The organism is Synechococcus sp. Minos11, from assembly GCF_014279855.1.
GTDB lineage: Bacteria > Cyanobacteriota > Cyanobacteriia > PCC-6307 > Cyanobiaceae > RCC307.
The window spans coordinates 1,781,073-1,833,698 of record NZ_CP047953.1 but is presented as its reverse complement, the minus strand read 5'-3'; the positions used below and the strand labels follow the sequence as shown (position 1 = coordinate 1,833,698).

The window sequence follows — 52,626 nt, the reverse complement described above, 5'->3', positions numbered from 1 at the left end:
CGGCCGCAGCGCGCATGCGCGGGTCGGCGCGTTTGCCCACATGCCAGTTCCCGGTGCCAGCGGAATCCACCTCAAAGGCATCGTTGAGGTTTTCACGCTCAAGCAAATCGAGAAACACCCCCTCGGCAGCCGGTGAGCGGCAGATGTTGCCGAGGCAAACAAACAGAACGCGGGTGGGTTGGGAGCTCATGCAGCCAGGCGCTCGAGGGCGAGAAGCGCGCGCAAACGAACGACGAGCGTATCGTCCATCTCCTGTTGGCTCCTCTGCCGCAGTAGGGCACGTGCCTGGGGGGCTAGATCGCTAGGCAAGCCCTGCTGAAGCCTCTGCTCAAGGGCGGCAACGGCGGCATAGCGCACCGACCACTCGCTATCGCTGCAGGCCAGCTCCAGGCTGTTCATGCATGGCTGCAGCAGGTTCTCGTCATGCCCTTGCAAGCGGCCCAGGCCATAGGCCGCGGCTTGGCGAACGCTGGGACCGATGTCATTGGCCACGGCGCGTTGCAGCACCTCAAGGCCACGGGGGTCTTGGATCGCGGAGAGGGCACGCACCGTCCAGGCGCGGGCGCCGTAGTTGCGCTCATCGAGGCTGTTGAGCAACGGTTCAACCGCAGCTGAGCCGCAGCCGATCAAGCCCCGCAGGGCCTGCAGGGCGGCAGCGGGGTTGTTGGCTTTCAGCAGATCGATGCAGCAGTCGATTGCTTGCGCTTGCAGGGGCGGTTCCTCGCTCAATTGCGGCATCAAGGCCACCAGCTGGGCGCTGGCGTTGGCTAACGCCTCGCGGGTGGCGGCCTGCGCAATGGCCTGCAGCTGTGTTTCTAGTGCTTCGGCGTTGGCCTGATTCACAGCAAACCATCCATCAGGGTCAACAAGTGGCGCTCTTGCTCGCCCAGGGCTGAGGGCGCGGGGCCTTGGAGCGGTTGCTCCAATAACTGGCGCAGGGCCAGCAGCTTGATGTTGCTTTCAGCTGCGCAGCCGGCAATGGCTTCGGCTGCATCTCGCCAGCCGCTGGCCCCTAAATCCAAAACGGCACCGCGGCGAATCAATGGCTCTGGATCGTTGAGCAGGTTCAACATTCCTTCGGCCCACTGGCCGTCTCCACTGACCAGCACCAGCGCGCGGCAGGCGGCGCTCTGCACCATGGGCCGCGGATGCTCGCAAAAGCGCTGCAGCGCTTGGCAGATGCTGGGATCCTGACTGCCCTTGGCTAAGCAGCCAATTGCCTCCAGCAGGGCCTCGCACGGTTGGTCCAAGCGCGCCTGGGTCGCCGCACTGGGCTCAATGCTGCTGCGATTGAGTGTGCTCAGCAGGGCGGGTAGCGCCTTGGTGTCGCCACTTTCACCGAGGGAGCGGGCCGCGGCTTCCCGTAAATCGTGATCGCTGTGTTCCAGCGCCTGCAGCAAACTCGCCATCGCGGCTGGGGATTGCAGCTTTCCCAAGGCCCGGGCAGCGTTGCGCGCCACCATCAAGTCATCTTGGCTCGCTGGTTGGCCCAACACACTGCCCAGGGCATCGATCAGCAGGCTGATGGCTTTGGGGTTTTGGCAGCGCATGCGCCCAAGCCACCAGGCGGCGTAGTAGCGCTGGCTGGGATCGTCGCGTTGCTCGAGCCGCTCAAGTGCCTCAGCTTCCGAGATGGGTTGGCCTGCTGAGGCGTTGTCGTTCATGGGGTGGAAGTCAGGCGGAGATGTCCTTAAGGTTGAGATAACGAGTTAAGTAACCCAATGGCGAAGCGGTCCACTCCCCTGGACCGGGAGCAGCGCTTGTGCCTGGCGTTGCATCTCAGCATGGATGACATGCAGGCCCGTCTGAACAGCCTGGCGCAGCAAGGGCGCTCAGCTGATTGCTTGGCGTTGATGCAAGAGCTGGGCGATTGGATGGCCCTTGGCCGTGGTGAGGTGGCTCCGCTGCTGTCGGCTTGCGTGGATGGCTTGCCGGAGGACTAGCGCTTCGCCCGGGCCCGCTTGAATCACCCGACCCATAAAAAAAGCCCCCCTCGATGAGGGGGGCTTTTTGTGCCAATGGGCTGTGGTGATCAGACCAGAGCGTTGATGGCGTAGTCGATGTAGCTGTTGGCTTCGGTAGCGGCATCACCACTGAGGCCGTGGTTGGCCTTGATGTGGTTCAGGGCTTCGACGTACCAGGAGGGGGAGAGCTCGAAGGTGCGGTTGATCTCGTCGAGACCAGCGATCAGGTAGTCGTCCATGGGACCGGTGCCACCAGCCACGAGGCAGTAGGTGATCATCCGCAGGTAGTAGCCAACGTCGCGGGAGCACTTGGCCTTGCCTTCAGCAGAGGCTGCGTAGTTCGCACCCTGCATCTGAGTGGTGTAGGGGAACTTGGTGTACACCGCTTGGGCAGCGCCATTCACCAGAGCATCAGCTTTGGCGGTCAGGCCCTTGGCAGCTTCAAGGCTGGCCTTGGCACGGTTGAAGCGGCCAGAGGCACTCTGGATTTCAGAGTTGCTGAGGAAGCGGCCTTGGGAATCAGCAGCTGAGACGGCTTCGGTGAGGGGGGTTTTCATGATTAGGGAAAGGCGTTGTGAGAGAGATGAATCAGCTCAGGCTCAGGCCACAGCAGCAGCAGCACGGTCGAAGTAAGTGCCGATTTCGCTAGCGAGGGCGGTGCAGTCACCCTGGGTGATTCCATCGCGGTCATTGACGAGTTTCACAGCGGCTTCCTTCATGAGGTTCACGGCTGAGGCAACCGAAGCACCAGGAGTGCCAAGGGCCAAATAGGTTTCACGCAAACCGTTGAGGCAGCGGTCCTCAAGGACTGATGCATCCCCGGAGAAGACTGCATAGGTGACGTATCGGAGAATGATCTCCATGTCACGCAGGCAAGCAGCCATGCGGCGGGAGGTGTAGGCATTACCGCCAGGAGCAATCAGGGCAGGCTGCTGAGCAAACAGATCGCGAGCAGCGTTGGCCACGATGGCGGAAGCGTTGCTGCTGATGCGGTTCACTGCATCCAGGCGCTTGTTGCTGTCAGCAACCATTGCGGCTAGGGCGTCAATTTCACCGGTGCCGATGAACTGGCCCCGGGCGTCGGCCTGGGCAACGACCTTGGTGAAGGCGTCGAACATTTGGGGAAACTCCTTGGGGGCTACTTCTGGAGGGGAAGTCTTAGCGACTTTGGGGTGGGGACGGCCGGGGGGCGTACCCACCCCGTCACAGGGGGGATTCTGACCAATGACTCCTCTGACACTGGAAGCCTGTTCACAATGTTTAATTGATGTCGGCAGCCAACATTGCTGTCTGGGCCTTGTTTTTGGCCTCGTTTGACGCGTTATGTCCGATTCTTATCCAGATCGAACAGCACCCCATGGATGTACTCCTCCGTCCATTCAGAGCCGTGGAAGCGAGTCAACATGCCTCGTGCGGGATCTTTTTCGGCTCGATAGGTCGTGTATCTCCTCTGCCCGGCTAGCAAAGCTTCGCTTCGATCTGGCTCAACTGTTTCGGCTGAATCAACCAGCTCCAGATAGAGGTTGAGATAGTCCTGGAAGGCGGGCATCACAACCTCATCGATCAAGGCATCCCCCTCAGCGCCGAGTGGGATACGTGTCCAAAGAAAGCCTGGCGAGAAGTAGGGCTGAGCTTCCTCTGGAATCGGTCCTCCGTGGGGGAGGCATTCCTGCCAACGCTCGAAGATTGGTAGTAGCCGAGACCAGACTTTTTCGGTGTGGTCGCGATCGCTTTTGAGGGCTGGTTGTAAATCCAGGGCCAGCAGGTGCCCCGCCGGCAAGGTCACTAGATCTGCTCCAAAAAAGGGCAGGTCGTAAGTCGTCAGAGGATTAATCACAAAATTCAGGACTGAGGCTGCTGACCCTGCCTCCACGCAAGCAGCACGAATTTGTCGCAGTTTTGTGCTGCTGCAGGCCCAGGTTGCCGTCGTCACATGGATCGGCTTGCTTTTAGAACCCGTTTCACTTGTTTGAAGCAGAAACTCCGGCTCAATTGGGTAAGGCTGCAACCCAAAAGGTTCTAACGCTGCGCATGCATGATCCAAAAATGGTTGCCAGCGCCAGTGATCGATGGTGAGAGGCTCAAGGCTGCTCAGGCGTGACGGGCTCATTGCGTTGATGTGGGGAAGAGAAATTCGTGAAGAAAGCGGTCTGACCATTCATTGCCAAAGTGGCTTGTGAACAGTCCATGGGCAGGATCCCGCTCAGCGCTGTACTTGTTGTAAGCACACTGGAGTTCTTGGACTTCTGCTGGAGAAATCTCTGATTGTTCAGCTTGCGATCGAGCTGTCAATTGCCAGTAGCTATCTAAAAAGGCATTGAAAGCTTGAGGGAGCGATTGCTGAGCTTGTTCTGCTCCACCACGACAGAACAGTAAATAGGGGGAGAAATATTGATTTGGGTCAAAGGAACGCATCGTTTCTTCCCCGCTTAATTCTGGGAACTGCTGGTGGAGATTTTTCAATTCCACCAGGTGACGATCTAGATAATCTGGCTTCTGGGTCAGTGGTTGAAAATCCAGAACAGCAACAAGTTTCTTTCTGGCGCCAAACCACAGCAGATCCACACCCATCAAGGGTTGATCATTATTAAGGTCTGGGTAGGCAACTGAATTGAGGACTTGAAGGCTGTCGCCTGCATCCATTCTGGTGACCCGCCAGCGCCTGAATCCAGGGAGCTGCCAAAGCCAGCTTTGTATTGTGCTTTTGCCGTTTTGGGATTCAGAGCGTTCTAATCCTGAAGGAATCTCAAGGGCCGTAGCACCTTTCTCCATTAAGTCGCTGTGTAGCTGATCCAGGAAAGGGTCAAACATCTTCAGATGATGGGTGCAGGAGTATTGGCCTTCAAGCTTTGTGCTTGCATGGCAATGGATCGGATGTCTTCATCGCTTGGACAGCGAAACTCAGTGCAGTAAGTTGTCATTGAAACTCCGTCAAGGCACTGAACAGAGCTGACGCGCATGCGTACTTGGTCAGTAACGAACCAGCATCTCTCAACCCCTACATTGGTATCATATCGAGTTGTGATTGTTAGAATTCCATCGTCTGCAAAGTCGTAAGTACTAAGCACAGATTGCTTCTCAACATATCCCACGTCTCTGAGCAAATACCCCTTTCTTGGATTGCTTGTATTTGGCACGTCAATCACAACAGCCGCGTAGTCATCATTCCTGACTCCTTTTTTAATGTTGCTTTCCCACCAGAATCTTGCTCCGCCACTGCTTTCATTGGAACTGATGTTGAGAGCTGCGCAGATGCTTTCTACGGCAGGATCATCTGCATTAAAGGGTTCAATGATTAAATTAGAGTCGGCTGCTTCATCATCTTGGAAATCCAAATGATGGACTGCTCTTCTGTTTAGCCATGTTCCCCTGCTGGCTTCAAAGAAGTCAGCCATCGTCATGGGTGGTAAGGGGATGGATTTCATGTTTGCCAGGTGCTTTTAATCCAATGCAAGGTTGCTGGTATATGCGGCTGGAAGCTCAAGATTCAGTAGCCTTCTTTTGGGTAGCTAGTTGATCAAGGATGGCGTCAATTTTCTGTAATTCAGGGTGCTCAGCAACTGTTGCATCAATTTTTTTCTGGGAAAGACGAAGCTTTTGCCCCAGATTGACAACATCTTGATAAAGGCGATTGCGGTAGGCAGAGAGCTCATCAATCGATTCTTGAAGTTCCTGAGCTGTTGGCGTGTCAGATGGAACGTTCGTCATCCTTTAGGTGATCGATTTTTTGAAGCTTAAACCTCGAGCGTTGGCGCTCGAAACATCATTCAGTCTTGGGTCGGTAGCTGCACGCATTAGCTGATGTCGTCATCAGAGCCCAGCTTCAATAGCTCAGACTGCCGTTGAGCACTGGGCTTTGCCCTCGCTTTGTGGTTTGCAGCCAACGCTGTGGTCCAGGTCGTCCCAAGGGCCAAGGTGACAAACTCTTGCGTAACCCTTGGATCCCAGTGGGGCCCTCGGTTGATGGGCTTAGCTTTGCAGAGCGCTTCCCACTTGGGGACTCCATTCCATTCGGTGTGGTTACCCCCAGCGGTATTAGAAGCTTTTCCCCCTAAAACTGTCTGGCCCCCAATGCTCGACGCATTTTCCCGCACAGTCGTCAGCGCTGACGCCAAAACTGCACCGGTGGGTGGTAGCGACCTCGCTAGCCTCCGCTCCTATGTGCGTGATGGCAACAAGCGCCTTGATGCTGTTAACGCCATCACTTCCAACGCCTACTGCATCGTTTCTGATGCAGTCACCGGCATGATTTGCGAAAACACCGGCCTGATTCAAGCTGGTGGCAACTGCTATCCCACTCGCCGCATGGCTGCATGCCTGCGCGATGGCGAGATCGTGCTTCGTTACATCAGCTATGCCCTTCTGGCTGGCGATGCTTCCGTGCTCGATGACCGTTGCCTCAACGGCCTGAAAGAGACCTACATCGCTCTGGGTGTTCCCACCCAGTCCGCTGCCCGTGCTGTGGCCATCATGAAGTCCGCCGCGACTGCTCTGATTGGTCAGACCAACTCCCCTGCCAGCGGCGGTGCCAAGTACCGCAAGATGGAAACCACTCAGGGCGACTGCTCTGCTCTGGTTGCAGAAGCTGGTTCTTACTTCGACCGCGTGATCGGCGCCATCAGCTGATCGGTCCCGACTTCTTTCCCTACTCACAGCACCACCATTCCTAAGGATCTCAAATGAAATCCGTTGTGACCACCGTCGTGACCGCTGCCGATGCAGCAGGTCGCTTCCCTTCCCAGAACGACCTTGAGGCTGTTCAGGGCAACATTCAGCGTGCCGCAGCTCGCCTGGAAGCCGCTGAAAAGCTGGCTGCCGGCTTGGATAACGTGACTCGTGAAGCTGGCGATGCCTGCTTCAACAAGTACTCCTATCTGAAGCAACCCGGCGAAGCTGGTGACAGCCAGGTCAAGATTGATAAGTGCTATCGCGACCTCGGCCACTATCTGCGCCTCATCAACTACTGCCTGATCGTTGGTGGCACTGGCCCTCTCGATGAGTGGGGTATTGCTGGCGCCCGCGAGGTGTATCGCACCTTGGGTCTGCCGACCAACGCTTACATCGAAGCTCTGACCTACACCCGCGATCGCGCATGCGCTCCTCGCGACATGAGTGCTCAGGCTCTCAATGAGTTCAAGAGCTACCTTGATTACCTGATCAACGCTCTCTCCTGAGCACTTGATTCGTTAGCTGAACTGAATCAGTTCATCAAAGGAGGGGCATCGCCCCTCCTTTTTTTGTGGCTTAGAAAAGACTGACTCAAACACCGTCGTTGGTCCGGGTATCCCTACTCGCTCGAAGCCTCTGGCTAGCAAAGAGAACCCTTAATTTGAGACAAAGAAACCAATCAATGACCACATTTGTTCTCTCTCATAATCTGCAGATAACGAGTGACAGTGTTCCTGCCATAGATATGCAAAATCTTGCTGAAGCTTTGGTTGTTAACTCTTCATCAATTACTGCTGCCCAAGTTCTTGATCATCCGCACTGGGCCTTGACCTGCGAGTCCTCACTCGAGCCTGTTCAACTCGCTCATGAACTCGTCAAAGCTTGGAAAATGTACCGCCAAAACAATGGACACACCAGTTCTCACACGGTGTTAGCCCTGGGTGGAAGGAAAGACTCTGCTGGAGCTCCTGGCTCACCTTTGCAAGAAGGTTTTTGGGGGGTAGATGTTGTCGAGACTCAAGACCCCAAAGCATTTCTTGCTGCTATTAACTGGGAAGGACTGAAATCCACTCGCCCTCAAGAAGCAGTATTTGAGATTTCGTCTTGAACTGTTCCAGATCCTGACCTGTGTCAGGAAGCCTTTCTGCGTCCACGACGCTTTGGTGGATTTGAAGACTTGCTCTCTGATTTTGCTGCTGTTGCAGGTTTAGGTGCGTTCTTCTTGGGCTGTGCTTTCGCAGCAGGCTGGTCCTTCTGCTTGGTGATAACAGATGCTGATCCGCTGGCTGAAACGTCAAGAACGGTGATTCCGGATTTGCTTGCCATTTGCATCCATCGCTGCATCCGAGAAAAAGGAATGCGTACTGTATGGATGGTTTGGGATGCTGGACCTTCTAGTCTCCGCACTGTCAGGCAGATATCACGACCAGCAGAGGGGCCCATGCTCATGAAGCAAATGCCAGCAAATTCTGCCGTAGGCCACCTCAAAAGAAAAGCTGCTCAAACTTTTCTTATTGATCAACATTGCGGCGGGTATCTTCTGCCTACTTAGTGCTAGTTTTTGATCCAATGAATCCTCGATAGATGGCAGGAGAATTTGATAATATTCACCAAGGATTAACCCAGCTTGGTGCGCTAAAAATATTGAAAAGCAGTGTAGAAGAGCTTGACTCTAAAAGTGACTTCTATATGGCTGCCTCCCACCTAATTAACTTTCCGGGTGAGGAGACGGTGAATGGGTTGATTGGCTTTTTGCAAATTAGTTCGCAAGATTCCAGTGTGTTGTTGGCTCAACGTAAAGCTGTTGAAGTCCTAGGACGTCTGCGCTGCCAGGAGGCGCAAACAGTTATTGGGCAATTCCTTGCTAGTAAAGATATCTACATGGTTGAAAATGCTGCCTGGGCATTGGGGCAATTGATCTGTCAGGACAGTGCTTTTCATGAGCAAATGATTTCGCTGTTGGCAGAGCCCAGTCAAAATCGGAGAGTTTTAATTCAGACTCTTTCTTCGTTAGATGTTGATCAAGCTATCCCACATTTCGAAGAGCTAAAGTGCGATGAGATGCCATCAGTGGCTGGTGCTGCTGTTGCGGCACTTGCAAAGCTAAGAATACTTTCTAAGGATGAAGTTGAAAAGCTTTCAGAGAATTTGTTTTTGCCAAATCAGATGGATCGGCAAAGTGCTGTTCAAGACATTATTGATGCCAGGCAAGTTGATCTTCTGGCTGATGTCACCAAGGCTCCTGTTTCCCCTTCATTCAAAATGAGGGCTTTAAAGCTGTTGCTTAATGATGAGCAGCTTGAGGCTCCCTACGGGATTGAATTGGTCAAGAGAGTGATTCTTGACCGCCCAGAAGAAATTGTTGTTCTACATCACTATGAGGATGCTCAAGACCCTGCATTTTTGGTCACCGAGCTGTTTTGTCCGGATTTCAGTCGTTGCTATCTAGCGATGCAGCATCTTGTTGCTACGAATGGCCAACTTGTCTGGCCATTCTTGCATAAATCATGGTCTGATCGTGCTCATAATGATTATGGAGCACATTACTTTTTTATGCATTTATTTGGATTTGTAGATACCTGGCCTGATGAGGCTTTGCCAATAATCAAAGAACTTCTGCTTAATGCTATACAAGACCAACGTCCACAATTTAAAAAATCACCTCCAGCTGCACTGTTATCTCTTTCTATGCGTTTCCCTGATTTATTTATGGACCAGATGGACGCTCTTCGATCGGATTGCACGATTTTTTCATGGCAAAAACGTTTTGCTTGTCTTGAAGCATTGGGGTTCCTTCCGCAATCAAGTTGGCCTGAGACCATTCAGCCTTTTTTGCTGCAGCTTGTCGCTTCTGACCCTGAGCCCACCGTCCGTTTGAAGGCCCAAGAACTTCTAAAGCATTAGGATGCCTAGATGGGTCTGAAAAGCATTCATTTCCCATCATCTCAATAAGGTCCTTGTACGACTCCTGGGTGATATCATCAAGACTTGTCATTTAGATATCTAAATGGAAGCTGCTGCAGATTGCAATACCAACCTTGATTCCTTATTCGAAGATTTGATGCATCCAAATCCTCGGATCCAAGAGGATGCATGTCGTGAAATGGCAGAGAAATATGCATCGGAAGCATTGCCTCGGCTGCTCGATTTATTTGAACATGAAGATCCCAAGGTTTATCGTGGCGCTGTAAAGGGTGTTGGATTCTTTGGTTATGAAGCATTCCTACCAGTTATTGAGCTTTATGGTCGAACTAAAAATCAAACGGCAAAAAGATGCTGTCCAAAGGCATTTGTTCAGTTGTTCAAAAATTTCCCTAACCAGCCGTTTCCTGATGAGGTGATGGATTTACTTAGGGATGCGATTGACGACTCAGACATGGTTGTTGTCCAAGGTGGATTGATGTGCCTTGGGCAGCTTGGTAAACAACAACTTGGTGGAGATGAAGCGGTTGAGCTTCTAGTCAATGTGCTCACAAATGAGAACGTTGCTTTGGTCTACAGTGCCACTCAAGCATTGGCAGATATTAATCATCCTCTTGTGGCGAGCTCTTTGAAATCCCTGATGGAATCATCCACTGATCCTTTGATCAAGGAAGCCGCTGAGTCAGGATTGGCCCGGCATGAAAATCTGATTGCAACTTCTAAGTCTTGACCAAGTCCTCTGCTGATTCTTTCAGGACGGATTCAGCTATGGCCAGTCTTAAATCAATAATTAGATCGGTTTGACAGGCTTTATTGGCTTTTGAGAATAGTTCAAAATCTATTGGCTCGATTATGGCGATCTCTTCATAGGCCATTACAGCTGAATAACGCAGACCCCAATCCTCGGGTTCAGCTAATGCCCAATGCAGTGTTGACTGAATGGATTTTCTAATCTCACTGCCTGCTTCAAAATCATGGTACAGCTTTCCTAGAGCCAAGAGCGCTACACGTCTTATCTTGCCTTGACAATGGTTAGCGATTTCAAGGCCGATGACTTGCTGTAGAACAGTGACAGCTTGAGTACACCTCATAAAATAGAGGATTTGCACAATCGCAGCACGTATATCTTGATCTTCGCTCTCCATGCAGCTCGCGCACAGCACCATGCAGCAGTCTGTCTCACTGGCTTGAAGTGTTTTTAATAGCTGCTCATTGTTCGTTGGATTTTGTTGAATGAGCTTGATTAAATGCCCCTTGCTAAGTTCTAGAGGGGACAGCTCAGCGCTGTTGTTTTTTGCTAATAGATTTGAAGATGGAAGATTGCCCTGAATGGCATCTGTAACGAGTGAGTCAATCTTGGAGATTAGTTTCTTAACTACGCTGTCGAGGATTGAGTTCTTAGAATTTCCCGAATGAATACAACGGGCATGCGTCTCTAGAATTTGCTTTAGTGCCGCCATTTTTACATTATTGGGAAGATTGGCAGCTGTTATGTTTTCGCTTAGAATTGCGTCATGGCATTGGGCCAGATCAAACGCAGCTGATTGCCTCAAGAATGCATTCTGGTCCGATAGATTGTTGTTGATAGTTGCTAGATATTTTCGTTCTCTTGTCATTCTGTAAAAATAAATTCCAGCAGCCCCTTGGATCCGTTTGGAGCTGTCATTCAAATAATCTTTGATTACTTCTGCTACTTCCCATATCTCAAATGCAGCCAAGGCTTCAATCAAGGCCTCCATAGGCTTTTGCAATGATGTTCCATATAGATATTCAATTAAACTTGGAACACAAGCTGGGTCATTAATAGATCTCAATGCAAGGATAGCTGCTTCTTGAAGCCGTAAATCATTTGAATTGAGTGAATGGATCAATGGTGCGACGGCCTGCGGATTGGCGATCATTCCTAGTGAACGAGCAGCTTGCCGGCGCAATGGATACCCACCCAATGCCGTTTGATCATTGTCTTCATTGAGGACTTCAGCGAGAACCCCAACTGCTTGCTGCTCTTTGTTTTTGCCTAACCACCAGATCGCGTGGTATTTCAGCGCTAAGTCGTTGCTAGTTTTGATGACATCAATGGCTACAGGTACTGAATTAATCGTAGTCATAAAGAACTGTTCAGTGCTGTAGAGCTAGTAACCAGTACTGCCTTTAGATACGGGCAAATAAAGACCGATATGTTCTGGTTTTAGAGGCGGGGCATCATACTGGTTTGAGACCTTCGTAATAGCCCCCAGCACGGAAGTCATAGCGTTCAACTTCGTCCTCTTTGCTGCACGTGGTTTGTGAATATTCCAGCAGTGTTTTAAAGCCAGGTGGCACAAGTTTTGGGCACAATTCGCCAATGTCGTTGGCAAATGGGCAGAAATACACACCAGCCCAGCGGTTTAGGAATCGCCCTTGAATTTCGTCCGAGAAATCAAATCCGTTGGCCTTTGCCAGTCTGAGTATTTCTTCTGGCTGCGCATCCGCAAACTTGCTTCTCAGTGCAACGTCTTCCCTTAAGACGCCAATGAAGCGAATGAATTCAGCTCTCGACATGCGCGAAGCCCAAGCTCTATCCACATTTTATCAGCAGGATCCCCATCTCCTCAGTCTGGCTTTGCTTTTTATCATGCTTGCCCGATCTGTATAGCCAGCTGTTAAAACAACTAATAAGAATTGCTCAAATTAAATGGTAAATAGTCAACGATTTGATGGGCTCTTTGCAGGGATGTCTGAGTCAAATGCTGTTGAGCTTCTCAATCAACCCTCTGGCGAGCTTGATAACCCTGGTGTTAAATATATTGCTGCTACTCGACTTGGTGCTTGTAGCTCGCACGAGTCTCTGGAAGCATTAATCTCAGCGTCTACTGGGGATAGAGAGGATATATTTGATCGCATTACTCGTAGAAAATCTATTGAAGCATTAGGACGCCGTAAGGATCCTTCCTCATTGCCTGTGATTCATGAAGCTCTGTCTAGCGATGATGACCCTACTGTTGTCAATGCTGTTGATGCACTCATAACAATTGGTTTGCCTCTAACAGCTGATGTCAAGACTACTTTATTAACCCTATTACTCCAAGGCTCTGCAGCCATTCAGCGTGTTTCAATCCAGTGCTTTAGCAGGCTTGATGTTGACGATTGTGCTCCGCAAATTGCGCCCTTTGAAGCCCACACTGATTATTTAGTTAGTGGAGCTGCCCTTGCCTATTTGGTTCGATGCACTGGCTCGCTGGAACGCTTAGAGAGCTTGAGTGCACGCCTATCAGATATCACGGTTGGGATTCGTCGTGCGGCTGTGATCGATCTCGGAGATGCGGGGCATGAAGCCTCACTTTCTGCATTGGCGTCATCTGCTGTTTCCATGCCTTTGCGCGCTAAAAGCGCGCTGCGCATTCTCGGTAGAAATCAACAATATCGTTTGAACCCATTCCTTCAGGCCATTTTGATTGATGATCCCCGCTTGTTGGCTTATCCATCAGAATTGACGCCTCCATTATCTTTGGATTCTATTTGTGATTATCTGCGCCATCGAGATGAAGGCAAGCAATATCTAGGCGCCAATGCTCTCCTGCACTTAGGCTCTACGGAGCAACACCAAGCGATTCTTGATATCTGGAATGAACATGGATCTGACTATGGTGTTCATTATTTAATCACAAATGTCATTGGCCAATTACGTTTGCAATCTCTATCTGACCTTGTTATCGAAGCTCTAAATAATACTGAACCTCAATATGCTAAATCAAGAATTGCTGCGGTTTGGGCTTGCCTCAGCCTTGGCCTCAAAGATACAAGGCCAACCATTGAGCGTCTGTTTTTGGAAACTCATTGGGACGCATTAAAACAGTCTTGCTTTAGCGTATTGAAGCAGCTCTAATTTGGCTATTTCCAATAAGGTAATACCGCGCTCTTTCTATTGTTTGGCTCGGCAATTCACCATAGGCAGTGGCATAACGACGGGCATATCTGCCTTGATGCTTGAAGCCAAAATGGATGGCTATTTCCCTGATAGAACGTAATTTCAGCTCATACCTTAGTGCTGAATTCAAAAGCACTCGCCTTGACTCCTCTAATCTGATCTGCGTCATCATCTCAATGATTCCCATGCCAAAGCTTTCTTGGCAGATTCGATAGAGAGAGGCTTGGCTTGTATGGATTTGTCTACAGACTTCTGCCAAGGTTAGAGGCTTCGTCATCACATCTGAGTCGTGGGCGAGTTTGACAATTTCTCTCAATAAGTCAACATTCTTGGGTGATTGGATTGAGTCACTCACGGTGATGGGCTGTTCTAGGCATGCAGTCAGAATTTCAAAGTATTTGCTGTCGATGCCTTCTTCTTGTCTTCGAATATTTCTTTCAACCAGCCTCTTTAATTGGGCCAAATGTTTTGGTTCGCATTCCATTCCTATGTCACCATCGATCCTTTCAAGCGCGTTGTAAGCTTTGCATTCATGCAGGTAATCAATAAAATCGCTCTTCCTCACCATGCAGGCTGTGCTTGTGCAATTGTTCGTGTACCGCCCCCACGAGTTCCTCGGTTGTGGGCTGATGGTCGCAAATCCAGCCAGGCTATTCGGCGTCATTCTGTACCCGTCACATCGGCCTAGCCCTTCTACTTTCCTGCCAAGTGGAGTAATCCAGTTGAAATCAATAGTTTCACCATTACCCCAGCCCTCATAAAGCAGCGTTTTGGTTGACTCTATTTGTGCCACAGACACTGTTTTGTATTGAAGTGGGGAAATCTTGTAAGTACCTCCACCATTTTCAAATTGTGTGATGCGTGTGCTCTGCCCTAGCTTTTGGAGCTCCTCTGAAAGATTCAGAGGGTCCTTGTACTCAATGATGATGCTCATATCTTCTGCTCTCCACCCAAAGCTGAGACGCCAATGCTGATGTCTCGTGTTTTCTCGATCGTGTCTTCTGGATTTTCTAGGTAGGTTCTGAAGTAGAGCTCTTCAAATGTGGTCCATTTCGAAAATCCATAGTATTCAGCAATTCGCTCTTTTGTGAACAGCCGTAGCCCGGAGCTTATGGTTGGATTGGATAATGACTTCCTGACTTGTTCTAGTCGAACTACCTTTGTCAGCTCTAAGACATTCATCCCAAATGTCTCTTTGCATGCTTTGTTTAGAGAATTTTTTCCAGTATCCAGATAATCACTTATTTCGGTCAGGGTGATTGGTGACAATCCATTCCTGTCTTCGTGAATGAGCTTCACCAAATCCTCGACTAGTTCACTTGATTCACTCCTTTCTCTTTCGATTGAATTGTCGGTTGCCCCTTCTTCTAGACACGCAATGGCAAGATCAAAGGCTTTTGCTGGCTGGGTAATTGTCTTTCCTTTAAAATGCTCTTTGACTAGTCTTTTCAGTTGGACTGTAGAGGAGTTGCTGGAATCAAATCCAATTGATTCCTCAATTCTTGCATAGGCCTCATAGGCTTTTAGTGATTGGATTCTTTTGTTGAGCCGCTCCCATCTCAAGCTCATGCAAAATAGCTTGCTGTTTGTGCCTAAAAGATTCCAGGTATTACCTCCAGTTTTGCTGATCCTGTTGAATCCAGCGACGCTATTGTTGCTCATCCTGTAACCACCCATGGTGGTTACATATTTGTTTCCTTTGTTCTTCTCAGGCCCTACCCAGCAGAACGAAATTGAGTTGATATTTGCTTCTTCTTCATATAGGAGAGCTTGATTGCTCTCAAAAATTTCCAGATGGATGTCTTTTACTGGAGAGCAAATTGTTTTCGTAAGCAGACTGCCGCTGGTTAGCTGAGTAACATTGCAGTCAAAGGCCGAGCCTTGGTAATACTCTGAGAAGTGTGCTTTGCAGCACTCCTCCATTTCCAGGGTGTCAGTGAAGCTGTAGTGACTTGCTGGCTTTCGCAGCACGGAGCTATCCACTACTTCTTCCTTACTCTACTGCAGCTGCTTTCCGTTGACCAGTTTTTTCTTTGTTGCTCATAGCGTTCCTTTTCTTTGTTTCTGCTTCCTATTCACTCGTCATCCGCTTTCAGTATTTTGATCGCAACTTCAATCACTTTCATGACGCCTTCGTCTTGTTCGCTTTCGGCCGCTTTTGAAAGTCCTTCGATGGATTCACGGGCTGTCAGCTTCATGAGTGATAATGCGGAATTCTTTCTTACTTGTGGGTCGTCATCGACTAGTTTCGCAACAAGTAAATGTTGAACATCCTCTGCATCGCAAGACTTTCCAATCAAGGTGGCTGCTTCTGCTCTAACTTCACTGCACTCGTCATCCATCGCATTCAGTAGTCGCTGCATTGCTTTGGCATCCCCTAACGCCTGGATTTGATCACCCAGTGCTGAGATTGCAGCTACACGTACTTCTGCATGGGGTGAATCACACGCCTCTAGTAATGCTTCAGGAGCTTTTGCTCCTATGAATGTTAGGGCTAGATTGATGAGCCCAACCTGAAACGGCGTACAGTCTGGATTAACTAAAATCCCTAATAACGATTGCAATGCATCCGGACCAATTGTTGCCATTGCCCCGGCAGAAGAGCCAAGTACAACTGGATCATCATCTTCCAGAAAGGCCTCCAATAGGAATGGCAATGCTGCTTTGCTGCCGATTAGGTTGAGCGTTTTGGCAGATGCTCTTCTGACGACAACGTTTTCGTGAGTTCGCAACGAGTTGCACAGGATAGGAAGTGCTGCCTCACCAATAGCCCCTAGGCTTTTTGCAAACGTTAAGCGCAGAGCTCCTCGTTGATCGCCAAGCCCGGCAACCATTTTTTTCAATGAATCACTATCGGCGCCCGGAATCACGCCCTCGCTTAGCTTCAGGCTCAGTTCATCAGCCAGCTTTGAAGCTTCTTCTTCTGTGAGCTTGCTGTTACTGATCGAGTTTAGATCCTCTGAGCCTTGACTCAAATCCATTGCCTCTGAGTTCTATACCAATCTAATTGATCGAGGGTGTGCAGGATTTACTCTGCTTATTTCAAGCACTGTCTCTTTGCTTTTGACGGCACACATTAAAAAAGTGCCCCTTCTGTGAAGGGACACTTTTGAATTCCCAATTTAATGGGATCCTTCCAGCTTCTTGAAATCAGAAGTGAACGCCAAAGGGTCGGAAGGGTACATAGTCAGTTACAGCAGGGGGCTTATGACCGCTGTATTGCTGCTCAGGCAGCCTGACTGGTGTCTTGGCTACAGACCGGTAGGTGAAGGTCACTGGTTGAGCAGCCTTAGCCGCTGCTGTTGCCAAGGGGGTCGTCGTACGAGCCTTTTTGCCTTGAGCGTTATCACTGATAGCCACCTTGGTGCTACCCAATTCCCGGCTCAAGTTGAATGACGAGGTGTACATTCCAGCGTAGGAATCTGCTGTTCTGGTGTACGGGACGATGTCAGAACCGAAGACCTCGGCGTACTCAGCACAGTCAGTCATGCTGTCGATGAGGGCGTCAAAGCCTTCCTCGGCTTGCAGCTTGATGCTGTTTTGCACTTCAGCCTGATTCAGGGGAGCGCGTCCCATGATGTGCTTGAAGTTGAGCTCGATGCCGCGCTGAGGTGCAACGGAGTGGAAGTAGTTGTCCTTGTAAAAAGGTGACTTCGCCAGTCCATTAACGAAGTCACGCACTGTGATTTCGCCGTTCATTAGGCGTGCTTCCATGGAAGTGCAACGCTCAGCTTCGGTCGGTGGCAGATTGCCAAAGACTTGGCGGTAGGCAGCGTTGATCGTCCGCTCCAGGGCTTCGCTGCTGCTGGGGGCGTATTCGTCGAAGGTGACTGCATAGGGCACCTCACCATGAAGGCGAGGTCCGATACCAAGACCCATCGCTGCGCAGGTGTTGCGCTTGTATTCAGCGATGGCACCAGCAACTGTGCGGTGCACAGTGTTCTTTCCTGCTTTACTCGTCATGGAGTAGGACGCAGGCTTGGTGCGACTTGCAGCTGCGAGCCCTTCGGGACTCGTTTGAGTGCTGAGCATGATGAGGGAAGGGGTGAGGTGGACTATTAATCACCTCTCAAACATGCTGGCCCAATCATTGAACTGATAGGCACTCTTTAGCCTGTCGAGAGATGAATCCGCTGATGGATTGACGGTCACAGTTTTCAATGGTTAGCAATTGCTGAACCTTGGCTTCTTTGACCAGTTCATCCGAGCGTTGATGCGAGCTATGTCTCTGAACCTAATCATCTATGCCCTTGCAAACTTTGACTGCTAAATGAAGCCATGGATGCTGCACTTTATGCAGCACAGTCTGATAAGGGTAAAAAAAGGGGTGGGCATATTGCCCACCCCGCTGATTAGATCGACACAATCAATCAGCTTGAAGCTAAATGATCAGCCCAGGGAGTTGATCACGTAGTCCAGCAGCTGGTTGTAGGCGGTCAGAGCCTGAGCGCTCATGTCGCGAGGAGCGCAACCGCGGGAGCGGATGTGGGAGAAACCAGCAACGTAGGTGCCAGCGTCGATGCTGAGGGCCTTGTAGACCTCTTTCTGACCGTTGATGGCCAGCTCGTCGAGGGGGCCGGTGCCGCCGGTGACCAGGCAGTAGTTGATCAGACGCAGGTAGTGAACGAAGTCACGCTTGCACTTCTCTTTGCCTTCGGTGGCGCACTTACGGGGCTGACGGCCGGTAGCACCGTTGGGGTACTGAGCGTAAACAGCGTCGACAGCTTCTTGAGCCACGGCGTCGTAGTTGCCAGCCAGCTTCTCAGCGGCTTCCAGACGTGCAGAAGCGCGCTGGATGGAACCCTGGACCGACTCCATATCGGAGGCGGAGGGGAAACGGGAGGAGCTATCGGCAGCGCCGATAACGGTGGTGATGACGGACTTCATGATTTTGAAGAAGGGTTTCAGGTGTTCAGAAAATGATCTCTGGCTCAGCTGATGGCGCTGATCACCATGTCGAAGTAGCTGCCAGCTTCACCGGCGAGGCTGGAGCAGTCACCGGAGGTGAGAGCCATTTTCTTGGCCTGGCTGTTGGTGTTGGTGATCAGAGCAGCAGCAGCAGCCTTCATGATGGCGACGGCGCGGGCAGCGGAACCGGTAGGCACGCCCAGGGCGGCATAGGTTTCGCGAAGGCCGTTGAGGCAGCGGTCCTGAAGCACAGAAGCGTCGCCGGCGAGCAGCGCGTAGCTGACATAACGGAGAACAATTTCACCGTCGCGCAGGCAAGCAGCCATCTTGCGGTTGGTGTACACACCACCGTTAGGTGCGGTCAGGCCGGTGTTCTCGCAGCAGATGCCTGCAACGGCGTCAGAGACGATGCAGCTGGCGTTGGAGGAGATAGCGTTCACAGCGTCAAGGCGCTTGTTGCCGTCTGCGATGAAAGACTTCAGAGAGGCAAGCTCGCCTCCGCCAATGAAGGCGCCGCTGGAGTCGGCCGAGACGGCCTTCCTGGAGAATGCGTCGAGCATGGTTGAGCGATTACGTGTTTGGGAGGGGATGCAATCCGCATCACGAATGACCTTAACCCTGCTGTTCGAGCTCAACGCCTCGAGTAGATCGTCAGGACACACAAGTTGACAAACTCAAAACCTGAAGCAAATCAGTAGGAGCTTTTTGCTCTGGCTGGGATTAAGTATTTCTTCCTGCTTATTTCAACTTTTGAAGCACCTGCATACACGTCCATTTCAGTGGTATCCACTGTGCCTGTATCGCGAGTTGCTCCAACAGCTCAGCTTGATCGTTCAGGCCCATCGCCAAGCAGCCCCAGGCAGCGGCAATCCTGGATTTGGTGTACTGAGGAATGGTTTCAGCCAGGGCTAGTCGGACCAGTTCGCTTCTGGTATCAATCTTTTGAAGGCTGACAACGGCAGTGAGGTAGTAATGCGTGACGTAATCACTCCATAACTTGTCTTTGATTCGGTCAATCAGGGCGAGTTTCTCCTCTTCTCCCATCGACATCAGGCTTGCAGCGCCACCGTATTGACGCGCTTCATCCCTATGTTGAAGATTATTTTCGATCTCATCGGCATTCACATCACAGACCCATTCCGTTCTCAGTTTTAAATTTTGTGGATTGTCCTGGAGTAATTGAGTGATCAGTGCTTCGTATTCCTCAGGCACATCACAGGTTTTGCCCGGGTCAACCAGTTGAAAGGCACTTCTGGCTCGTAGGGACATTGAGACCGGAGCTGTCACTAGTGACTCGAGTCGACTGACGTCCCCTGCATCGCCAAGATCAATCACTGCAGATCGGCGTCGACCAGCGATTGGGTCCACCAGTTGGGGGACCAAAGGATCCAACGCTGCTGTTCTGCCATGAACCTTTGCCCCGTAGGCCCTGGCTGCTCCCGCCACCAGTGGATTTGGGTCTTCGTCAAACGGCTTGATGGCATGGTCTGCGCCTTCAATTCCAAGCCGGGTATGGGCTTGGATCACGGCCCGCTTTTGGATGTCCTCTCCTCCCAGGGCCTGAAGAAGCTGCTTTTTCTGCTCGGTATCCAGCTCGGAGCTGATTTTTGTGATCGAGTCCACAGCGTTGATCACAGCCGATTCGTCGCTGCAGCTCAATGCTGCAAACAGAACAGGCAGTGCTTTGGGGTGACGCCGCCGTCCCAAGGCGTCGAGGGCTTTTCTTCTGGTAATCCGATCAAACAGATTGTCAGGACTGAGTTGTGCGGCTTCGATCAGTGTGTTCAGGGACTGTTCGCTGTCACTGGCACCAAGCCGTGTTGCTGCCATGTATTTATCAACTGGTCGCTCCAGTGAGTCCGGGTCAGCCAGAATGACGCTGATCGCACGTTCCTCAGTAAGGCCTTCTATAAGATTGTCAAAACGTTCAGGCATTGATGAGCCTTTTGATTAATAGTTCCAATTGGCGATTGACTCGCCAGAGGTCAAAATCTTGGGTCGACGCGGGCTGAAATGTGCGCCAAGAGCCGTTGGCTGACCTTGTAGCCAGATTTTATCATGTCATCGCTATGCCAAGGGGTCTTGGCGTAGCAATCAGTATTCTGCAGCCTGGTTTCTAAGTATCTTTGATTGTTTCTGTATTAATCATTTGATCTTTACATATTATTGAGGGCGCATTAGTCCTGGTATGCTCGCCTGCTGAGATCAAAATTAGGTCAATCAATGCCTGTATCTCCAGAGCAGGAACAAGCGTTGCCTCGATTTGTCAAAGCTATTGAGGCCAGCCCTGACAACCAAAATCAGCTCAATGCGCTCAACACGATTGATGACCTGAAAGCCCTGGTGCAACGCATTGAGCCTGCGCTCACAGGATCAGCCTTGATTCCCTACGAGCAAGCTACGAGTCCTCCGAAGATCACGATCGACTCAGGCGTGTTGGCTGCAGATATCCCTTGGCGCCTTCTGCGTTGCCCCGGAGGACCCTTGGTTCTGCAGATGATTTGCAACAACGTGAACTTTGCCCTTTGGATTGAGGCCTGCTGAGGATGAACACTCCTCATTTAGATGGCTTTCTAAAAGCGGTTGTCTATGACCATGCCATCGCAACCGGCCTGAAGCGCTGTACAACGCACGCAGAGATCGTGGCTTATGCCAACTCTCAAGGCTTTTCTGTTGATTTGGATGAATGGCAGGCTCATGTGGATACCGATTGGTCAACGCTCGATCCTGCTGCGCAAAGCAAGATTCGTGAGTGCGAGACTTCTCATTGGTCCTGGGCTTTTCGCCAAACACCCACTTGGAGAGCGATGTTGATGGAATGATCGCTTCTGGCAGTCGCAATCAGGATTTTTTGCCTAGGATGACTAGATGCTTCTGATTTAACAGCAGCCCATGACGCTTTCCGCTTCGGATACCGAAAAAGATTCGATTTTGGAATCTTTCATTGCTTTTGCTCGTGGTAATCAAGAGGTGAGAGATGAGATCAAGGCTGCTCTTGACCAGGATCAGGTGATTGATATTGCGGCATCACATGGCTATGTCTTTGATTCACTTACGATCTTGAGGCGATGGAGCAAGCACACTGATTTTTCTAAGGATACTTGGATGGGCTGGTTTAGCGATTAGCTGTTGATTTCAGAGTAGCGGGTTGATTTGCTACCTCTTTTTGCCCAGTAAGTAACAAGATCTTCGCCACCAGGTCTCGGCACACTAGCTGTTGCGCGAAGAATTTTGAATGATCTATTTGGTCCCATAGGCCAATTTCCAACGGCTCTGATACTCCTAAGCCGGCCCCCAAGTGCTTCAAGGCAGATCTCGAACTTCTCCAGTTGAGTCTGGTCGACAGTCTCAAAAATAAAGTCACTTCCTTCGCAGATCAGATGTTGGGACCTGATCCAGGATTTCATCTGCTTTTCATGGTCATCGGCTGTCATCCGTTATTGAGTTTTGAAAGCCATTCATTTTCAATGGTTTCGTTGAGCCACTCAATGCGTTTGAATCTTAGTTTTCCATGTTCTGAACCCCAGCATTGTGCATCCGTCTCGGGATCAAATCCTCGATCTCGGCTGATCCAGCAATTTTGATCCACTTCAACTTCGCTAACTAAATAGGTCATTTTTCCATCTCTGGGCACAAGGCATTTCTTGCCTGGCTCTACTGATCCAAAGTAATGGCCTGGCTTTTCTAGCTTGAAATGCATATGACAGCCGCATCGTGCTTCAAGATCACGCTGTTTTAAAGATTTTAGTAGATCTTGCTCGCGTCCCGCTCCTGCAAGTCGTCTGAAATTAGTGCAGCCATAATTTTCAACGAGAAAAAAATCTTCCCGAAGTGTTAGACGGTGTATGCCTTGCCGGTATGGATCCCATGGTGCATAGTCGTAGCATTGTTCGGAGTAAAAACCAGGCCCTTCAAAGACACACCATGGCAGGGGTCGGAAAAAAATATTGATCCTGGCAAACTCTTTGGGGTTTGCCTGCGATTGTTCCAGATTGTCGTAAATGCCTCCAAGAGTTTTAGCAAAGAGGATTAGGTCTGCGGTGCTCAACATTAAAGTTAGTGGTTTATACGGTGCTGATTTTTCTAACTTCCGAGGCAAAGGATGTTTGCAGTATTCCGCTTCCTTCTGAGGTTTTTAAAACTGAGGATCTACAGCGGACATTATCGGAGGCAAACCAAATTCTCTCTTCAGCAATCGATTGTCCGTAGACCGTTCTTAAAACTAGAGTCCCATCTGAGCTAATTGAATAATCAGTGATGGCTTGCTCAGCTTCGGCATAGCCAACACTTCGGATGATTTGTCCGTGTGAATGATCAATTTGGTAGGGAATCAAAATACAGTGGCCGGCAGAAACAGCAGTTGGGTCATCTGGCTCCCAGTCGCTTTCTGCTTCCCACTCCATGCTGAATGGTGCTGTTAATTCTCCCTCCAGTATCTTGACCGAGTTGGCAAGTTTGCTGACAGCTTCATCATCTATGTCAAGGCATTGAATTTTGACTTCGCTGAGCACCTCTTCGAAATATTGAAAAGCAAGTGAGTGGCCACTCCGCATGGAGCGCCACTCACCATGACTCAGCTCGACAAATGTCGATATATCCATTCAGTTCTGGTCTTGTCGTAATGCTGAATTTTAGGTGTTTGGTTCGATTGTTTGAATGCGTCCACCTTGAGCCTGAATTCCCCTGATCGTTGCCGACAGGGATGTTTGGCTTGCAACGGACTTCTGGACCGCGCGCCGGTTTGCACCAACTTGCAACCGTGAAGTCCAGCTAATCGTGAAACTACCTGCTGTGCCAATGGCTTTGCGCTCATTTAAGGCAGGAACGCTGTCAGTTCCAAGGCTCTTCAACAGGCGGGAAGTCTTATTGCCGTCAAAACCAGCAAACCCAACGTCAAGTGCACTTGCTCGCTGGTAGTTCACTGTTCTGCCACCGGTAGTTGTTCCCATTGCACGGTTGTAGGGAACTTGGTCCAGGCCAAAAGCAGCTAAGTATTCTTCGCTGTAGGTGTAACTCGTGATTTCAGCTTCGTAGCCTTCTTCCGCGAAGAGACGCACATGCTCCATGAGTTCAGCTTGGTCATGGGGCGGTCGTCCCAGCAGATGCTTGAAGTTCAGCTCGACGAACCGATAAGGGCTATTGCGCTCCAGAAATAAACGTTTGTAGGTGTCAGATTGAGCCAGCGCTGTTACCAAGCCCTGCACACTGAGATCCCCGTTGATGAAGAGGGCCTCAAGTGATTCGTTGACATCCAATTCCATCAGGTGTTTGTTGCCAAAAACCTGCTTATAAACCCTTCGAATCACATCAGCGGCATGACCAAGGTCTGTATTTGCTTGTGCTGACAGCGTTGTGATTTCAGTCATGGGGCGGGGATTGGAGTGTGCATGGATTAAGCCCCCTCCTGTCTTTCTAGCGAGGAGAGGGCTTTGGATTGGCTTGCTTGGCCTACATCACCTCAGTGACGGAAAGGATCCTTCCGCCCCGAGAGTGGATGTACTTCATCTGAGCACTCATATCCTTCCCGGAGACCAGATAGGTGGAGTTGGCCGTGCGTTGACGGGAGCGAGCTGTTTGGGCAGCTACCACAATGCGGAAACGCTTCTTGGTGGGATCAGGAGCGCCGGACTGGGTGCCGGTGCGGTTGATCCGACTGGTGGTTGCACTCCAGCCGCTTGGCACCATGCCGGTAGCAACAGAGTTCACCAAGGAGGAGCTGCTGAGCACGGTGTCGCTGGCTGCAAAGCCCTCGGCAAGGCTGAGGTGGCGGTTGAAGCCAACTTGAGCACGGCCGTTTTCGCTGAGGATGCGGGCGAAGGGAACCGTGTCCTCGCCGAAGTTTGTTTGATATTCCTCTGAATCCACATAGCTGCAGATTTCAGCGTCGTATCCACCTTCAGCAAGGATCTTGGTGTGCTCACTGATTTCAGCCTGGGACTGAGGAGCTCGTCCAAGGAAGTGCTTGAAGTTCAGCTCGATGAAGCGATAAGGCGCATTTGTTTCGAAGAAACGACGCTTGTATTCAGCTGACAGGCCAATGGCGCGAACCAATTCGCGTGTGCTCAGGTACCCATCGATGAACTTGCTCTCAGCAGAGATGGCACGCTCGAACTCCATTAGGTGGGGGTTACCCATCACCTGCTTGTAGGTGGAACGAATCAGTGCATTTAGTTGATCTGGACCATCACCGGGGCAGCGTTGATAAGTCTCTTGTTCCCGCTGGCCTAAGCCAAAGAACACGTAGGCATCGCCGCGCATTGGGGCTGAATCCTGACCAGAGGTCACTCCTGGGTCCTTGCTGCTGAAGCGGCCAGTGGTGTAGCTGACGGAAGGACGGACCCCAACGGCTTGGCTTGGAACAGAAATACGGGGAGCCAATCCAGAGGCCAAGCTCTTGGTCAGTGAGCTGCTGCCGCCACGGGCGCTATCGCTGCCAGCAAAACTTTTTTGAATGGCAGCCAACATCGGGAAAGCTGCTGTTGCCAGATCAGCCGGGGAGCTCCAGGCGCGGGCGTAAGGAACGATGTCGCTGCCAAAGACTTCGAGGTATTCAGCGGAATCAACCAGGCTGTCGATGACGGCGTCATGGCCGTGCTCAGCCATCAGAGCCACCTTTGCTGAGACCTCAGCCTGGGAATGGGGTGCGCGACCAAGAAGATGCTTGAAATTCAGCTCAATGCCGCGCTGCGGTGCAACTCCCTCAAAAAATCGCGATTTGTAAAAGGGTGTCTTGGCCAGGCCACGGATGAACCCCCGGACATCGAGGTCCCCATTGCAGAGCTGGGCCTCGAGTTCTGCCGAGCGCTCAAAGTCCATGACATGAGCGTTGCCGTATACCTGGCGGTACGCAGCAGCAATGACCTGCTCAAGCGAAGCCCCATCCTCTGGGCTGTAGCACTCGGTTGTAACGCGATGAGGGCAGTCCTCATGACTACGCGGCCCAACCCCGATCTGCATCTGATCGCAGGACTGCTTCAGGAATTCCCCGATGGTGAGAGCTGCACCCTTGTTTCCGGCGCCCTTGCGCTGGAACGAAACAGGCTGGCTCCATTTGGTGGTGGCGCCGAAACCGAGGGAGGTGGATTGGTTGCCGGACATGGGTTCAGTGGGCTGAGAGTGGTGTTGGGTGGGGATTGATGAGGTCAGATCAGTGGTGAGCTGACGTGGTTGCTGCTTACGTGACTGGGGTGATGCTGGAGATCTTTCCTCCCTCTCGGTGAATCCGGATGAATTGCTCTGAGAGCTTTTCAAAAGGCACGTAATACACGCGGTTGGATTTCACATAACGGGAAATACGGCGAACGTTGTTGGCCTTGTATGAGGTGACCTCAACGCGGTAGGTGCGCCCTTCTTCTCCTGCGCTGGAACCGAGTCTGGTGGCGGCGTCCTGCATGTTGGCTGCAGGGCGGAAGCTCCATCCCTGCGCCTCTTGAGAGGAGGGCGGAATGACTGGGATGGGGTTGTTTTGATAAACCGCACCACCGAGTTTGGAGCGATTGCCGGAGAGGCTGCCCTTCAGGCTGCTACTGCTGTTTCCACGCAGCAGTTGGAAGCTCCAGGTGAATTCCTGCATCGTGGCGCAGCTTTCAGTTTTCCAGCCGCGCTGATAGGGAACAGTCCACTCATCGAAGTAATCCTGATATTCCCCAGAGTCCAAAAAGCTGTCGATATCAGCGTCGTAGCCCTTGGCATCCAGCCGTTCGGCATGGGCTCTCATCTCTTCAAAGTCAGCCGGGGCACGACCAAGAAGATGGCGGAAAGCTAATTCGATATACCGATACCGGGAGCAGCTTTCAAAGAAACGGCTGCGATAGAGATCGCTCTTGGCGAGGCGGCGGACAAATTCCCGCACGCTGATTTCGCCGAGCTTGAACTGGGACTCGAGAACGACCTGTCGCTCGCTGTCCATTACATAGGCGTTGCCGAGAACCTGTCGGTAGATCGCACGAATGATCTGCTCTTTCTCGGCGTCGGCATCGCCTGGAATGAGTTCAACGGGGGCTTCGGTGTCGAAGCGCTCCACACCCAATAGCGAAGCGGGACCAAAGGGCATACGGGTGTTCCAGTACAACGCGCCGACGTATCGTCGAACAAATGCCCGCAACCCCAGGCATTTGTTTATAAAGCTCAATCTCTCGCTTCCCTTGCGCTGTCAGGGATAAGAGATGATCACTCCATAGAACTAGCCTGTTCTGGCAGCTCCAGGCTGGAACGTGTTGTGGACCGTGTCAGAGGGTTCCAGGCGTCCAGCTCCTCTGGCTCCCGTTGCAGCAGCGCTCCACGGAAGGCCTCCACCCCGTGAGCTCCAGTGAAATCGGCTCCACGGAGAGACTCAACGTTTTCCAGTGATGCATCGGTCAGTTCGGCGCCGCGTAGATCTGCAAAGTCCAGTTGAGCATTGCCAAAGCGGGTCCCCAGGCAACTAGCGCCCCTGAGTACGGCTTGTCTGAGGTCTGCGCCAGCCAGCCGAACCCCATCCAAAATGGCTCCGCTGAGGTCAGATCCACTGAGATAAGTCCCCATTAGCACTGAGCCGCGTAGATCCATGCCGCGTAGATCAGCGTTATTCAGGTACACCCCGCTGAGTCGAGCCCCAGGACCTACGGCTCCGCTTTCGCAATGGTTGAAATTTTCAGGCCAGCGGGTGGCTGCGTCGTAGCGAGCTAGCCGCAAATCAGTGCCATCAAGATTGCATTGGCTGAGGTCGCTTCCTCGCAGATCACTGCGGCATAACTTGGCCTTGGTGAGATCCAGTGCCGGCAGTGCCTGACCACTCCAATCCGCCCCACGGGCATCAATTGGTCCAGGATTGAGTGCATCAGGCTTGGTCAGCTCTGGAGGCTCCCACTGCTGCAAAGCCAGAGGCTGGGCGTTCGTACTCAAAGACGTTCTCTGCTGTCAGGGCTGTTCACCCATTGTGCTTACGTCCCTGACGTGCTCAGCATTTCAGCGGCAACAGTAAGCAGGATTCGACCCAATTCGAATCCACCAACGGCAAATAGGCCCAGCCAGAGCTTTAGCGCCCAGGCAGGTGGCTCACCACCTGCCCAAACCACTGACATTTGCATCTGGGCACTGCCACTGACTTGGAAGTTGGGGCTTGGTGCGCGCTCTTGCAGGCTGTCGCGCCAGTCAGCGCCATAACGGGGAAAGCGCTGATAAATGGGGATTTCGCCGGTGGCTTGGCCCGGCAGCTTGCGCGAGCGCTGCTCGGGAACGCGGTCATAGCCAAAGCTGGCCATGTATTCGTCGCTGTCGAGAAGCTGATCAACAAAGGCGTTGAAGCCCTTCTCCCCAATCACGATCGACCAGGCGCGCCGTTCCGCATCGCCATGAACCGGCCGGCCTAGGGCGCGACCAACCACCTGATCCACCATTCGGTAGTTGGTGCTGCACTGGTAGTAGTCGTCGCGAAAGCGTTTCGAGAGCAGCAGGCCGCGAATGAAATCGCGAACGGTGATGTTGCCGTTGCGCAGCTGGGATTCGAGGTTGACGTCGCGATCACTGCGCATCGCGTGGAAAAAGATTTGGCGGTAAGCCTGCTCAATCACCCCATCGACTTCGCTGTTGTAGCTGTCATGGCCAGCACCCCCGTAACCAATCGTGGCCAGCCCGTTGTCATGCAGGTCACCGGCAAGGTTCGAAACTCTGGCGTTCTGCGATGTGAGGGGGTAATCCAGCAGAGGGATCGCCATTGGGCCGCGGGGAAATGGAAAGGACGCTCATTGTGCTGTTGGTGAGCAGGCCTTTCGGGCTGACTTAGCAGCTCGTAACGACACAGGCATTGATTTGCGATCGCAGCTCGCAGAAGGCTTCATCCAATAGCTCCGCATCCAATGATGGGGCTGATTCGCTGTAGCTCTGAGCTGCGAGTTCTTGCAGACGGGCCAGGGCCAGCAGGAGCCCATCGACGGGTACGCCAAGGGCGGCATACAACTCCCCTAGCGCCGCCATGCCTTCGGGGTTGGTGAACTTGGGCTGGGCGACGGCGACGGCGTAGCAGCAGACGCGCAAGAAATGGAAGCAGTCGCGCCAGCAGGCCTCAGCGCGATGCTCTGGGTAGAGCGCCCCTCCCGGTTTCACCAAGTGGGGCTTGGCCTCCAATAGGTCCTGGCGTGCTTGGTCTACCAACTGATGGGCTTGGCCTTGAAGCTGCTCCAGCGGTGCAGTCATCACGCCGCTGTGCTGGCACAGGCTTTGGATTTCGCTGCTGCTCAGCAGGCGGCGCTCTTGATCAGCTTGTTGCAGCAGGTGGCGGGTGCTCTCACTGAGGTTGGGATGTTGCGGCAGGCCCAGCACTTGCGCCTTGGCCGCCAGCTGGCGAATGGTGTCGCTCGAGGGTGCGCTCACGATTGCGCTGGCATCAGCCAGGTCAGCTCACCAGAGCGAGGCACCGGTGATGCGCTCAACCAGCCATGGCGATCAAGCCATAGCGCCCAGGTCACGGCTTTCCCAAGGCCAGGGCACTGCTGAGCGATCAAGGCCGTTTGGGCGGACGACGCACCAAGGGATTGCAGCAGTTTTTGAGCGTGACTGCTGTCTTCGATCACAGCAGGACGGATGGCGGCGCCGACAACCCAGGTCAAACGGGTGGAACTCAGTTCCCCAGTGCTGCTTTCGCAAGCCAGTAGCAGGTTGGTGTCAGCGCCCACGTCACTGAGGGTGTTGCTCCACAACGCGACGTTGTCGGCCTTGAGGTCAATGCGCACCATCCCGGCGCCGGAATCAAGCAACACTTCGCGCTGCTGGCCTGCCCTGGTCAGCAGATCTTTGAGCTCAGTTTCCAGGGCTGGCGGCATGGGATGAGCCCAAGAGTCAAGACTTTATGGCCGCTATCCCTGCATCAGTCCACCCCATAGCGGAAGAAGTTCATCAGACCAGTCTTCTTTGCGCTCAAACAGAAACGGACCGGGTAGAGACCCCCACAACTGTTCATGGGTGTCAGGGTCGTGGCCGCGGTCAATCGTCTCCATGGAGCCGTTCCTCAGAACAAACTCACTGACCAAGTAGGAATCACGGCCCTTACGACGAACCCTGCAGTGGCATCCAGGCTCGACGCTGCCGCTGAAATGGTCGCCCTGATCGCGCACCAGGTAGTTGCATCCCTCGAGGTGAGTGAGATCGTCTTCACGAATTTCGGAGCGCAGGTCGGCATCGTCGATGGCGCCAAAAAAACGTTGTGGCTCAGCCAGGGTGTAGTTCATGACTTTGAGCCCTTGCTCAGGGCAGAGCAAAGGCCTCACCACACGAATGCGATAGGGCTCTTTGGGAGCAATGGCGTAGGCCTGTTCAATCAATATTGAGCGTGGCGCGAGCTGCCCCAAGGGCCTGTAGCGCACATGGATGTGCCCATACAGAGGAGGGTTTTCAAACGCTTGTTGCTGGTTGCTGAAGCTCCCGCATAACCAGCGGGTCAGGCGATCCAAGCTGTCGGTCATGACCCGTTCAAGCCATGGCGATGCTGCCACGGCTGGGGGGGGGATGGACAGGCCAAACAGCATCGATACGATCGGCACGTCCTTCCTTTGGGGCTTGCCGGAATGCTTGAGAACGAATCCGCGGCGTCGGTTGAGCAACGTCTCAGTCAGCAGCTCCATGGACTGATTGATCTCACAGCCGAGTTAACCAAGCGTCTGCTCGCTACAGAGGAACGACTCCTGGCGTTGGAGACCGCTCCAGATTCTCGTGGTGGTGAGCATCAACCCGAGGTTGACCAGCTCCTCGAGGAAGGTCAGCAGCAAGTGCGTCACCTTCACCTGCTCTTGAACCCAGAGGCCGAATCAGCTGTGGCTGAAGTCGCCGAGCAGCTAGAGGAGGAGCCCCATCGAATGGAGGAGCACCCAGAGACGGAGCACGCGGCCTTCTTGGATGAGCCACAACAGCACCACGACGATGACGAGCACTTTTCAGAAAACGACGACCAGATGCCGTTGCTGTCCGCCTGACTCCCTAGCTTGAGGCTGTTGATCGAGGACCGTGTTAAGCGGCCATCCATCTTGGAAACGTCGACTGGTGTTGATTGCACCGCCAGTCATTGTTGTGTTGTTGCTGTTCAGCGGCCCTTGGCGCCGCTGGATGAGCAGTTCTGTCGCAGCAGGCGGAACCATCAGCTTGTTGGTGGAAACCTCGAGACTGAATACGGAGCGCGAGCGCGAGCGGATTGAGGACAATGTTGAGCGCAGCCTGAGGGTTTTTCAGCGCTACAACCCTGATGTGAAGGTGAAGTGGCAGCTCGTGCCGTCCGACCGGATGGTGCAGGAGTTGGGCTATCGCCATCGCCGCGGCTTGGGGCCAGATCTTCTGCTGATCACCGATACCGATTTAGCTGCGCTGGGCAAGCGCGGCTGGATTCGACCGGTCAGCCTGGATGCCACAGAGCGTCAGGACATCCGCCCAGATCTTGTGGAGGCCCTGGAATCTGATGGGCAAATGCTGGCGGTGCCTGAGCTTGTCTTCACCCGCATGGCTTGTTTTGATCGCCAGCGGATGGCCGCTGCCCCAACCAGCCTTGATCAATTAATTGATCAGGCCAAAGCAGGCAAACGCTTTGGTTTTCAGAGCCGATTCAGTGAGTTGACTTGGCTCTACACCAGTTTTGGCGGTGAGCTGTTCCCTCAGGGTGTTGCGTCAACGAATCCCTCAGCGCTGCTGGATTTTCTGCGGTGGTTGCGTTTGGCCAATCTGCAGCCTTCGATCGTCTTTGAGATCAGCCCCCAGAACCTCCTCCATGGGTTTTTGGCCGGCCGGTATCAGTGGGTGCTCTGCGCTAACCGCTGGCTGCCCAGCTTGCAGGATGGGATGAGTGAGCGCTTGGGTCTTGCCGCTTTGCCTCAGGGGCCAGCTGGGGATCCCCGCGCGGTCGTGCACATGCGGCTCTGGGCTTTTGGTTCCCAGTCCAATCCTCGGCAACAGGAGTTAGCGCTTCGTCTGGCGCTGTTCAACATCAATGTGGTTCAGCAGCGCACGATGGCGATTGATCAAGCCACTGTGCTGCCGGTGAATCCGGCGATTGGTTTGCCGTTTAAGGCTTATCCCGTTCTGGCGGTGCAATACCAGCAATACAAACGAGGCCTGGTGCTGACCAACCAGCAATTCTCTGACCTCTATGCGCTTGATGAGCAGGTGCAGCCCCTGATGGATGCGGTGATTAGCGGTAGCAAGACGCCTGAGGCCATCGCTCCGAGGCTGCACCAGGTGCTGCAGGAGAGGCTGCGATGAATAGCTTTGTTCTCTCAGTTGATCATCTGATCTCTAATTTCACCCGCCCGGTGGTGGTGTGGCAGGTCGTTGTTCTGCTGTTGGCTCTCTGGGCTTGGTTTTGGGTTAGTCGACGCCTGGGTCTTGAGGGCCGTTCCTGGCCCCTGACGCGCCGCTATCCCCTGTTGTCTCAGTTGCGGCCGCTCACCAATGAGCTCTTGCTGTTTGGGTTTTTGATCCTGGCCTCTCGGCTGCTGGATTGGCAGACCGGTGTGGCTGGCCTGGCGTTTTTTATGACCCGGTTTTATGGGCTCTGTCTGCTGAGCCGGGTGTTTGTGGTGCTGATGCGCCAGGCCTTGCCTCTGCCGATTGTCACCCAATTCGATGTGCGCGTGCTTCGGCCAGCGCTGGTGCTGTTTGGTGTGGCTGCGCTCATGGCTCAGGTCACGGATCTCAATGCCCTGATCAACGCTCCAATGCTGCGTTTTGGCAGCGACAGCTTTCTGGTCAGTGATCTGCTGCTGCTTCTCATCGGTGCCTACGTGCTCGTGGCTGGAACAGCTTTGCCAGCCTGGGGTCTTGCCTGGTTGGCGAGAAAGCTCCTGGGCTTCAGCGAACAGGCCTATCGCGCGACGGCGCTCCTGCTCCGCTATCTGTTTGTCGGGATCGGTTTGGTGTTGATCCTGGCGATGGTTGGAGTCAACACCACGGTGTTAGCGGCCATCAGTGGTGGCCTTTCGGTGGGTCTTGGGTTTGGGCTCAAGGAGGTCTTCAGCAATTTCCTCAGCGGCCTGTGGTTGTTGCTGGAGGGAGCCGTGCGACCAGGGGATGTGCTGTTACTGGAGTCAACACCTGGTCAAGATCCAGAGCCCTGTGAAGTGATTGAGCTCGGGATGCGGGCGACCACCCTTTGGCGTGATCGCGACAACGTCGAGTTGCTGGTTCCAAACCAGATGTTCTTTACCCAGTCGATGGTGACCTACAGCGGCCGATTGGATCGCAGCCGCCGCGGTCAGGTGCTGATTACAGCCCACTACCGCCATGCGCCAGATCAGGTGATTGCCTTGCTGGAGGAGACGGCCGCAACGATTTCACGGGTGTTGCAGGACCCTGCACCCAAGGGGTTGTTGTTGCGTTACGACGCCTCAGGCCTGACCTACGGAATCCGTTATTGGATCGATGATCCAATGACTGGCATCAGTGTTGCCAGCGAATTGGGCACGTCCCTATGGCATGCCATGAAGGAACGAGGCATTGAAATTGCCCTTCCGCAAAGGGTGCTCCATACCGATGCCAGGACCCAGATTTGAACTGGGGACACGGCGATTTTCAGTCGCCTGCTCTACCAACTGAGCTATCCCGGCAAGCCCTGTTGGGCAAGGGGCAAGCTTAAGTCATCGTTGTGTCGAGAAGGCTGCTGGTGCTGGTGTGGGCCAGGCAAAGGACTCCAACAACCCCATATCCAGCTGCTTGCAGCGCTTCAGCTGCTGCTTGGCTAGTGGCGCCTGTGGTCACTACGTCATCGAGGAGCATCACCTTGGCTGAGGGCTGTTGCAGCGGCTCAACTGAGAACACACCTTGGAGGTTTTGCCGGCGTTGGCTGCCACTGAGATGGTGTTGGCCAAGGCAAGCCCTGCGGCGATGCAGCAACGGCTGAGCTCGCATCCTGCTTTGGCGGCTGATCTCCCTTTGGATCCATTGCGGAGGGCCAGGCTGATGCCCTGGGCGCGGCGGGATGGCACAGAGCTGAATCGCCGACCTTGGCTTGGGCAGCAGCGCAAGGCATTCGCTGGCCAATACGCGGATCACCTTGGGGCTGGCGCGCTGGCGCAGTCTCAAGATCAGCTGTCGCCAGTTCGCGTCATAAAGCCCTAGAGCACGCCAAGGGATCGGCTGGGTTCCCTGGGGTCTGGGCTGATTGAGTTTGAGTTGATCTCGGCAGGATGGACAAAAAGAAGGCCCGCTCCAGGCCTGATGGCAGAGCGGGCATTGGGGATGGATCAAGAGGGTTGGCCAGCCAATCAGGGCCATGGCGTTTGGGCTGTTGAATCCAGCCTTCCCCGGGTTGCCGTGCCGTGTTTAGCCCCAGGTTTTGGCCGTTTTGGGCTGGAACATGCGTTGGAAGGCACCCGATGTTGGGTCCTTGATGGCTTTGGAATAGCTAAAGGCCGACACATCGAAGCTGCCAGCAGAGGTGCTGAGGCTGCGGGCATTGTTCAGGGCCATCACCAGCAGGCTGCGGCTTTGAACCGTTGTGTCTGAAGCGGCGTTGCCGGTGCAGACCTCGCCCATGTTGATGAAGGTGGAGCAGTAGAAGCCAGCTTCGGATTTGAAAGCCCGGGCATAGGGCACGGTGTCGGTGCCGAACACTTCCAAGTACTCACCGGATTGGGTGATCTTGTCGACCAAGGCATCAAAGCCATGCTCGGCAATCAAGGTGATGCAGGCGCTGACCTCGGCTTGATTGACCGGAGGGCGGCCCAGCAGGTGCTTGAGGTTCAGCTCAATGCCGCGGATCGGAGAGACCGTGGAGAAATAGTTCTGCTTGTAGAGATCTGATTTGGCCAACCCAGCCACGAAGTCGCGCACATTGATGTCGCCATTCAGCAGCTGGGATTCCAGCTCGGTGCACCGCTGGCTTTCGGTGGGGCCGAGATTGCCCAACACCTGTTTGTAGGCGGCCGCAATGGCGGTTTCCAGCGCTTCACTGCCGGTGGCGGCGTATTGATCGTTTACCGAGGAGAACGGGCACTCCTCATGGTGGCGAGGGCCAATCCCAATACCCAGGTTGGAGCAGATGTCGTGCTTGTACTGGGCAATCGTGGTGGCTGCTTGCGATTTCTTGGCCGTGTTGCTGGCGGCGTAAGAGACGCGATTCAGGCTGGTGAAATCACGCTTCGGTTTGATGACAACCATTACTGAATCGAGCGGGCAATTGTGAGCTGGAGATTAGGCCCGTTACTTGATGAGTTCCTCAGGGGTTGAGTGCCCTGAAACAAAATTTTTGACTGGCAATAGGGCTTTTTTAGCGTTAACAACCCTGAGGGAAGGATCAGGGCATTTCAGAGAACCGCAGCATCACTGCAAACCAAAGGCAGCTCACCACCAACACCAAGCCGACCCCTGCCCCGATCCCAGCTGTTCGCATCAAGAGCGGGACAGCAATGGGCAGAGAGAGAGAGCCGGCCAACGGCAGGATGAGGACCAGGGCTTTTTTAAGAGCCACAGGGCTCAGAACCACTCGTTTTTGGCTTGTCCAGGCGTGTTGGTGTTGTCCTGGGGGGGTTTGCGCTCGAACTCCAGGGTGATGTCGCGGGTTTGCTCACCATCGGCAGCCACCGCTTTGATCGGATAGAGCTGATGCCCATCGCGGAAGGGAACCTGAACACGGAAGGTGCCATCGGCTGAGAGGGGCACCGCTTCATCGCCAATGCTCAAGGTGGCGGAAGGATCAGTGGCGCCGTAGACGATCAGTTCGGCGTCAGCCACCAGCCAGAAGGAGCGTTGACGTGGAGCGACACCACCGATTCCACTCTCGCTGCGGCCGCTGGCCCAGCGGCCAACACCGGAATCATTGAGGCCACGCGCTGCAGCGGCGGACTCGTCCAGTTCATGGAACGATTCAGAGCCGCGGCCAAGGCGGCGCCAGCGCACGGTGGCGGTTTGGTAGAGCCGCTCGTGCAGGTTGTTGTCTCCTGCATCGGCGGGGGTGGGCAGGGTGCTGGGAGTGGCCTCAAGGGAGAAAGGCACGAACTGGTCCAGGATCTGCTCGCTGGGATGCATGGCCGGAACCCGGGCTACAGCCGAGAAGGCCAAAGAGAACCAACCGCCGTCGTTGAGGCGGAAGCCCAGTTCCACGCGGTAGTCGCGATCACTCAGGGGAACCGGCAGATACCACTCGCTGGAACCCGAATCGACCACCACTTCCTGCAGGGTGTGGGGATGGCTGGAGCCGTCGTGCAGACCGGTGACGTCGCAGACCCGAAGGCAGAGCTGGCGCGCACCAGCGGCATCAGCAGAGCGACGGCTGTCAGCAGCGATCTCCCAAAAGACGTAGGCCCATTGGGGATCACGGGGGAGAAACACCACCCGAGTTTCAGGTAGAGGCAGGGGGGTGTTGCCAAAACCAGCCTCCATCTCGGCTAAGGAGATGGCGGTTTCAATGCGCTTCTCGCCAGCGCTGAACTCCTGCTTTGTGCTGATGGCATCGAGCAGCTCGTCCTTTGATTTGCGGCTGTAAAGAGCCACACCCAGGTCGCTTGCAACGCGGCGCAGTTGTCGGAGAGTCAGACGCGCAAGCGAAGACAAGGACTGATTCACCGCTAAAGATTCCGTTTGGGATCACTCTGCATCCACTAGGCAAAAGTCACAACAGAGATCTCTTCACCCGTCAGCAATTCCTGATTCTTGCTAGGCCAGACGCGTGAGCGGCACAAAAAAGCACCCCTTTCGGAGTGCTTTGAAGGGTGCTGAACGCGATCGCTTAGCGGCCGATGCTGCGGTAAGGAACGCGTGACATGTAGTCCCCACTGGTTTGGGCTTGAGAGCCAGGCATGTTGACTGCGCCCATGCTCCCGACCCAATCCATGTAGTCGGCTGGATTGCCGCCTCGCTTGATCTTGGCGCGCTCGGGCAACCGCTTGATGTCGCCAGTGAAGATGATCTGGGGGAAGCCCAGCTTGTTGCGGTGGTACTCGTCGTAGCGAGGAGTGGTGATGTTGAAGGGGGTGTCGCCCAGATCGCGCCCGGGCAGCACGCGATGGCGCTGGTAAGGGACGGTGTCGAAACCGAAGTTGTCGAGGTACTCCTCGCTATCGAGCAAGGCGTCCACCATGCCGGCAACACCTTTGGTGGCGATCACGATGGACCAGGAGAGCTCCTCGCCTTTGCCGCTGGTCTTGCGTCCCAGCAGGCGTTCCACCAAGTGGCGCACCACCTTGTAGTTGCTGTTGAACCCGTAGAAGGTGCGGGTGAAGGTGTCCGAGAGGCAGAGGCCGCGGATGAAATCGCGCACGGTGATCTGACCGTTGCGCAGCTGTGATTCCAAGAAGCGATCGCGGTCGCTCTTGAAGGCGTGGAAAAAGATCTGGCGATACGCCGACTCAATGACTGTCTTGAGGTTGTCGGCGTCCATCGACTGGTCGAGGGCTACGACCTTGAGGTCTTCGTCCGAGCCCACGCGAATCCGCTCCACCCGGGCGTTTTGGGTGATGGGCGCGTACGGCAGGAGGGGAATAGCCACTCAGTAGTCAGCATCCGACGACGCTGATCGTAGAAGTGGGGGCTGGAAGAGAGCCGAATCTTTTCAATCGCGATCACAGTCCGTAACTTTTCGGACGGCTTTTCTAAGTATTTGTTACCAGCCCAGCAGGGAGCTGGCTTGGGCCGAGGGCTGCTGGTCTCTCATCGGTTGGGCGTCCTCTAGGACCCTGGTTTCCATGCAGAGGGAGGCGGTGTTGGAGAGCCCTTGCACGGTGCTGGTGCGCAGCCTGGTGTTGGGTCCGGCGAACCAAAAGCACTCGCCGCTGTCCATCATTTCGTAGTTGGTGCTCAGCCAAAGGCTTTTCTGCTCATCCAGGCGAAAGCGCCCGGCGACTGGTTCTTTCACGGAATACCCCATGTCGCGCAGGAGGAAGCCCTGGCAGCCTTCGCTGTCGTCGGGCAGCAGGGCAAACACCGTTTCGCTTTCATGGTTTTCCCCGGCTCGGTCCCAGGCCATTGAGCCGCTCCAGCGCACATGACAGCCCCCCACCACCGCGCCGGGGTCCATCTTGTGCAGCTCGGCCAGGGCGCTCAGCCGAGGGTCATCGGCTTCCACCATCGCCACTTCCACCAATGAAGCGCCGGCTTCCGCCCGGCGATGCAAGAGATGGTGCTGGGAGCGTTGGGAGCGCCAGCGGCCACAGCTTTGGCCAAAGAAACTGAGGGCGTCGGTGATGCAATCCATGGCGTCCAGCCTGCCGGGTCGATCCCCATGTTGATCGGTGTCGTGGCGGCCCTGTTGGCTGCCTTCTGCTGGACCATCGCCAGTGGGCTTTGGCGACGGGTGCCCACCTCGCTCAGCGCCTCGCAGCTCAATCTGCTCAAAAACCTCATTGGCAGCTTGAGCTTGCTGCCTGTGCTGCTCTGGTCTGGTGCGTGGCAGGGCGTTTCAGCGCCCACCCTGCTGGCTTTGATGCTCAGCGGAGTCTTGGGGATTGCCCTGGGCGACAGCTTTTATTTCGCTGCGCTGCGGCGTTTGGGCACCCGCCGCAGCTTGACGCTCGATGCCGGTGGGCCCGCCCTTTCAGCACTCCTGGCCCAGCTCACCTTGGCGGAGTCCCTACAGCTGCAGCAGTGGCTGGCGATCGCACTGATCAGCCTGGCGGTCTTGATCGTGGCTCGGCAAGCCCCGCCTGGAGGCACACCAGCGCGGGAACAAGGGCTGGGATTGCTATGCATTGCCCTGGCATTGCTCTGCGGCTTGGCCGGGGCGTTGCTGTCGCGTTGGGCCTTGGCAGGCAGCAGCTGGCAGCCGCTCACGGCAGCTGCGGTGCGCTTGCTGGCGGCCTTGGCAGTGATGTTGCCTTGGGTGCGCTTGCCCACCAAGCAGCAGCCACGCCCTGCAAGCCCCCGCTGGCCCTTGGTGCTGTTGGCCACACTGCTCGGCACCAGCCTGGGGATCGTGCTGCAGCAGGCCAGCTTGCAACAGCTGCCGGTGGGGCTGGCCGTGAGCTTGCTGGCAACGGCGCCGTTGATGGCCCTGCCCCTCAGTCGTTTGGAGGGTGATCATCCGGGCTGGCCGGGGGTGTTGGCTGGTGGGCTTGGCTTTGCGGGGGTGTTGATGCTCGTATCAGCTGCTCAAGGCTGAGGCTGAGCGGGGTTTGCTCTGGTGCTTGGGCCTCGGCAATTTGCTTCAGGCGCATGCCAGCGGCGCTGAGTTGTTCGATCAGCAGCTGCCGAAAGTGATGCTCCCGCTGGAGCTGGGGCTGTGCCACCGCCCAGGCCTCCAGTTCACTCCCGCTGGGGAGAGCGCCATCGCTGCGCCCGGCAGCGGCCTGCAGGCTGCGCAGGCTGTGAGCCAGCAGCCGTAGTCGCTGGCGCTCCAGCAGCGGCCAGGGCAGGGCATCAATGGCTGCGGCTTCGTCGTGGCTCAGTGGGCTCTCAGCCACGGGGGGTGAGCCGGAAACCACAGGTGTGATCGCCATCGAGCTTCCAGTGCACCCGCTCAACGCTGCAATCGGGGAAGGTGCGCCGCATCACCTGCAGCTCTTGATCGCAGATCAAGGGGAAGGCTTCGGCCACCCGTGAGACCGAGCAGTGATACTCCTGCAGCAGCCATGCAGAACTGTCGGGATCCTGGCGGCAGTCGGCCACATAGCCCTCGCGCCGCCTGAGCTCCACCAGTTTTTCCAGTCGGCCGGAGAGGGGCTCATCGCCGAGTTGCTCGCGGTAGCGCCCGGCTTGGCAATCCGCTTGGGTGCTGAGCAGGTCTTTGACTTGCTCTGGGGGCAAGGCTGTGCTCAGCGACTGCAGCAGGCCAAGGGCGAAATGCTCACTGCCATCGGGAAAGCGTCCACGGCCGTTGGCTGTCAGGCGCCAGCGATTGCTCGGCCGGCCGGGACCGCCGGATTGTGGGCTGGCTTCCACCAGCTCGTCGCGCTCGAGGCTGCGCAGGTGGCGGCGCATCACCTGAACAGACACCCCCAATTGCTGGGCTAGTTCTGCAGCCGAAGCCTCACCTTGCCGCAACAGCAAGGTGAGCGCAGCTTCGTGGGTGGAGACAGGAGAAGACGTCATCGTCTTCCCAGCCTGGCATCAGGCGATGGGGATCGCTGGGTCGAGATAGACGTCTTGAACCCGTTGGATCAGAGCGGCTCCTTCTTGGCGCGGCTTCTGGAACGCCTTGCGCCCCATGATCAGGCCGCAGCCGCCAGCGCGCTTGTTGATCACGGCGGTGCGCACGGCGTCGTGCACATCGTTTTTGCCAGCCGCGCCGCCGCTGTTGATCAGGCCGATGCGGCCTGAATAGCAATTGAGAACTTGATAGCGGCAGAGGTCGATGGGGTTGGCGCTGCTGAGCTCGTCGTAGATGCGCTCATCGGTCATCCCATAGGACTGACCGAGGGCCCGGGCCACAGCGCCGTAACCGCCATTGTTCTCAGGCAGCTTCTGCTTAATGATGTCGGCGCCGATGGTGACCCCGAGATGGTTGGCCTGGCCGGTGAGGTCGGCGGCTAGGTGGTAATCGGCTTCTGGCTGCTTGAAGACTGGGTTGCGCAGATAGCACCACAGCACCGTGGCCATGCCACGGCTGTGGGCTTGCTCAAACAGCGCCGCGATCTGTTGCAGCTCCCGGTTGCAGTCGTCGCTGCCGAAATAGATGGTGGCGCCAACGGCCACGGCGCCCATGTTCCAGGCCTGATCAACCGAAGCAAACAGGATCTGCTCGTGCACGTTGGGTGCTGTCAGCAGCTGGTTGTGGTTGAGCTTCACCAGGAAGGGGATCCGGTGGGCCCAGCGGCGGGCCACCGAGCCCAGCACACCCAGGGTTGAGGCCACAGCGCTGCAGCCAGCTTCGACGGCCAGTTCAACGATGGCTTCGCTGTCGAAGTATTCCGGGGTTGGGGCAAAGGAGTGGGCCGCTGAGTGCTCAATGCCCTGGTCCACCGGCAGGATCGAGAGGTAGCCGGTGTGGGCCAGTCGGCCGGATCCATAGAGCTGCTGCAGGCTGCGTAGCACCTGAGGGCTGCGGTCTGAGCTTTCAAACATCCGGCTGACCACATCCGGGCCTGGTAGGTGCAGCCGGTCGCGGCTCACCTTGGGCTGTGTACGCAATAAGAGATCGGCTTCATCGCCCAACAGCTCGTCCACGGGCCGCTGCTGCAGATCAGAGAGAGTCACCACGGGATCCAGGGGAGGTTTCTCGCAAGCTATGAACGCCGCACGCGGATGTCAGTTAAGGCTTGGGGGTGCCACTGCAGGGCATACCCTTGCTCTAGCCTTGGGAAAGGAAACCAAGGTGTTTCGTAATTCCGGCCCCTATGGCAGACGACGCGCAACAGCCCGCGGCTTCAGACAGCCTTGAAGTCATCCGCCGTTTTGCGGAAACCTATGCCCAGCGCACGGGGACCTACTTCTGTAGTGATCCTGGTGTCACGGCAGTGGTGCTCGAGGGTTTGGCCCGCCACAAAGACGAGCTTGGTGGCGCCCTTTGTCCTTGCCGCCACTACGAAGACAAAGAGGCGGAGGTCTCTCAAGCGTTTTGGAACTGCCCCTGCGTGCCGATGCGCGAGCGCAAGGACTGTCACTGCATGCTGTTCCTGACCGAGGACAACCCGTTCCGCGGTGAGAAGCAGAGCATCACCCTGGATGAAATCCAGGCCCATACCTCTGGATGAGTGCCACTCCGCCTGTGAATGCTTTGGACGCGCCAGTGGCCTCCAGCAATGTCAGCGACCTGGTTAGCCAGCCTTATCGCTATGGCTTTGTCACTGACATTGAAACGGAGAAGATCGCCAAGGGCCTCAGTGAAGAGGTTGTTCGGCTGATTTCGGCCAAAAAGAAGGAGCCCCAGTTCTTGCTGGATTTCCGCCTGCGTGCCTTCCGCCGATGGCAGCGCATGGCTGAGCCCGATTGGGCTGCTTTGGGCTACCCGCCCATCGACTACCAGGACATCGTTTATTACGCCGCTCCCAAACAGGAGCAGAAGAAGGCCAGCCTCGATGAGGTCGACCCCAAGTTGCTGGAGACGTTCGACAAGCTTGGGATTCCGCTGAGTGAGCAGAAGCGTCTTTCCAATGTGGCGGTGGACGCTGTCTTCGACAGTGTTTCGATTGCCACCACCTACAAAGAGCAGCTGGCCGAGCATGGTGTCATCTTCTGCTCCTTCAGTGAAGCGGTTGAAGAGCACCCCGAGTTGATCGAGCGCTACCTGGGCAGCGTTGTTCCGATCGCTGATAACTATTTTGCTGCGCTGAATTCAGCGGTGTTCAGCGACGGTTCATTTGTTTTCATTCCCAAGGGCGTCACCTGCCCGATGGACCTCTCGACCTATTTCCGCATCAACAGCGGTGATACCGGTCAATTCGAGCGCACCTTGATCGTTGCCGAAGAGGGGGCGTCGGTGAGTTACCTCGAGGGCTGCACTGCCCCGATGTTTGACACCAACCAGCTGCATGCCGCGGTGGTGGAGTTGGTGGCCTTCGATGACGCCTCGATCAAGTACTCCACCGTTCAGAACTGGTATGCCGGCGATGAGAACGGCAAAGGCGGCATCTACAACTTCGTGACCAAGCGCGGCATCTGCAAGGGCGCCCGCAGTCACATCAGCTGGACCCAGGTGGAGACCGGCTCAGCCATCACGTGGAAATATCCCAGCTGTGTATTGGCTGGTGCTGATTCCGTTGGCGAGTTTTACTCCGTGGCTCTGACCAACAACTGCCAGCAGGCTGATACCGGCACAAAGATGGTCCATGTCGGTCCACGTAGCCGTTCAACGATCGTCAGCAAAGGGATTAGCGCTGGCCGCTCCGCCAACAGCTACCGCGGGCTCGTGCAAATGGGGGCTAAAGCGATTGGCGCTCGCAATTACAGCCAATGCGATTCGATGTTGATCGGCGATCAAGCGGCCGCCAACACCTATCCCTACATCCGATCGCAGCAACCCCAGGCCACCGTTGAGCATGAGGCCAGCACCTGCCGGATTTCGGAAGATCAGCTCTTCTACTTGCAGAGCCGTGGCATCGCTTTTGAAGAGGCGGTGTCGATGATGGTCAGCGGTTTTTGCCGCGACGTCTTCAACCAGCTCCCGCTGGAATTTGCCGCTGAAGCCGACAAGCTGCTCGCCCTCAAGCTCGAGGGTTCCGTCGGTTAACCCGCTGCTTGCCCACCTCACTAATTCGTTGTGTCTGAGTCCCCTGTCCTGCTTGAGATCACCGATCTGCGCGCCTCGGTCGCCGATCAGGAGATTCTTTGTGGGGTCAATCTCACGGTCCGCGCCGGTGAAATCCATGCGGTGATGGGCCGCAATGGCAGCGGCAAAAGCACCCTCTCCAAGGTGATTGCGGGGCATCCCACCTACACCATCACCGGTGGCAGCGTGCGGTTCCGTGGTCAGGACATCGCTGAGCTGCCACCAGAAGAGCGCTCCAGGGCCGGTGTGTTTTTGGGCTTTCAGTACCCGGTGGAAATCCCTGGGGTGAGCAACCTGGAATTTCTGCGGGTGTCGACCAACGCGCGCCGTCAAGCGCAGGAGCTCGAAGAGCTCGACACTTTCAGTTTTGAAGAGCATCTGCAGCAACGGCTGGAGCTGGTGCAGATGGATCCGTCGTTCCTTGAGCGCAGCCTCAATGAGGGGTTCTCAGGCGGCGAGAAAAAGCGCAATGAAATCCTGCAAATGGCTCTGCTGGAGCCGGTGGTGGCGATCCTTGATGAAACCGATTCCGGCCTGGATATCGATGCCCTGCGCATCGTGGCTGCAGGGGTGAATCACCTGGCCGGTCCCGACAACGCCACCTTGTTGATCACCCACTACCAGCGTCTGCTCGATGCGATCACTCCGCAGTTTGTGCATGTCATGGCCCATGGCCGCATCCTGCGCACCGGTGGTCCGGAGTTGGCCCTTGAGCTGGAGCGCCGTGGTTATGACTGGGTGGATGCTGAAGCTGGCGTCACCTCGCGCAGCCCTGAGGTGTTGGCATGAGCAGCGCGGTGCTGGAGCGCCAAAGCTGGCTCGATGGATTGAGGGCGAGCCATGGGCTTGCTGCCTCTGAGCTCACCCTGCCCCCCAGTCGTCAGGAGGACTGGCGTTTCACTGATCTGGCGCCGCTGTTGCAGCTTGATCCACGCGCTTTGAAGCCCTGCGCTAGCGCCGCTAGTGCTGCCTGGCCGGCGCCGGAAGCGGATGTGGTGCGGCTGCAGCTCGGCCCTGATGGACTGAGCTTCAGCTTGGCTCCGGGTTCCCAGCCCTTGCCGGAAGGAGCTGTTTTAAGCGGCGTTGAGCCTGGAGAGGCCACCGGCTTGCCCTGCCGACTGCATGCCTCTGTCGCTGGCCCGCAGTTGCAACTTGCTCTGGCTGCTGGCGCCAGGCTGCGTTTGGAGTTGTGGCTACAGCCAGAGGCTGCCCGCGCGCTGCTGGCGCCGCGGTTGCGTTTCCTTCTGGCGGAGAACGCCGAGTTGGAGTTGGCGTTGCGGATCAGCAGCACCGCCTCCAGCCTTTGCTTGCCTTGGCTCGAAGCCGATCTGGCCACCGGCGCCAGGTTGGTGGAGGGTCAATGGCTCCAAGGTGATGAAGGCGCTGTGTTGATGGCAGGCAGTGCCATCCGTCAGCAGCCCGGCAGCTCCTACAGCCGTACGGCCGTGGTTCAGGGTTGGGCCCTCGCCCGCCAGGAGCCGCAGTTGTTGCAATGCGCTGGCGGCGCTGAAACCTGTCTGCGGGATTTGGCCGTGCTGAGTGGCACCGCCATTGCTGATTTGCACAGCTTGGTGCGATTCGATGGCCCTGATGGCCGCCTGGATCAGCTGCAAAAAGCGCTCGTGGATGGCCGATCCCACAGCATCTTCAACGGCACCGTGCAGGTGCCCTGCGCAGCACAAGGCACGGATGCCGCCCAGCTCAGTCGTCATTTGCTGCTCAGTGAGCAGGCCTGGGTCGACACCAAGCCAGAACTGGAGATCGTTGCCGACGACGTGCGTTGCAGCCATGGCGCCACCGTCAGCAGCTTGGCCGATGAGGAGCTGTTTTACCTGCGCAGCCGCGGCATTGATCGCCCGGCAGCCACCGAGTTGCTGCGCCGGGGCTTCTGCTTGGAGGTCTTGAATCAGCTGCCGCCGCTGGCTGCGGGTTGGCATCCATGGCAAGGGAGCTCAGCGCGATGACAGCTGCCGCTCTTGGGCTGGATCTGGCACAGCGCACCCGTGGGGATTTCCCTGTGCTCGATCAGCAGATCCATGGCCGTCCGCTGATCTATCTCGATTACGCGGCCACCAGCCAGAAACCGCGCCAGGTGCTTGAAGCCCTGGATCACTACTACCGCTGCGACAACGCCAATGTGCACCGCGGTGCCCACAGCCTCAGTGCTCGTGCCACTGATGCCTTTGAAGCGGCCCGCAACACAACGGCAGCCTTGGTGGGATCGGCTGATCCAGCTGAAATCGTGTTCACCCGCAATGCCACCGAGGCCATCAATTTGGTGGCGATGACTTGGGCGCTCGATCAGCTCCAACCCGGAGACGAGATCCTCACCACGGTGATGGAGCACCACAGCAACCTGGTGCCTTGGCAGATGGTGGCAGCGCGGACGGGAGCCGTGTTGCGACATGTGGGGCTCACCGCCACCGGTGAGTTGGATCTCGATGATCTGCGCGGTCAGCTCAACGGGCGCACCCGCCTGGTCGCGTTGGCGCATGTCAGCAACACCCTGGGGTGCCTCAATCCCATCGCTGAGGTGGTGTCCCTCGCCCACGCCGTTGGCGCCCGAGTGCTGGTGGATGCCTGCCAAAGCCTTCCCCATCTGCCGGTTGATGTGAAGCAGCTGGAGTGTGATTGGTTGGTGGGATCCAGTCACAAGCTCTGTGGCCCCACAGGCATGGGCTTTCTTTGGGGTCGGCGTGAGTTGCTGGAGCAGGCCCCACCGTTCCTCGGTGGTGGCGAAATGATTGATGAGGTGTTCCTGGAGCGCAGCACCTGGGCTGCTTTGCCCCACAAATTTGAAGCGGGAACTCCAGCGATTGGTGAGGCCATCGGTATGGCTGCCGCCATCGACTACATCCAGGCGTTGGGTCTTGCGGCGATCCATCGGTGGGAGCAGCGCCTCACCGCCCGTCTTTGGGAGGGCTTGAGCCGCATTGATGGGGTGCGTTTGCTCGGCCCGAGCCCCGAGCAACAGCCCGATCGCGGTGCTTTGGCTGCTTTTGTCGTTGATGGCCTGCATGCCAACGACTTGGCCGCCTTGCTCGATGCCAGTGGCATTTGCATTCGCAGCGGCCATCACTGCACCCAGCCGTTGCACAGGCTCTTAGGCCTGAGTGGATCGGCGCGCGCCAGTCTTGGTTTCACCACCACCGAAGCCGAGATCGACGCGTTCTTGGAGGAGTTGGCTTCATCGGCTGCATTTCTGCGTGAGCACGCCTGAGCAGCCCAAGCTGTTTCTCGTTGTATTGGGCGGCCGCATCGATGGCTGCCATGTCGAACTCCACGACGTGCGTTTTGTGGTGGGTTCCACCATTGAGGCCACGATTCCCGAGCTGCAGCGCCAGTGGGTGGGCAGGCGGCGCGGCCTGCATCTCGACAGCTGGATGCAGGTGCGTCAAATCGATGGCTATGCCATCAACCTCACCCAAACACCTGCTGACTCGGTGGAGAAGCTTTGGTTTGTGAATGTGGGGGGCTACAACCCCAGCAACTTGCTGGAGTTGCATCAAATCGGTTTGGTGGTGGCTCCCTCGGCCGCGGCGGCCAAAGCGCGTGCCAAACGACGTTTGTTGCCCGATGCCCAGCAGCGCCACAAAGACGATCTGCATGCCGTCGACGATTGCTTGCCGCTGGATCTGCTCGAGGGCTGGCATGTGCAGCTCAGCCCCAACCCCAGTGGTGGCTCGCAGCCCCAAGTGCCCGATTGGTGGGGCTACCGCCCGATCGATCGCAAGGTTCAGCTCAGCTGAGTTCGGCGTCCCAGCCTGAGGCCGAAGCCGATGGCGAGCAGGGTGAGCACCAGGGCCACCAGGCTGAAGCGGGGCAGCCCCCAGCCGGCGATCAACAGGGGCGACAAGGCTGTGATCAGCCCGCCTCCAAGGAACGGTTCAAACACCAGTTGCTTAAACGAGAAGGCCTCCATGACGCGGCTGCGGCCGTAGGGATCGGCCATGCGCAGCAGCAACAGGCCCGTGGCGGTGACTCCGGTGCCTTGGCCGAAATCAGCAATGCCGCGTTCAAACCAGTGATCGCTGAAGATCCGCGGAGCGAGCAGGAAGAACGCCGCGATGTTCCAGCTCAACCCGGCAATCGCCAAGGCGATGAAGGGCAGCCAGTTTTCTTCCAGCAACGGCAGGTTGAGGCTGGCCATCGCTGCGGTGATCAGCAGATCCATCGCCACTGAGCCCACGCTGGCCTGCGCTGAGGCGGAGGCCAAGGAGGTCTGTCGGCTGCGTTGCAGGGCGACCTGAACGATCAGGCCCCCCACCATCGCCAACGGGAAGATGGGGATGGCCTGCAGCAGCCGAGCGGTTTCAGCTCCGCCCAGGCTGCTTCCTAGTGCGGTGATCAAAGCCTTCAGCAGGATGCCCAGGCCGACGGCCCCACCGGCGAGGGCCAGGTTGATCGTCAGCGCATCAATCGTGAGGGAGTTCTGTTCGGCGGGCTCGGCTGTGCCAGCGGCCGTTTCGATCGCCAGCCGCTCTCCGGCTGAAAAGGGGTCCTCGTCGGCGATCTGTTGCAGCAGCGCTGCATTGGGATCAGCTGGTTCAAGCCCACGCTCTTTTTGCGCCAGCCACTGACGGCGGCGGCCGAACACCACCAAGGTGCTGCCGATCACCACAGCGGTGAGCACGCCCACGGTGGCCATGGCCAGGCCCAAGGTTTCGCCTGACTCCAGGCCCAGCTCCCGGAAGGTGGCGCCCATGCCAGCGGCCGTGCCGTGGCCTCCCTCAAAGCCCACCTCGATCAGGGCGGCCATCAGGGGATTGGTGCCAAACAGTGGTTGCAAGATGGCTAGCACTAGGAGGCCGCCCACCAGGTATTGGCCGAAGCCGAGGACCATGCCAAAGGCGGTTTGGCCAGCGGCGCGTTTCCAGATCACCCCAGGGCTGGGCAGGCGCTGGCCCAAAAACAAGGTGGCGAACACCAGGCTGATCAGCACGCCAGGGGTTTGCCCCCACACCTTGTAGACCTGCTCAGGAAAGATCGGGAATGGGCCAAAAGGGCCCACCAGCAACCCCAGCAGACCAGCCACCAGAGCCTCTGGAATGCCCAGTTGGCGCAACCAGCGCAGCCGCTGCCGTAGGGCCATGCCGATCAGCAGCAACAGGCTGAGGCTGGCGAAGGCCACCAAGACATCGAACAGCTTCATGGCATCGGGAGCGCTGCGGGCAGATTGCCATTCCGGTTGGCAGGCAGCATGGCAGCGGCGCAATGGATGCTTCGCGGATGAATATTGATGGCCGCCCTTGGCGCACGATTGGCCTGGAACCGAATGGCCGCTCGGTCTGGGTGATTGACCAGACCGCCTTGCCCTACAGCTTTGGCACCAAAACCTTGAGCAGCTGCCAGCAGGCGGCGGAGGCGATCAGCACGATGGTGGTGCGTGGAGCCCCCTTAATTGGGGTGACTGGCGCCTACGGCTTGATGTTGGCGTTGCAGGCCGACCCCAGTGATTCGGCTTTGGCGACGGCCCATGCCTTGTTGTTGTCGACGCGCCCAACAGCGGTGAACCTGCAGTGGGCGCTCGACCGTGTGCGCGATCTGGTGATGGCGTTGCCGCCGGAGCAGCGGGCCGAAGCCGCTCGCCAGGAGGCAGCCCGCATCGCGGATGAGGACGTGGCGATGTGCGAAGCCATTGGAGAGCACGGCTTGAAGCTGTTTCAACAGCTGGCCGCGGCGCGCCCTGCTGAGCGCCAGAGCGAACCGTTCCAGGTGCTGACCCATTGCAATGCCGGTTGGCTCGCCACAGTTGATTGGGGCACGGCCTTGGCTCCGATCTACAAAGCCCACCGCGCCGGTCTCAACATTCATGTCTGGGTGGATGAAACCCGCCCTCGCAATCAGGGCGCCAGCCTCACCGCCTTTGAGTTGGGGCGCGAGGGTGTCCCCCACACGGTCATTGTCGATAACGCCGGCGGCCACTTGATGCAGCACGGCCAGGTGGATGCCGTGATCGTTGGAACCGACCGCACCACCTCCCGCGGCGACGTCTGCAACAAGATCGGCACCTACCTCAAAGCGCTCGCGGCTCACGACAACCAGGTGCCCTTTTATGTGGCGCTGCCGGCTTCAACCATTGATTGGACCTTGGCTGATGGGGTGGCTGAGGTGCCGATTGAGGCCCGCTCGCCGCGGGAGGTGAGCCACATTCAGGACCTCGCCTTGATCCCCGAGGGAAGCCCGGCGTTTAACCCTGCCTTTGATGTCACCCCAGCCCGCCTGGTGACGGCCTTGATCACCGAACGCGGTGTGGCAGCGGCCAGCGAAGCGGGCCTTCGAGGTTTGTATGGAACCGTGGCTTGAGGCCGATGCGGTGATGAGCGCCTGTGGGCGTTATCGCTACGCGCTGCGCCGTCGCTGGCGTAAGGGCCGCGGCGAGCTGTTGGTGGTGGGGCTCAACCCCAGCCGGGCCGATGCCCGCTTTGATGATCCAACCTTGCGGCGCTGCATTGGCTTTGCCCAGCGCTGGGGCTTTCAGGGCCTCCGCCTGGCCAATTTGTTTGCTTGGCGCGCTCGCGATCCGGCCCAGTTGCTGCGTGTTCACGATCCGATTGGCCCCGACAACGACCACTGGCTGCAGCAGTTGGCTGATGGGGCCGATCTGGTGCTGGCGGCTTGGGGCACCAAGGGGGACTGGCTCAACCGCGCCGAGTCGGTGCGAGTACAGCTGGGCCCCTGGCATTGCCTTGGGCTGAGCCGTCAGGGAGCTCCCTTGCATCCGTTGTATTTGCCCCGTGAGCGGCAGCCGCAGCTGTGGTGCTAGCCATGGGCGCAGTGGAAGCCGAGCCGGTGCAGCAGCAACGCCAACAGCTGGTGGAGGTGGCCCGGCAGATGAATGCCTGCGGAGTGAATCAAGGCACCAGCGGCAACCTCTCGCTGCGTATTGATGGCGGGCTGCTGATTACGCCCAGTTCGCTCCCCTATGAGCAGATGGAGGCTCCTGACCTGGTGGCCATCAGCTTTGAGGGTGAGTCCCTGGTGGCGGACCAACGGCGGCCGTCATCGGAGTGGCGCTTGCACGCTGATTTGTTGCGTCATCGCCCCGATGCCGAAGCCGTGGTGCATTGCCATTCGGTCCATGCCACGGCCCTGGCTTGTCATGGGATGGCGATTCCCAGTTTTCACTACATGGTTGTGGCCGCTGGAGGAGCTGATATCCGCTGCGCGGACTACGCCACCTTCGGCACCCAGCAGCTCTCGGATTTGGCGTTGGCTGCGTTGCAAGACCGCCGCGCTTGTCTGATGGCACATCACGGCCAGGTGAGCTTGGGGGCCTCGCTTCCTCAAGCGCTCGCTTTGGCGATTGAGGTGGAAACCTTGGCGCGGATGTATCTGCAGGCCCGTTTACTGGGGGAGCCACCCCTGTTGAGTGGCGAGCAAATCGCAGCTGTGGAGCGGCAATTCACGGGATTGAGCTATGGCCAAGCCGACGCTCCTTAGAAAAACCACACACTGGGCAATCTTTCGTTACAATCGGCGGAGCGGTAATCCCGCCCTACTTACTGATTCCCTCACGGACTCATGCAAACCACCATTCAGCAGCGCTCCGGCGCCTCTGCGTGGCAGCAGTTCTGCGAGTGGGTCACCAGCACCGACAACCGCCTCTATGTGGGTTGGTTCGGTGTTCTGATGATCCCGACTCTGCTGGCTGCCACCACCTGCTTCATCGTTGCCTTCATCGCCGCTCCCCCGGTTGATATCGACGGCATCCGCGAGCCTGTCGCCGGCTCCCTGCTTTACGGCAACAACATCATCTCCGGTGCTGTTGTTCCTTCCAGCAACGCCATTGGCCTGCACTTCTATCCCATCTGGGAAGCCGCTTCCCTCGATGAGTGGCTGTACAACGGCGGTCCTTTCCAGCTGGTGATCTTCCACTTCCTCATCGGCATCTACGCCTACATGGGCCGTGAGTGGGAACTCTCCTACCGCTTGGGCATGCGCCCTTGGATCTGCATTGCTTACAGCGCCCCTGTGGCTGCTGCTTCTGCAGTGTTCCTGGTTTACCCCTTCGGTCAGGGTTCTTTCTCTGACGCGATGCCCCTGGGCATCTCTGGCACCTTCAACTACATGCTGGTGTTCCAGGCCGAGCACAACATCCTGATGCACCCCTTCCACATGCTGGGTGTGGCAGGCGTCTTCGGCGGCAGCTTGTTCTCCGCGATGCACGGCTCCCTGGTGACCTCCTCCCTGGTGCGTGAAACCACCGAGAGCGAGTCCCAGAACTACGGCTACAAGTTCGGCCAAGAGGAAGAGACCTACAACATCGTGGCTGCCCACGGTTACTTCGGTCGCCTGATCTTCCAATACGCCTCGTTCAACAACAGCCGCAGCCTTCACTTCTTCCTGGCTGCCTGGCCTGTGGTTGGCATCTGGTTCACCGCCCTTGGCGTGAGCACGATGGCCTTCAACCTGAACGGCTTCAACTTCAACCAGTCCATCCTGGATTCCCAGGGTCGTGTGCTGAACACTTGGGCTGACATCCTCAACCGTGCCGGCCTCGGCATGGAAGTGATGCACGAGCGCAACGCTCACAACTTCCCCCTCGACCTGGCTGCTGCCGAGAGCGCCCCTGTGGCTCTCCAGGCTCCTGCCATCGGTTGATCTGGAATCAACAAACGATTCAGATCAACTGAATCGGAAAGCCCCCTCCTCGGAGGGGGCTTTTTGTTGTTTGGCTATCGGCTTTCATTGGCGAGCCAGGAGCTAACAGCACGCGCCCAACCTTCGCCATGGGGAGCTGGTGCTAACTGAAAACGGCCACTGGCGATGGCCTCTTGGAACACCGGGTGTGGCCCTTGGGCGCCTGGCACTACAACGGCTTGATCTACCGCTTCGAGCAGGGGCAAATCATTGGGAGAGTCGCCAAGCCCAAGCACCGCAACATCGGGTTGTTGCAAATGCTGTTTGAGTACCTCCACCGCGCGGCCCTTGTGGCTGCCGCCACTGAGCAAATGGCTCATGCGATTGCCTTGCACAATCAGCAGCTCATGCTGAGCCGCCAACTGCCGCAGTGGTTCGCGCAGGGCTTCAGGGGCTGTGAGAAAGGGAACGCTCCATTGGCGGCGCTGCGCTGAAGCAAGCGCCTCACCGCGCAAGCCTGTTAAAGCCTCGCCTTGCTCCGCGCTGAGATCTTCCAGGGCCACCAGCTCATGGCCTAATGCCTGGCTGAGCTCATCCAATTGCGGCCTCAAGATGCTGTGGGCTGCCCCTAAAGGCACCACCCATTCGCTGCCATCGGCGTTGTTGCCATAGATGGCTCCGCCGTTTTCGACGATGAATGGATCGCTCAGGCCAGCGTCTTGGCGAAATGCCCGCACTTCTTCAGCGGTTTTGCTGGTGCAGGGGATCACCAAAATCCCTTGTTGCTTCAGTGCGGAAATGGTGCTGCGAGCCGGCTCCCAGCTGTAGCTGTGATCCAGCAACGTGCCGTCGAGATCGGTCACCACCCAGCGCGTCATCAACCCAGCTCCAGCCAATGCACGGCAAACGGCTCCAACTCGAGATAAGGGCCACCGATCGTGGAGCCACTGAGCGCGTCAGACCAGCTGAGCTTGGCCGTATCTGTTGGGAGTTGCAGCCTCTTGGCCAAGGGGAAGCTCAACCTGCGGTTGCTGAAATTGTGCACGGCCCAGAGCGCCTGGCTTGGTGTTCCACGCTTCAAGATCACCACATCACTGCGATCGCTGCTCAGCAACTCCATCGGCGCTTCAGGATCCATCGCCGGACGCTGGCTGCGCAGCTCCATCGCTGCTTGCAGCCGCTTCAAAATTTTGCTGGCCGGTTGGTCGGGATCAGCGAGTTGGCGTTCCAAGCGTTCCGCTTGAAATTTGGGGCGATTGAGATCGCGGCGATGCCCAGTGCTGCGGAACTGCTTCATGTCGTTGGCAGCCGCTACTAACGCCGGCAAATAAAACGCTGGCACCCCTGGCAGGGCCATCACCAGCAGCTGGCTCAGTAGGAAGCGTTGCAGCTGGAGATGGGAGGGATCCACGCCGCCATCAGCCATGGCGCTCCACCAGCTGATGTTGATCTCGTAGGGCGATTCCTTGCCGCTCGCGAGGCGCCGGTGGCTGACCAGGCCACCACGGCGCTCACAGGCCACCAGCAGCTCATGCACTCGTGCAGGAGGCATCAGGCCTTCGAGTGGACGCAAGCCAATGCCG

The 52,626-nt window shown here is 56.1% G+C and carries 65 protein-coding genes and 1 tRNA gene (2 of these 66 running past the window's edge); 24 read left to right on the top strand and 42 right to left on the bottom strand.

Annotated features, from left to right (window positions below; all coding sequences use genetic code 11):
* The 3 genes in view from SynMINOS11_RS10375 to SynMINOS11_RS10365 are tightly spaced (each overlapping or abutting the next) and all read right to left on the bottom strand, a layout consistent with a single transcriptional unit that may run on beyond the window.
* Positions 1 to 190, bottom strand: the 5' portion of a protein-coding gene (locus SynMINOS11_RS10375) for a low molecular weight protein-tyrosine-phosphatase (RefSeq protein ID WP_186548385.1). Its footprint begins 284 nt before the window's first position; 190 of the gene's 474 nt are visible here — the first part of the coding sequence; it begins with the start codon at positions 188 to 190; its stop codon lies off the left edge, out of view.
* Entirely contained in the window at positions 187 to 843 is a 657-nt protein-coding gene (locus tag SynMINOS11_RS10370) for a HEAT repeat domain-containing protein (RefSeq protein ID WP_255445395.1), read from the bottom strand. Before SynMINOS11_RS10370 ends, SynMINOS11_RS10375 begins: the two co-directional genes overlap by 4 nt.
* On the bottom strand, positions 840 to 1,664 hold the full coding sequence (locus tag SynMINOS11_RS10365) for a HEAT repeat domain-containing protein (protein ID WP_186548383.1): 825 nt from the start codon (positions 1,662 to 1,664) through the stop codon (positions 840 to 842). Before SynMINOS11_RS10365 ends, SynMINOS11_RS10370 begins: the two co-directional genes overlap by 4 nt.
* A gap of 57 nt (positions 1,665 to 1,721) precedes the next feature.
* Between SynMINOS11_RS10365 and SynMINOS11_RS10360 the strand changes: the two genes are divergently transcribed.
* On the top strand, positions 1,722 to 1,943 hold the full coding sequence (locus SynMINOS11_RS10360; protein WP_186548381.1) for a hypothetical protein: 222 nt from the start codon (positions 1,722 to 1,724) through the stop codon (positions 1,941 to 1,943).
* A gap of 89 nt (positions 1,944 to 2,032) precedes the next feature.
* Here SynMINOS11_RS10360 and cpcA read toward each other — a convergent pair whose 3' ends face one another.
* The 6 genes from cpcA to SynMINOS11_RS10330 form a co-directional block, all read right to left on the bottom strand.
* Positions 2,033 to 2,521 (bottom strand): phycocyanin subunit alpha, encoded by a 489-nt coding sequence (gene cpcA, locus SynMINOS11_RS10355; protein WP_186548379.1) that lies wholly within the window; start codon positions 2,519 to 2,521, stop codon positions 2,033 to 2,035.
* A 42-nt stretch (positions 2,522 to 2,563) separates the two neighbouring features.
* Positions 2,564 to 3,082: a phycocyanin subunit beta gene (locus SynMINOS11_RS10350; protein ID WP_186548377.1), complete on the bottom strand. Its 519-nt coding sequence runs from the start codon at positions 3,080 to 3,082 to the stop codon at positions 2,564 to 2,566.
* A 203-nt stretch (positions 3,083 to 3,285) separates the two neighbouring features.
* The gene (locus SynMINOS11_RS10345) at positions 3,286 to 4,074 is read right to left on the bottom strand and encodes a phycoerythrobilin:ferredoxin oxidoreductase (protein WP_186548375.1); all 789 of its coding nucleotides are present in this window, start codon (positions 4,072 to 4,074) and stop codon (positions 3,286 to 3,288) included.
* Positions 4,071 to 4,775: a 15,16-dihydrobiliverdin:ferredoxin oxidoreductase gene (locus SynMINOS11_RS10340; protein WP_186548373.1), complete on the bottom strand. Its 705-nt coding sequence runs from the start codon at positions 4,773 to 4,775 to the stop codon at positions 4,071 to 4,073. Before SynMINOS11_RS10340 ends, SynMINOS11_RS10345 begins: the two co-directional genes overlap by 4 nt.
* Before the next feature lie 2 nt (positions 4,776 to 4,777).
* A complete protein-coding gene (locus SynMINOS11_RS10335; RefSeq protein WP_186548371.1) occupies positions 4,778 to 5,389 on the bottom strand; it encodes a phycobiliprotein lyase in 612 nt (203 codons plus the stop codon).
* A 55-nt stretch (positions 5,390 to 5,444) separates the two neighbouring features.
* Complete coding sequence (locus SynMINOS11_RS10330; RefSeq protein WP_186548369.1) at positions 5,445 to 5,672, bottom strand: hypothetical protein; 228 nt, start codon at positions 5,670 to 5,672, stop codon at positions 5,445 to 5,447.
* A gap of 363 nt (positions 5,673 to 6,035) precedes the next feature.
* On the opposite strand from SynMINOS11_RS10330, the gene cpeB reads away from it, so the two are divergent.
* From cpeB to SynMINOS11_RS10315, 3 genes are all read left to right on the top strand, one after another.
* Entirely contained in the window at positions 6,036 to 6,590 is a 555-nt protein-coding gene (gene cpeB, locus SynMINOS11_RS10325) for a class 1 C-phycoerythrin subunit beta (protein ID WP_186548368.1), read from the top strand.
* A gap of 53 nt (positions 6,591 to 6,643) precedes the next feature.
* On the top strand, positions 6,644 to 7,138 hold the full coding sequence (gene cpeA, locus SynMINOS11_RS10320) for a class 1 C-phycoerythrin subunit alpha (RefSeq protein WP_186548366.1): 495 nt from the start codon (positions 6,644 to 6,646) through the stop codon (positions 7,136 to 7,138).
* Positions 7,139 to 7,314: 176 nt separating this feature from the next.
* Positions 7,315 to 7,740, top strand: a complete 426-nt coding sequence (locus SynMINOS11_RS10315) for a DUF2656 family protein (RefSeq protein WP_186548364.1) — start codon at positions 7,315 to 7,317, stop codon at positions 7,738 to 7,740.
* A 23-nt stretch (positions 7,741 to 7,763) separates the two neighbouring features.
* Here the strand turns inward: SynMINOS11_RS10315 and SynMINOS11_RS10310 are convergent, their stop codons facing one another.
* Positions 7,764 to 8,075 (bottom strand): hypothetical protein, encoded by a 312-nt coding sequence (locus SynMINOS11_RS10310; protein ID WP_186548362.1) that lies wholly within the window; start codon positions 8,073 to 8,075, stop codon positions 7,764 to 7,766.
* Positions 8,076 to 8,216: 141 nt separating this feature from the next.
* Here SynMINOS11_RS10310 and SynMINOS11_RS10305 point away from each other — a divergent pair, with 141 nt between their 5' ends.
* Together SynMINOS11_RS10305 and SynMINOS11_RS10300 are read left to right on the top strand one after the other, a co-directional pair.
* The gene (locus tag SynMINOS11_RS10305; protein WP_186548360.1) at positions 8,217 to 9,536 is read left to right on the top strand and encodes a HEAT repeat domain-containing protein; all 1,320 of its coding nucleotides are present in this window, start codon (positions 8,217 to 8,219) and stop codon (positions 9,534 to 9,536) included.
* A 103-nt stretch (positions 9,537 to 9,639) separates the two neighbouring features.
* Positions 9,640 to 10,284 (top strand): HEAT repeat domain-containing protein, encoded by a 645-nt coding sequence (locus SynMINOS11_RS10300; protein WP_186548358.1) that lies wholly within the window; start codon positions 9,640 to 9,642, stop codon positions 10,282 to 10,284.
* Here the strand turns inward: SynMINOS11_RS10300 and SynMINOS11_RS10295 are convergent.
* Positions 10,274 to 11,662 (bottom strand): HEAT repeat domain-containing protein, encoded by a 1,389-nt coding sequence (locus SynMINOS11_RS10295; RefSeq protein WP_186548356.1) that lies wholly within the window; start codon positions 11,660 to 11,662, stop codon positions 10,274 to 10,276. The two genes, SynMINOS11_RS10300 and SynMINOS11_RS10295, sit on opposite strands and share 11 nt — an antisense overlap.
* Before the next feature lie 94 nt (positions 11,663 to 11,756).
* Positions 11,757 to 12,095, bottom strand: a complete 339-nt coding sequence (locus SynMINOS11_RS10290) for a Nif11-like leader peptide family natural product precursor (protein ID WP_186548354.1) — start codon at positions 12,093 to 12,095, stop codon at positions 11,757 to 11,759.
* 172 nt (positions 12,096 to 12,267) lie between these two features.
* Here SynMINOS11_RS10290 and SynMINOS11_RS10285 point away from each other — a divergent pair, with 172 nt between their 5' ends.
* Positions 12,268 to 13,419 carry a HEAT repeat domain-containing protein gene (locus SynMINOS11_RS10285; RefSeq protein ID WP_186548352.1) on the top strand — a complete coding sequence of 384 codons (1,152 nt, stop codon included), beginning with the start codon at positions 12,268 to 12,270 and terminating at the stop codon, positions 13,417 to 13,419.
* On the opposite strand, the gene SynMINOS11_RS10280 is transcribed toward SynMINOS11_RS10285, so the two are convergent.
* From SynMINOS11_RS10280 to SynMINOS11_RS10250, 7 genes are all read right to left on the bottom strand, one after another.
* Positions 13,397 to 14,395 (bottom strand): helix-turn-helix transcriptional regulator, encoded by a 999-nt coding sequence (locus SynMINOS11_RS10280; protein ID WP_186548350.1) that lies wholly within the window; start codon positions 14,393 to 14,395, stop codon positions 13,397 to 13,399. The genes SynMINOS11_RS10285 and SynMINOS11_RS10280 overlap by 23 nt on opposite strands.
* The gene (locus SynMINOS11_RS10275; protein ID WP_255445394.1) at positions 14,392 to 15,444 is read right to left on the bottom strand and encodes an AraC family transcriptional regulator; all 1,053 of its coding nucleotides are present in this window, start codon (positions 15,442 to 15,444) and stop codon (positions 14,392 to 14,394) included. The genes SynMINOS11_RS10280 and SynMINOS11_RS10275 overlap by 4 nt, the downstream gene beginning before the upstream one ends.
* A gap of 92 nt (positions 15,445 to 15,536) precedes the next feature.
* Positions 15,537 to 16,442 (bottom strand): HEAT repeat domain-containing protein, encoded by a 906-nt coding sequence (locus tag SynMINOS11_RS10270; protein ID WP_186548348.1) that lies wholly within the window; start codon positions 16,440 to 16,442, stop codon positions 15,537 to 15,539.
* A 169-nt stretch (positions 16,443 to 16,611) separates the two neighbouring features.
* On the bottom strand, positions 16,612 to 17,493 hold the full coding sequence (locus SynMINOS11_RS10265) for a phycobilisome rod-core linker polypeptide (RefSeq protein ID WP_186548346.1): 882 nt from the start codon (positions 17,491 to 17,493) through the stop codon (positions 16,612 to 16,614).
* Between the two features lie 357 nt (positions 17,494 to 17,850).
* Positions 17,851 to 18,348 (bottom strand): class 2 C-phycoerythrin subunit alpha, encoded by a 498-nt coding sequence (gene mpeA, locus SynMINOS11_RS10260; protein WP_186548344.1) that lies wholly within the window; start codon positions 18,346 to 18,348, stop codon positions 17,851 to 17,853.
* Positions 18,349 to 18,392: 44 nt separating this feature from the next.
* A complete protein-coding gene (locus SynMINOS11_RS10255) occupies positions 18,393 to 18,929 on the bottom strand; it encodes a bleomycin hydrolase (RefSeq protein WP_186548343.1) in 537 nt (178 codons plus the stop codon).
* 178 nt (positions 18,930 to 19,107) lie between these two features.
* A complete protein-coding gene (locus SynMINOS11_RS10250) occupies positions 19,108 to 20,304 on the bottom strand; it encodes a HEAT repeat domain-containing protein (protein WP_186548341.1) in 1,197 nt (398 codons plus the stop codon).
* A 288-nt stretch (positions 20,305 to 20,592) separates the two neighbouring features.
* Here SynMINOS11_RS10250 and SynMINOS11_RS10245 point away from each other — a divergent pair, with 288 nt between their 5' ends.
* From SynMINOS11_RS10245 to SynMINOS11_RS10235, 3 genes are all read left to right on the top strand, one after another.
* Entirely contained in the window at positions 20,593 to 20,913 is a 321-nt protein-coding gene (locus SynMINOS11_RS10245) for a hypothetical protein (RefSeq protein WP_186548339.1), read from the top strand.
* A 2-nt stretch (positions 20,914 to 20,915) separates the two neighbouring features.
* Complete coding sequence (locus SynMINOS11_RS10240; RefSeq protein WP_255445393.1) at positions 20,916 to 21,191, top strand: Nif11-like leader peptide family natural product precursor; 276 nt, start codon at positions 20,916 to 20,918, stop codon at positions 21,189 to 21,191.
* 70 nt (positions 21,192 to 21,261) lie between these two features.
* Positions 21,262 to 21,495, top strand: a complete 234-nt coding sequence (locus tag SynMINOS11_RS10235) for a Nif11-like leader peptide family natural product precursor (RefSeq protein WP_186548337.1) — start codon at positions 21,262 to 21,264, stop codon at positions 21,493 to 21,495.
* Here SynMINOS11_RS10235 and SynMINOS11_RS13020 read toward each other — a convergent pair.
* From SynMINOS11_RS13020 to SynMINOS11_RS10185, 11 genes are all read right to left on the bottom strand, one after another.
* The gene (locus SynMINOS11_RS13020) at positions 21,492 to 21,803 is read right to left on the bottom strand and encodes a CpeR family transcriptional regulator (RefSeq protein ID WP_255445392.1); all 312 of its coding nucleotides are present in this window, start codon (positions 21,801 to 21,803) and stop codon (positions 21,492 to 21,494) included. The two genes, SynMINOS11_RS10235 and SynMINOS11_RS13020, sit on opposite strands and share 4 nt — an antisense overlap.
* Complete coding sequence (locus SynMINOS11_RS10230) at positions 21,800 to 22,420, bottom strand: chromophore lyase CpcT/CpeT (RefSeq protein WP_186548335.1); 621 nt, start codon at positions 22,418 to 22,420, stop codon at positions 21,800 to 21,802. The genes SynMINOS11_RS13020 and SynMINOS11_RS10230 overlap by 4 nt, the downstream gene beginning before the upstream one ends.
* Before the next feature lie 13 nt (positions 22,421 to 22,433).
* Complete coding sequence (locus SynMINOS11_RS10225; protein ID WP_186548334.1) at positions 22,434 to 22,970, bottom strand: phycobiliprotein lyase; 537 nt, start codon at positions 22,968 to 22,970, stop codon at positions 22,434 to 22,436.
* A 30-nt stretch (positions 22,971 to 23,000) separates the two neighbouring features.
* Positions 23,001 to 23,735, bottom strand: a complete 735-nt coding sequence (locus SynMINOS11_RS10220; protein WP_186548332.1) for a phycobilisome rod-core linker polypeptide — start codon at positions 23,733 to 23,735, stop codon at positions 23,001 to 23,003.
* A gap of 82 nt (positions 23,736 to 23,817) precedes the next feature.
* Positions 23,818 to 25,467, bottom strand: a complete 1,650-nt coding sequence (locus tag SynMINOS11_RS10215) for a phycobilisome rod-core linker polypeptide (RefSeq protein WP_186548330.1) — start codon at positions 25,465 to 25,467, stop codon at positions 23,818 to 23,820.
* Between the two features lie 76 nt (positions 25,468 to 25,543).
* On the bottom strand, positions 25,544 to 26,422 hold the full coding sequence (locus SynMINOS11_RS10210) for a phycobilisome linker polypeptide (protein WP_186548328.1): 879 nt from the start codon (positions 26,420 to 26,422) through the stop codon (positions 25,544 to 25,546).
* 116 nt (positions 26,423 to 26,538) lie between these two features.
* Positions 26,539 to 27,252: a pentapeptide repeat-containing protein gene (locus SynMINOS11_RS10205; protein ID WP_255445391.1), complete on the bottom strand. Its 714-nt coding sequence runs from the start codon at positions 27,250 to 27,252 to the stop codon at positions 26,539 to 26,541.
* Between the two features lie 38 nt (positions 27,253 to 27,290).
* A complete protein-coding gene (locus SynMINOS11_RS10200; protein ID WP_186548327.1) occupies positions 27,291 to 28,064 on the bottom strand; it encodes a phycobilisome rod-core linker polypeptide in 774 nt (257 codons plus the stop codon).
* A 64-nt stretch (positions 28,065 to 28,128) separates the two neighbouring features.
* Positions 28,129 to 28,719: a phycobilisome polypeptide gene (locus tag SynMINOS11_RS10195; protein ID WP_255445390.1), complete on the bottom strand. Its 591-nt coding sequence runs from the start codon at positions 28,717 to 28,719 to the stop codon at positions 28,129 to 28,131.
* Positions 28,716 to 29,168: a hypothetical protein gene (locus SynMINOS11_RS10190; RefSeq protein ID WP_011936448.1), complete on the bottom strand. Its 453-nt coding sequence runs from the start codon at positions 29,166 to 29,168 to the stop codon at positions 28,716 to 28,718. The genes SynMINOS11_RS10195 and SynMINOS11_RS10190 overlap by 4 nt, the downstream gene beginning before the upstream one ends.
* Before the next feature lie 33 nt (positions 29,169 to 29,201).
* On the bottom strand, positions 29,202 to 29,807 hold the full coding sequence (locus SynMINOS11_RS10185; protein ID WP_186548325.1) for a chromophore lyase CpcT/CpeT: 606 nt from the start codon (positions 29,805 to 29,807) through the stop codon (positions 29,202 to 29,204).
* A 102-nt stretch (positions 29,808 to 29,909) separates the two neighbouring features.
* Between SynMINOS11_RS10185 and SynMINOS11_RS10180 the strand changes: the two genes are divergently transcribed.
* The 3 genes from SynMINOS11_RS10180 (at position 29,910) to SynMINOS11_RS10170 (ending at position 32,876) form a co-directional block, all read left to right on the top strand.
* Positions 29,910 to 30,314: a hypothetical protein gene (locus SynMINOS11_RS10180; RefSeq protein ID WP_186548323.1), complete on the top strand. Its 405-nt coding sequence runs from the start codon at positions 29,910 to 29,912 to the stop codon at positions 30,312 to 30,314.
* 67 nt (positions 30,315 to 30,381) lie between these two features.
* The gene (locus tag SynMINOS11_RS10175) at positions 30,382 to 31,587 is read left to right on the top strand and encodes an extracellular solute-binding protein (RefSeq protein WP_186548321.1); all 1,206 of its coding nucleotides are present in this window, start codon (positions 30,382 to 30,384) and stop codon (positions 31,585 to 31,587) included.
* Positions 31,584 to 32,876 (top strand): mechanosensitive ion channel family protein, encoded by a 1,293-nt coding sequence (locus tag SynMINOS11_RS10170; RefSeq protein WP_186548319.1) that lies wholly within the window; start codon positions 31,584 to 31,586, stop codon positions 32,874 to 32,876. Before SynMINOS11_RS10175 ends, SynMINOS11_RS10170 begins: the two co-directional genes overlap by 4 nt.
* Here the strand turns inward: SynMINOS11_RS10170 and SynMINOS11_RS10165 are convergent.
* The 6 genes from SynMINOS11_RS10165 to SynMINOS11_RS10140 all read right to left on the bottom strand — a co-directional run bounded on the left by SynMINOS11_RS10165 (position 32,858) and on the right by SynMINOS11_RS10140 (position 37,513).
* Positions 32,858 to 32,930 (bottom strand) — tRNA-Phe (locus SynMINOS11_RS10165). The genes SynMINOS11_RS10170 and SynMINOS11_RS10165 overlap by 19 nt on opposite strands.
* A gap of 25 nt (positions 32,931 to 32,955) precedes the next feature.
* Positions 32,956 to 33,405, bottom strand: a complete 450-nt coding sequence (locus tag SynMINOS11_RS10160) for a ComF family protein (RefSeq protein ID WP_186548317.1) — start codon at positions 33,403 to 33,405, stop codon at positions 32,956 to 32,958.
* Positions 33,406 to 33,645: 240 nt separating this feature from the next.
* Positions 33,646 to 34,482, bottom strand: coding sequence for a phycobilisome rod-core linker polypeptide (locus SynMINOS11_RS10155; RefSeq protein WP_011936442.1), 837 nt, complete (start codon positions 34,480 to 34,482; stop codon positions 33,646 to 33,648).
* Between the two features lie 315 nt (positions 34,483 to 34,797).
* The gene (locus SynMINOS11_RS10150) at positions 34,798 to 35,886 is read right to left on the bottom strand and encodes a DUF4912 domain-containing protein (protein ID WP_186548315.1); all 1,089 of its coding nucleotides are present in this window, start codon (positions 35,884 to 35,886) and stop codon (positions 34,798 to 34,800) included.
* 163 nt (positions 35,887 to 36,049) lie between these two features.
* On the bottom strand, positions 36,050 to 36,808 hold the full coding sequence (locus SynMINOS11_RS10145) for a phycobilisome rod-core linker polypeptide (protein WP_011936439.1): 759 nt from the start codon (positions 36,806 to 36,808) through the stop codon (positions 36,050 to 36,052).
* Positions 36,809 to 36,922: 114 nt separating this feature from the next.
* Positions 36,923 to 37,513, bottom strand: coding sequence for a phycobiliprotein lyase (locus SynMINOS11_RS10140; protein WP_011936438.1), 591 nt, complete (start codon positions 37,511 to 37,513; stop codon positions 36,923 to 36,925).
* A 27-nt stretch (positions 37,514 to 37,540) separates the two neighbouring features.
* On the opposite strand from SynMINOS11_RS10140, the gene SynMINOS11_RS10135 reads away from it, so the two are divergent.
* Entirely contained in the window at positions 37,541 to 38,416 is an 876-nt protein-coding gene (locus tag SynMINOS11_RS10135; RefSeq protein ID WP_186548313.1) for a DMT family transporter, read from the top strand.
* Here SynMINOS11_RS10135 and SynMINOS11_RS10130 read toward each other — a convergent pair.
* From SynMINOS11_RS10130 to SynMINOS11_RS10120, 3 genes are read right to left on the bottom strand one after another with little or no spacing between them, the layout of a single operon-like run.
* Positions 38,316 to 38,753: a hypothetical protein gene (locus SynMINOS11_RS10130; RefSeq protein WP_186548311.1), complete on the bottom strand. Its 438-nt coding sequence runs from the start codon at positions 38,751 to 38,753 to the stop codon at positions 38,316 to 38,318. The genes SynMINOS11_RS10135 and SynMINOS11_RS10130 overlap by 101 nt on opposite strands.
* Positions 38,710 to 39,345, bottom strand: a complete 636-nt coding sequence (gene sufR, locus SynMINOS11_RS10125; RefSeq protein WP_011936435.1) for an iron-sulfur cluster biosynthesis transcriptional regulator SufR — start codon at positions 39,343 to 39,345, stop codon at positions 38,710 to 38,712. The genes SynMINOS11_RS10130 and sufR overlap by 44 nt, the downstream gene beginning before the upstream one ends.
* 18 nt (positions 39,346 to 39,363) lie before the next feature.
* On the bottom strand, positions 39,364 to 40,449 hold the full coding sequence (locus SynMINOS11_RS10120) for a class I fructose-bisphosphate aldolase (RefSeq protein ID WP_050815555.1): 1,086 nt from the start codon (positions 40,447 to 40,449) through the stop codon (positions 39,364 to 39,366).
* Positions 40,450 to 40,589: 140 nt separating this feature from the next.
* Between SynMINOS11_RS10120 and SynMINOS11_RS10115 the strand changes: the two genes are divergently transcribed.
* Genes SynMINOS11_RS10115 through SynMINOS11_RS10090 form a run of 6 tightly spaced genes read left to right on the top strand, consistent with a single transcriptional unit; the run spans position 40,590 to position 46,209 of the window.
* Positions 40,590 to 40,946: a ferredoxin-thioredoxin reductase catalytic domain-containing protein gene (locus tag SynMINOS11_RS10115; RefSeq protein WP_011936433.1), complete on the top strand. Its 357-nt coding sequence runs from the start codon at positions 40,590 to 40,592 to the stop codon at positions 40,944 to 40,946.
* On the top strand, positions 40,943 to 42,421 hold the full coding sequence (gene sufB / locus SynMINOS11_RS10110; RefSeq protein ID WP_255445389.1) for a Fe-S cluster assembly protein SufB: 1,479 nt from the start codon (positions 40,943 to 40,945) through the stop codon (positions 42,419 to 42,421). The genes SynMINOS11_RS10115 and sufB overlap by 4 nt, the downstream gene beginning before the upstream one ends.
* A 30-nt stretch (positions 42,422 to 42,451) precedes the next feature.
* Positions 42,452 to 43,249: a Fe-S cluster assembly ATPase SufC gene (gene sufC / locus SynMINOS11_RS10105; RefSeq protein ID WP_011936431.1), complete on the top strand. Its 798-nt coding sequence runs from the start codon at positions 42,452 to 42,454 to the stop codon at positions 43,247 to 43,249.
* A complete protein-coding gene (locus SynMINOS11_RS10100) occupies positions 43,246 to 44,424 on the top strand; it encodes a SufD family Fe-S cluster assembly protein (RefSeq protein ID WP_186548309.1) in 1,179 nt (392 codons plus the stop codon). The genes sufC and SynMINOS11_RS10100 overlap by 4 nt, the downstream gene beginning before the upstream one ends.
* Complete coding sequence (locus SynMINOS11_RS10095) at positions 44,421 to 45,680, top strand: SufS family cysteine desulfurase (protein WP_043737300.1); 1,260 nt, start codon at positions 44,421 to 44,423, stop codon at positions 45,678 to 45,680. The genes SynMINOS11_RS10100 and SynMINOS11_RS10095 overlap by 4 nt, the downstream gene beginning before the upstream one ends.
* Positions 45,667 to 46,209, top strand: a complete 543-nt coding sequence (locus SynMINOS11_RS10090; RefSeq protein WP_186548305.1) for a DUF1543 domain-containing protein — start codon at positions 45,667 to 45,669, stop codon at positions 46,207 to 46,209. The genes SynMINOS11_RS10095 and SynMINOS11_RS10090 overlap by 14 nt, the downstream gene beginning before the upstream one ends.
* On the opposite strand, the gene SynMINOS11_RS10085 is transcribed toward SynMINOS11_RS10090, so the two are convergent.
* Positions 46,197 to 47,612, bottom strand: coding sequence for a sodium/glutamate symporter (locus SynMINOS11_RS10085; RefSeq protein WP_043738301.1), 1,416 nt, complete (start codon positions 47,610 to 47,612; stop codon positions 46,197 to 46,199). The two genes, SynMINOS11_RS10090 and SynMINOS11_RS10085, sit on opposite strands and share 13 nt — an antisense overlap.
* Positions 47,613 to 47,689: 77 nt before the next feature.
* On the opposite strand from SynMINOS11_RS10085, the gene mtnA reads away from it, so the two are divergent.
* From mtnA to psbA, 4 genes are all read left to right on the top strand, one after another.
* Complete coding sequence (gene mtnA / locus SynMINOS11_RS10080) at positions 47,690 to 48,766, top strand: S-methyl-5-thioribose-1-phosphate isomerase (RefSeq protein WP_043738299.1); 1,077 nt, start codon at positions 47,690 to 47,692, stop codon at positions 48,764 to 48,766.
* The gene (locus SynMINOS11_RS10075; RefSeq protein ID WP_186548303.1) at positions 48,750 to 49,226 is read left to right on the top strand and encodes a DUF1643 domain-containing protein; all 477 of its coding nucleotides are present in this window, start codon (positions 48,750 to 48,752) and stop codon (positions 49,224 to 49,226) included. The genes mtnA and SynMINOS11_RS10075 overlap by 17 nt, the downstream gene beginning before the upstream one ends.
* A 2-nt stretch (positions 49,227 to 49,228) precedes the next feature.
* Positions 49,229 to 49,903 (top strand): class II aldolase/adducin family protein, encoded by a 675-nt coding sequence (locus SynMINOS11_RS10070; RefSeq protein WP_186548301.1) that lies wholly within the window; start codon positions 49,229 to 49,231, stop codon positions 49,901 to 49,903.
* 81 nt (positions 49,904 to 49,984) lie between these two features.
* Positions 49,985 to 51,064, top strand: a complete 1,080-nt coding sequence (gene psbA / locus SynMINOS11_RS10065; protein WP_011935857.1) for a photosystem II q(b) protein — start codon at positions 49,985 to 49,987, stop codon at positions 51,062 to 51,064.
* 74 nt (positions 51,065 to 51,138) lie between these two features.
* Here the strand turns inward: psbA and SynMINOS11_RS10060 are convergent, their stop codons facing one another.
* Entirely contained in the window at positions 51,139 to 51,921 is a 783-nt protein-coding gene (locus tag SynMINOS11_RS10060; protein ID WP_186548299.1) for an HAD-IIB family hydrolase, read from the bottom strand.
* Positions 51,921 to 52,626: the 3' portion of an alpha-amylase family glycosyl hydrolase gene (locus SynMINOS11_RS10055; RefSeq protein WP_186548297.1), read on the bottom strand. 1,031 nt of this gene lie beyond the right edge of the window; only the last 706 of its 1,737 coding nucleotides appear in the window; its start codon lies beyond the right edge, outside the window — the gene reads right to left on this strand; it ends in the stop codon at positions 51,921 to 51,923. The genes SynMINOS11_RS10060 and SynMINOS11_RS10055 overlap by 1 nt, the downstream gene beginning before the upstream one ends.

Coding starts and splice junctions, on each gene's coding strand:
- psbA (WP_011935857.1), top strand. CDS start 49,985: ATGCAAACCACCATTCAGCAGCGCTCCGGCGCCTCTGCGTGGCAGCAG.
- SynMINOS11_RS10130 (WP_186548311.1), bottom strand. CDS start 38,753: ATGGCGATCACACCTGTGGTTTCCGGCTCACCCCCCGTGGCTGAGAGC.
- SynMINOS11_RS10360 (WP_186548381.1), top strand. CDS start 1,722: ATGGCGAAGCGGTCCACTCCCCTGGACCGGGAGCAGCGCTTGTGCCTG.
- cpeB (WP_186548368.1), top strand. CDS start 6,036: ATGCTCGACGCATTTTCCCGCACAGTCGTCAGCGCTGACGCCAAAACT.
- mpeA (WP_186548344.1), bottom strand. CDS start 18,348: ATGAAGTCCGTCATCACCACCGTTATCGGCGCTGCCGATAGCTCCTCC.
- SynMINOS11_RS10210 (WP_186548328.1), bottom strand. CDS start 26,422: ATGCCCTTTGGTCCCGCTTCGCTATTGGGTGTGGAGCGCTTCGACACC.
- SynMINOS11_RS10340 (WP_186548373.1), bottom strand. CDS start 4,775: ATGTTTGACCCTTTCCTGGATCAGCTACACAGCGACTTAATGGAGAAA.
- mtnA (WP_043738299.1), top strand. CDS start 47,690: ATGAATATTGATGGCCGCCCTTGGCGCACGATTGGCCTGGAACCGAAT.
- SynMINOS11_RS10180 (WP_186548323.1), top strand. CDS start 29,910: ATGCTTGAGAACGAATCCGCGGCGTCGGTTGAGCAACGTCTCAGTCAG.
- SynMINOS11_RS10330 (WP_186548369.1), bottom strand. CDS start 5,672: ATGACGAACGTTCCATCTGACACGCCAACAGCTCAGGAACTTCAAGAA.
- SynMINOS11_RS10085 (WP_043738301.1), bottom strand. CDS start 47,612: ATGAAGCTGTTCGATGTCTTGGTGGCCTTCGCCAGCCTCAGCCTGTTG.
- SynMINOS11_RS10230 (WP_186548335.1), bottom strand. CDS start 22,420: ATGTTGAGCACCGCAGACCTAATCCTCTTTGCTAAAACTCTTGGAGGC.
- SynMINOS11_RS10315 (WP_186548364.1), top strand. CDS start 7,315: ATGACCACATTTGTTCTCTCTCATAATCTGCAGATAACGAGTGACAGT.
- SynMINOS11_RS10285 (WP_186548352.1), top strand. CDS start 12,268: ATGTCTGAGTCAAATGCTGTTGAGCTTCTCAATCAACCCTCTGGCGAG.
- SynMINOS11_RS10100 (WP_186548309.1), top strand. CDS start 43,246: ATGAGCAGCGCGGTGCTGGAGCGCCAAAGCTGGCTCGATGGATTGAGG.
- SynMINOS11_RS10185 (WP_186548325.1), bottom strand. CDS start 29,807: ATGACCGACAGCTTGGATCGCCTGACCCGCTGGTTATGCGGGAGCTTC.
- SynMINOS11_RS10345 (WP_186548375.1), bottom strand. CDS start 4,074: ATGAGCCCGTCACGCCTGAGCAGCCTTGAGCCTCTCACCATCGATCAC.
- SynMINOS11_RS10155 (WP_011936442.1), bottom strand. CDS start 34,482: ATGGTTGTCATCAAACCGAAGCGTGATTTCACCAGCCTGAATCGCGTC.
- SynMINOS11_RS10095 (WP_043737300.1), top strand. CDS start 44,421: ATGACAGCTGCCGCTCTTGGGCTGGATCTGGCACAGCGCACCCGTGGG.
- SynMINOS11_RS10250 (WP_186548341.1), bottom strand. CDS start 20,304: ATGCCTGAACGTTTTGACAATCTTATAGAAGGCCTTACTGAGGAACGT.
- SynMINOS11_RS10170 (WP_186548319.1), top strand. CDS start 31,584: ATGAATAGCTTTGTTCTCTCAGTTGATCATCTGATCTCTAATTTCACC.
- SynMINOS11_RS10115 (WP_011936433.1), top strand. CDS start 40,590: ATGGCAGACGACGCGCAACAGCCCGCGGCTTCAGACAGCCTTGAAGTC.
- SynMINOS11_RS10135 (WP_186548313.1), top strand. CDS start 37,541: ATGTTGATCGGTGTCGTGGCGGCCCTGTTGGCTGCCTTCTGCTGGACC.
- SynMINOS11_RS10235 (WP_186548337.1), top strand. CDS start 21,262: ATGACGCTTTCCGCTTCGGATACCGAAAAAGATTCGATTTTGGAATCT.
- cpcA (WP_186548379.1), bottom strand. CDS start 2,521: ATGAAAACCCCCCTCACCGAAGCCGTCTCAGCTGCTGATTCCCAAGGC.
- SynMINOS11_RS10350 (WP_186548377.1), bottom strand. CDS start 3,082: ATGTTCGACGCCTTCACCAAGGTCGTTGCCCAGGCCGACGCCCGGGGC.
- sufR (WP_011936435.1), bottom strand. CDS start 39,345: ATGACGTCTTCTCCTGTCTCCACCCACGAAGCTGCGCTCACCTTGCTG.
- SynMINOS11_RS10070 (WP_186548301.1), top strand. CDS start 49,229: ATGGGCGCAGTGGAAGCCGAGCCGGTGCAGCAGCAACGCCAACAGCTG.
- SynMINOS11_RS10295 (WP_186548356.1), bottom strand. CDS start 11,662: ATGACTACGATTAATTCAGTACCTGTAGCCATTGATGTCATCAAAACT.
- sufB (WP_255445389.1), top strand. CDS start 40,943: ATGAGTGCCACTCCGCCTGTGAATGCTTTGGACGCGCCAGTGGCCTCC.
- SynMINOS11_RS13020 (WP_255445392.1), bottom strand. CDS start 21,803: ATGACAGCCGATGACCATGAAAAGCAGATGAAATCCTGGATCAGGTCC.
- SynMINOS11_RS10215 (WP_186548330.1), bottom strand. CDS start 25,467: ATGTCCGGCAACCAATCCACCTCCCTCGGTTTCGGCGCCACCACCAAA.
- SynMINOS11_RS10075 (WP_186548303.1), top strand. CDS start 48,750: ATGGAACCGTGGCTTGAGGCCGATGCGGTGATGAGCGCCTGTGGGCGT.
- SynMINOS11_RS10335 (WP_186548371.1), bottom strand. CDS start 5,389: ATGAAATCCATCCCCTTACCACCCATGACGATGGCTGACTTCTTTGAA.
- SynMINOS11_RS10190 (WP_011936448.1), bottom strand. CDS start 29,168: ATGCCGCCAGCCCTGGAAACTGAGCTCAAAGATCTGCTGACCAGGGCA.
- SynMINOS11_RS10200 (WP_186548327.1), bottom strand. CDS start 28,064: ATGGCGATCCCTCTGCTGGATTACCCCCTCACATCGCAGAACGCCAGA.
- SynMINOS11_RS10270 (WP_186548348.1), bottom strand. CDS start 16,442: ATGGATTTGAGTCAAGGCTCAGAGGATCTAAACTCGATCAGTAACAGC.
- cpeA (WP_186548366.1), top strand. CDS start 6,644: ATGAAATCCGTTGTGACCACCGTCGTGACCGCTGCCGATGCAGCAGGT.
- SynMINOS11_RS10140 (WP_011936438.1), bottom strand. CDS start 37,513: ATGGATTGCATCACCGACGCCCTCAGTTTCTTTGGCCAAAGCTGTGGC.
- SynMINOS11_RS10220 (WP_186548332.1), bottom strand. CDS start 23,735: ATGACTGAAATCACAACGCTGTCAGCACAAGCAAATACAGACCTTGGT.
- SynMINOS11_RS10365 (WP_186548383.1), bottom strand. CDS start 1,664: ATGAACGACAACGCCTCAGCAGGCCAACCCATCTCGGAAGCTGAGGCA.
- SynMINOS11_RS10300 (WP_186548358.1), top strand. CDS start 9,640: ATGGAAGCTGCTGCAGATTGCAATACCAACCTTGATTCCTTATTCGAA.
- SynMINOS11_RS10225 (WP_186548334.1), bottom strand. CDS start 22,970: ATGGATATATCGACATTTGTCGAGCTGAGTCATGGTGAGTGGCGCTCC.
- SynMINOS11_RS10240 (WP_255445393.1), top strand. CDS start 20,916: ATGAACACTCCTCATTTAGATGGCTTTCTAAAAGCGGTTGTCTATGAC.
- SynMINOS11_RS10280 (WP_186548350.1), bottom strand. CDS start 14,395: ATGAGCATCATCATTGAGTACAAGGACCCTCTGAATCTTTCAGAGGAG.
- SynMINOS11_RS10060 (WP_186548299.1), bottom strand. CDS start 51,921: ATGACGCGCTGGGTGGTGACCGATCTCGACGGCACGTTGCTGGATCAC.
- SynMINOS11_RS10245 (WP_186548339.1), top strand. CDS start 20,593: ATGCCTGTATCTCCAGAGCAGGAACAAGCGTTGCCTCGATTTGTCAAA.
- SynMINOS11_RS10310 (WP_186548362.1), bottom strand. CDS start 8,075: ATGGGCCCCTCTGCTGGTCGTGATATCTGCCTGACAGTGCGGAGACTA.
- SynMINOS11_RS10265 (WP_186548346.1), bottom strand. CDS start 17,493: ATGCTCAGCACTCAAACGAGTCCCGAAGGGCTCGCAGCTGCAAGTCGC.
- SynMINOS11_RS10255 (WP_186548343.1), bottom strand. CDS start 18,929: ATGCTCGACGCATTCTCCAGGAAGGCCGTCTCGGCCGACTCCAGCGGC.
- SynMINOS11_RS10290 (WP_186548354.1), bottom strand. CDS start 12,095: ATGTCGAGAGCTGAATTCATTCGCTTCATTGGCGTCTTAAGGGAAGAC.
- SynMINOS11_RS10305 (WP_186548360.1), top strand. CDS start 8,217: ATGGCAGGAGAATTTGATAATATTCACCAAGGATTAACCCAGCTTGGT.